Here is a 57,671-nt window from a genome sequence, read left to right on the forward strand (position 1 = left end):
TTTTTATCGACCCCCAGTTTAACTGGGGGTTTAGTCATGCCTATTCGGCGTGCAAAAAAATGACTCTACCAGTCACCTAGGTGACTAATAGAGTCATTCATTATATTGACAAAGCTAAAAGATTTGTTCTTATTTTATTTACTATTAAAACCATCTGGATGAGATGTATGCCACTTCCAAGCATCTTTAATCACATCAGCCACATTGCTGAATTTAGGGTCCCAGCCAAGTAAATTTTTAATTTTTTCTGAAGAAGCAATCAATGTACCAGGATCACCAGCACGACGGTCCCCATATCGAACAGGAATATCGATACCTGTAACCTCTTTAGCCGTTTCAATAATTTCTTTTACAGAGAATCCATTACCACTACCAAGATTGAATACTTGAGACTCACCGCCTTTACGCAAGTAATCCATAGCCAATACATGGGCAGCTGCCAAATCATTTACATGAATATAGTCGCGCACACATGTGCCATCAGCTGTATCATAATCAGTACCAAATACTGTAATATGCTCTCTCTTACCACGAGCTGCATCAAGCACAAGAGGAATTAAATGAGTTTCTGGATGATGATCTTCACCAATCGTACCAGATGGGTCTGCACCAGCCGCATTAAAGTAACGTAATGCAACGTATGTAGATCCATAAATGGAACTATAGTCAGACAGCATTTCTTCGATCATTAATTTAGTCCGCCCATATACATTGGTTGGATGTAATTGTGCCTCTTCACAAATTGGCACCACCTCTGGTTCCCCATATACAGCAGCAGTACTAGAAAATACAAAATATTTTACCCCTGCAGTACGAGCAGATTCAATAAGGTGATAGGAACCAACTACATTATTCTCGTAATAAATAGCTGGGTTGACCATAGATTCACCGACCTGTGAATGAGCCGCAAAATGCATAACACCAATAATATTATGTTTCTTCATTACATCTACTAGTTTCGGATCTGCAATATCCATATTGTAGAACTGTATGCCTTCAGGAATAGATTCCACATGACCGCGAGATAAGTTATCTACAATGATAGGAGTATAACCAGCTTTTTTCAAAGCACGCACTGTATGACTCCCAATATAACCAGCACCACCTGTTACTAAAATATTCATAGTTCCCCCTTATGAATGATGTCCATCCTTTGCACTAGCCAGTTTAGGACCAATTAGACGTTTATACACCTCTACCCCAGGTTGGTCAAAAGCATCAACACCTGCAAAAATAGATTCAAAATAAACAGCCCAACAATGCATAAACATAATTTCCCCTAAATGGAATGCATTTAATGTCGGTACAGTTATTGTCATATTAAAACGATTATCACTAGATAAAGCCTCGCGATTAGCATCCAATGCAATATTTAAAATATCGCAAATGCCTACGTTTGATAAAGAATGTAGACGCTCATATTGACTGTAAGAATCTGGTACAATCAGATTATTTTTCCAGTCCTTAACCTTAATAAATTGAACTACCTTATTAAGTCGACCTTCTTGATGTTCTTGAACTTGAGCATGCATGTCCATAGTTCCTACCGCAGCCACTGGTGTACGCCCATACGGTAAGCACGTATTACTCATCTTACCAAGAGATTCAGATAGAAGTTGTACATACCAATCAGATAACGAATGTAGTGCATCACTATATGGCATAAACACTTCAATAATACGGCCATACCGCTCAGACGCAATATATTTCAACAACGCACTTAAAAGACCTGGATTTTTAAAAATATCCTCTTCTTGACATGCAGCATCCATAGAGGCAGCACCAGCTAGGAAGCCTTCAATATCAAAACCTACTAAAGCAGCCGTAACAAAGCCTACCTCAGTAAATACAGAGAAACGGCCCCCAACGCCATAGGGAATGCTGTAAGTCTTCCAATTATTTTCTATTGCCATAGATCTAAGAACTGTAGGATGTGCATCATCAGACATATCTGTAACAGCTACTACTTCATAATTTATATTACGATCTTGTAAGGCTTTTTCCAAAATCATAAAATTCGCCATTGGCTCAATGGTAGAACCAGACTTAGAGGTAATGATGAGCATCACCTTATAGTCTGAACCTTTTGTCTGAGCCTGGTACTCTAAAGTGCGAATGAGACCAGCTAAATAGTCACCATCCACGTTAAAGCCCGCAAAATACATCCGTGGATATCCATTGCGCTCTTCCGTACTAAGATTATTCCAAAATGCTCCACATTGAACATCAAAAATAACCTTACTTCCTAAATAAGAACCACCAATCCCTACCGATACGACAGTATCTATATTATGGCGTACATAGTCACGCAATTCATAAAGGCGCTTCAACATGTTTGGTGTATTAATACCATCTTCTGAAATATATGGAAGTTGGTAAAATAATACCGGTTCAGGTAATCCATCCTTAGAAACATGGCCTTCTTCAAAGCCAGTAGAGCGTAAAATATTTGTGTGACGCCAAACATTTTGTATAGCACGCTCAAAGTTATTTACGTCTCGTTCTTGTATGCAACTTTCATTATATATGTTAGCGTAATCTAACTCGAACCCCGATTGTAATCGCAACATCAAATATCTCCTTCACTGACATTTTATGTACAATATTTTACTCATTATACCATAAAACAATGAATAAAATATTAGTTTATGCAATCATTTCACCCACAAACCATAACCAAAACCCACTGCATACACAGACCATAATAATGCAATAGGGACAGATAGTTTAAACTTAAGCTTTAAAGTCTTATGTCGCCAAATAACCATGCCTAACAGCGCACCAAGACCACCAAAGGCAAATGCTAAAAATAGTAATGTGAACTCTGAAATCCGATTATCCCCCTTGATAGCACATAATTTATCATACCCATACATGCTAAATACAATTAGATTCCATACCCCTACAGTAACCCAAAATTGTGTATCACTCATGTCCCCAAACCTTATATTCCTTACTTATGATGAGACTTAAAATATTCTAAAGTTTTTTGTAAGCCCTCATCTAATGTTGTTAACGCTACAAAGCCAAAATCACGCTCTGCCTTTACATTACCTAAACGTGAATGCTTGATATCCCCTACTCGTTCATCTTCATAATGAACCATAAAATTAACACCACTAATAGATCTGAATCGTGTAATCAACTCATTTACAGATGTCCCTGTATTAGTTGAAACGTTATAAATGCCTGTACAAGTACTATTTCCCATGGCTTTAATATTGGCTTCTACCACATCATCTACGTAAATGAAGTCTCTCGTTTGTTCTCCATCACCATATACAGTTAACGGCTTCTCTTCAACAATTAAACGATTGAAAATACTAATAACGCCACCTTCCCCACCATCACCTTGACGTGGTCCATATACATTGGAATATCTAAAGCATACCGTATTCAAGCCAAAAGCTTCACGATAAATGCGCAAATAGCCTTCTGCTGTAAGCTTAGTCAAACCATAGAAGGATGATGGCATGCCACTTAGCTCTTCTGTCAAAGGTAATACTGCCAAATCTCCATAAACAGCAGCCGAAGAAGGCATTAAGAATTGTTCAACATTTACCTGTCGACATGCTTCAAGTACATTGATAAGTCCTAGTAAATTAACATCACAGTCATAACCTGGATTCTCCATAGAGGACTGTACCATGGTTTGAGCAGCCTCATGGAACACTATAGAAGGCTTAAACTCTTCAAATACAGATAGTAATTTTGGATCTCGTACATCCATCTCAATAAATTGAGCAGCCTCATGTACAAAATAACGCATACCTGTAGATAGATTATCTATAACGAGCACATCGTGCCCCAATTCAATTAATCGATCAACGAGATGGGAACCAATAAAACCGGCCCCCCCTGTAACACATATATTCATAACACCCTCCTTTCAGAGAAAACTAAATTCCCGCTCCTTGTTTCGCTAGTACATCAGCCATTTCATTATATGTATCGCCCGTATGAGCAGCCACCTTGTGAAAGTGTACACGCACGTGGTCTTTTATAGAATCATAAAATTCTGCATACTGCTGAGTAAGTGTATTATTGCGCTTCCACCGCTTAGTAGCCCACATCTCAATACCCATATAGTCATAATATAAGGAACATTCAGGAGTACCATGATCAACGGCATATTTCATCACATACATAGCAGCTAATAGCTCGCCAGCTACATTCCAAAATGCCGTATATCGTTCATCATTAGCTGGAAATGAAAAAGTCTCCTTAGTCCCATTCAAGAAGATAACACCACCAGCTCCAACGGTATTGGTACCTTTATTATAACTACCATCAATATAAGCAATGATATGGTTTGACTTAGTAAAGTCTGGTTTTACAACACTTGATGATACCTTATTTTTAACTCTAGAACCTATAATTCTCGAATATATAGGTTTAGACTGAACCTCATTTCGTGATTTAGGTTCGCTTCGTTTAGCACTCATAAAGTCACTCAAGGATAATCCAGAATCATCTACAAAAGCACGTGCTTCTGCTTCTGTAGGAAAAGACTTGTAGATAGCACCACCAAAGCCTTTAACCTGTTTTTCACAGTCAGCCCATGTAGTATATACTCCTGGTACACGGCCCTGACGAACTGCATAATACTTTTTTGCCATATGCACCTCTTAATGATCCATTGTAAGTGCCACAAATTCAGCATTTACGACAGATGCCAAATCCTTTGGATTTACCTTCATCTGCATACCTCGTAGACCAGCACTTACATATACAAAGTCTTGCGGCTCCATAGTAACGTCAAAATAGGTAGGAAATGATTTTTTCATACCCACTGGAGAACATCCTCCCCGTAAATACCCTGTAATACCAAGCAAGTCCTTAACATGAACAAGTTCTACAGACTTATTATGACTAACACGAGCCGCCTGTTTCATATCGAGCTCTTCAGCTACAGGAATACAGAATACTACAAATCCTGTTTTATCGCCTTTACCAACTAATGTTTTAAAAACTTGTTTTTCATCGAGTCCTAATGCTTCCACAACATGAAGTCCAGCGGAACGCTCCTCAGACCATTCATACTCGCTAATGCTATAAGGCACCTTATGGGTATCTAAAATACGTAATGCATTTGTTTTCTTATGTTTTTCTTTACTCATTATATACCACCTTATATATTAGCGTAACAAATAAACCTTATCAATATATAATATATATCTATAGATACGCATAAATTTTATTACTATTTATTAATAATTTTACTTATATTCTTTAATTCAATGCGCAAGGTTCCATCATCATTCGTTTTAATTTCGATAAAGTCACGATTTTTCATATACTCTACAGGAAATGAAATTTCAATACCGGTATCAGTTTTAATCTTATGGTGTTCCCCGACCTTTGTAGCAAATTCACGGTTTACAGGTAAAGGCCGCATCATATCTGCCTCTTGCAGCTCTTTCTTAGCCGCCTCTTGTTGAATTGGATTAGATTTAAATACCTCTTCCACAATACGAACAGGATCCACCGTATCAGATACTTCAGCATTCTTAGCAATCATTGACTTAGCTGTCGTCATTTCAACAACACCATCTGACTCGTGAGCTTGCGCCACTTTATCTACGATGGCTTTTACCTTTCTCACTGTATCTCTGGAAGATTGATTAGTGCCTAATTGTAATACCTTATCTGCTAAGATATAGGATACTTCACCATCAAATTCTCCTTTAGGTTCAAAAATTCGAACACTAAAATCATGCAAATTAATAGATGCAAAGGCTCTCAATTTCTGAGAAGGCATTGGCAATACAGCCTTATGTGAAACAAGTTCTGTTGCTAAACTGCCATCATCTTCACTAAATAGCTGATGGGTAAAAGCATCATGAGCTTGGCACAAAAGAATACAGATATAAGATGCATCTGTAACAGCTTCACTGATAATCGTATCAATAACAACAGAGTCCGTCGCTTGTTTCATATAGGTAAACAAACTTTCACCTAAATTCTTAGATAAATCTATAAACTTGAGGTCTCCATTTTTATAATCAACTAGTTGTTTACCAAATGGACTTGCATCATGCAAGGTACCTGTTCTAGCACCGGGATCTTTGAACGCCTTAGCTACATGATTGGCAATATAATCTTGTATAGCTTGATCTCCAACCTTTAATTCATGTTCAGAGTATACGGCTAAAGAGGACGTAAAGTCGAAAATCTCTAGAGCCGCCTTGTTAATCTGCATGATGCCTCCTTATAATAGCAAAAACGATTACCCTTTATTATACCACTCTTTTAGTTTTCGTTTATCAACTTTTGAGCATTCTGTAAGTGGTAACATAGGAATTTCTAGAACTGCTTTTGGCCATTCAACTGAAGGTCTTTCGTGATGAATAATTTCTATGATTTTACTTAATTCAGTATTATCCTCTAATACCATATAAGCAACAAAGTCTTCCCCACGTATATCATCATTAATCGTAATAACAGCCACTTCAGAAACGCCCTGTAAGGATTGTAAATACAATTCCATTTCGGGAATAGAAATTTTATATCCCCCTTTATTGATGACATCACCTTGTCGTCCGCTAAACATAAGGTATCCATCTTTATCAATATAGCCACAATCATTTACAGTATAAGTATCAGAAATCCCTTCAATATGATATTTTGTCGTTACATAAATAACATCATCAGCCTCTGTGATTTTAACAGATGGAAATGGTCTTCCCACAGTCCCTTCTCTATCTAACCACTCTTTACCTGTGCAATATGTTATATAGTTAAGCTCAGATGCACCATAGTACAGAATAAACTCCATATTAGGACATATCTGTTGTAACTGCTCCATTAAATGACGATCAAGTACTTGTGAGCCAGCAATAATATAGTTAATGAAAGGTAATTTACATTTACAATGCCTTACGAGCAGTCTAAGTTTTGTAGGAAGAGCATATATGTGATCTACTTTATATCTTTCTAGCAGTTCAATCCAGCGAGTTGGACGTAAGGAACTCGTAGTAACAATAGTTCCTCCTGCCCATAAAACAGCGATAACCATATTACTAACACCAGTAAAACTAAAACTACCTTGTAAAAAGACTTTTGTATCTTCGTTGATACGAAAGATATTATTTTGAATATCAAAAAACTCTCGCCAAGATTCTTCTTTTCGCCACAAGGGTTTAGGTCGTCCTGTAGTACCTGATGTAAGCACACCAAAATCAGATAATGGTGGAACTCCTTCAGATGCTATAACGAGACTTAATTTCTCTATATAGTCTATATCCATCTCATTATGGCACACCATAGGAATGTAACCTCTATACAATGCACCTAACCAATATACAAGTTGTTCTAAAAAGGATTGACTCTGAATTAAAAGAACTTGATTTTTTACTGATTCTCTAGTTTTGGCAACATTTACTATACGACTAATATGATTTATATCTATCGATAGAACAGCATCATATAAATCATCATATGTATACTTTTTATCATCTACAATTAAAGCAACCTTATGGGGATCTAATTCTTTATATTGTTGTAATCGTTCAATAATTGTCATTTTACATTCGTTCCATAATTAAAGCAGTCCCTGTACCGCCTGCACCAGCAATGGCACACAATCCATATCTTCCGTTACAAGATTCTAAAGCAGCCATACAATGAAGTACTAATATAGCACCGGAACAACCATAAGGATGTCCATATGCCAAGGCACCACCAAGCATATTATATTTTTCTATATCGTTAGGATATGCCTTCTTAAAGAGTACATCAATAACAGCAAAAGCTTCATTCCATTCCACCACGTCAATGTCATCCATAGTTAAACTAGTACGTTGTAAAATAGCAGCTGTACTCTCTAAAGCGCCTTCTGGACTAAACTGAGGATTACCTGCCCAAGGCATGACACTATGAATTTTAAAAGGTCCTATTTCATTAGATACATATACAAAAGCACCACCATCATGAGTTAAACAAGCATTACCTGCATTTGTAATAGAATCAGATCCTAGTAAAGGCTTCATTCTCGACAAAAGTTTCTCGTTCATTTTAGGTCGAATACATTCATCTACGCATTTTTTTCCATCTATAGTAAAAGACATTATATAAGATTGTAAAATTTTATTATCTAAAGCTTTAGCAGCTCTTTGATGACTTCCAATAATATAGGGATATAACTCTTCCTTAGATACATTATGCTTATGGATTGTTCGTTCTGCTCCTTCTAACATAGCTAAAGGAGACCGATCTTGAGGAGTAAATTGAGCTACCTTATATAAACCATCTCGATCATCTCCAGTTGCATAGATTCGATCTGGTTGTAATGAAGAGCTTTCAATGCCACCAGCAATAGCTGAATTCATCACTCCTGACGCAATATGTGTATAGGCCATCTCAATACTCATCAATGCTGATGCGCATTGCATATCAATTGTAATAGCAGGCGTTGATACTGATAAACTAGACATTAAGCACATCAAACGTCCAATATTTCCACCTGTACCTACAGCATTACCGCAAAAGACACCATCTACAGATGCAATGTCATACCGTGCTATCAACTCATTAATCAATTGAGCCCCCAACATCTCAGGTCGAATATTTCTATATTGTCCATTTAATACGCCTATAGGGGTTCTAAGCCCACCATGAATATATACTGACATATTAACTCCTATACCCAAATGTAAAAAAGAGGCATCCCAAGGAATGCCTCTTTTCATTATTCCATTCTAAATTTTAATTTTAGTTGCTAACCAAGAAGCAACGAGACATTTTACGATATCCCCAGGAATAAATGGGAACATAACTACAGGCAACGCCGCCCAAAGTTCTGTTTTGGTAACAATCATAAAGCCTACCACACCAAATAGGTATACCACAGGAATTGTAATTACAAGAGAGCGCCATGCATAAGAAAAAAAGCTCTTTTTAGGCCCTTTAAATACACTTAGTAAAGTATATGCTATTGGCCAAGAGAAAATAAATCCCCCTGTAGGTCCCAATAATTTACCAAGACCAGCTGTACCCCCAACGAATACAGGTAGACCAACGGCTCCTAGCAGAACATACACGACAAATACTATAAAAGCATCCTTTGGTTGCAATAATAAGCCTGTTAATGTTGCCACCAAAGTCAATGCGGTTACCATTGCCGGACTAAATGGCAATGGGAAAGAAATATATGCTGAAATACATAATAAGGCTGTTAATAAAGCCATTTTTGTTAAACGTCTTGCTTCCATAATTACCTCTAACTAATACATCTTTGTTTTAAAGACGACAAATCTTCATTCTCACCAAAAAAAGTAGCGGAAAATGCCAATGTATCACCTACATAACCATCTACTTGATTATCTTCAGAATTTTCCACCAAAGTTACTCTATCATCTGCAATAACAGGTGAATGAAAATAAATGGCCATCTGCTGCGCAGATTTACTAATGTTCCAATAATTCCATAAATTTTCTAAAATCATACAACCTGGTACTACATAAGGCGACTCTCGATGAATTTCATTGGTATCATCTATATCGTTTACAAATCGTATGATATCATCCCGAGAGAAAGATATACTTCGATCATTTTCCTCTTCATGAATTGTAGAACGAATTTGAAATTTTCTCGGTACCGGTCGTAAATCAACTATTAAAAAACCTGATTTATCTAAGATACCAATTGTAGTTGTTTTAGCGATTTGATACAGAATACCACTGATAGATTGATCACTACCCGAAGTATCATAATGCATATGCTTAATAACACTATGTCCTGGTAGACCAAAATCATTATTACATAATGTTTTAAAGAGCGATCTCATATAATCACAGTCCTTTATTTATTCAATAAATTGATTATAATCAACATCATCTCATTCGTCAACAAAAGTCATTATCCATTTGTTAACAAATATAAAATAATATATCTATATTAGCTAAATGTACTACCAAAAGAAAAGAACCCATGATATATCATAGGTTCTTTCATAAGGTTAAATCTTATAGATTTGTTATTTAAGATCTAGCTCTTTTAAGTATGCCTTGAAGCTTTCACCTAATTCTTCATTGCGCAATGCATACTCAACAGTAGCTTTTAAGTAACCTAGTTTATCACCTGTATCGTAACGAATGCCCTCATAGGCCAATGCATACGTGTCAGTTTTAGATGCTGCTAGAGCATCAGTCAATTGAACCTCATTACCTACGCCTGGTTTTGTATTTTCCAAAATATTGAAAATATCTGGCGTTAAAATATAACGACCTAATACAGCAAGTCGAGATGGTGCATCTTCTTTTTTTGGTTTTTCCACCAAATTATGAACGCGATATAAATTATCCGCTAATGCTTCACCGGATACAATGCCATAAGAGCTAACTTTATCCTCTGGTACAAATTGAGCCCCTAAAATAATGCCATGATGTTTATCATAACACTCAATTAACTGCTTTAAGCATGGGTTTTCAGGATTATATACAATATCGTCACCAAGTAACACTGCAAATGGTTCATCACCAATAAAAGCTTTTGCGCATAGTACAGCATCACCAAGACCACGTGGAGCTTTTTGACGAATGAAGTGAACCTTAATGTCTGCTAAATCCTTAATCATAGCCAACTGTTTATTTTTACCTTGGCTTTGTAATAGTAATTCTAATTCAACACTACTATCAAAATGATCTTCAATAGCGCGTTTATTACGGCCTGTAATAATTAATATTTCTTCAATACCAGAATCTAATGCTTCTTTCACAATATATTGGATAGCTGGTGTATCAACAATAGGTAGCATTTCTTTAGGTTGAGCCTTCGTAGCTGGTAAAAAACGTGTACCAAAACCAGCTGCGGGAATTACGGCTTTTCTAATACGTTGCATTATAATCTCCTAACTAAAAGTCTTTACCTACAAATTTAACCTTCCATTGATTATCTTTGTTTTTATGACCATCCTTATAAGTTAAATATAAATCAAAAGAGTGTAAATCACGATGCCATGTATAATAAATAGAATCAATATCGCCACTCATCATATTAGTTTTAACACTTACAGAAATATCATCAAGACGAGTTAATTTATAAGAACCACCATATATCAGTTCCTTAGGAAGCTCAGTTGTATCAAATCGATAAGGGGAATTATTATAAGAAATATTACGTTGATTATAAGAAACCCAAACATTAGCACGTTTGCCAGCTTTAGAACGGAAGCGAACACCCCAATATGGCATACTACGTATTGAATCATTATAGCCATAGTAGTCACGTTGGTAACCACCTAAGAAACGTAAGTCCGCATTTTTCCAAAGCTTAATTGGATCATGAGATACCTCAGTATAGTATTCCTCATGAGTACCTTTTACAGAGCCTTCTTTCCAATAGCCTGCATTTACACCGCCACGCACAGTAACCGGAGATTTACCGACATGATAAGTATGCGTATCTAAACGAGCCTCACCAATTTTTTCAACCCATACAGTTTCATCATTATACTCATTAGACTCTTTACTGTAACCAATAGAGGCAGTAGCCCAAGGTAAATAATGACGATAACCCATTTTCGGTTTAAAGCCAGATTTTATATACCAGCGATAGTCAATATATGCCTCGCCATGCTTGCCAATAGGATAATCTGTACTACCATGTAAGCCTAATCCATCATCACTGCTATAAGTTGGTTTCGGTACTAAAGAGAATATACTAAATTTCCCTTCTTTGTCATGACGCAAGGAAGATGTATAAGATGGTAAGGAGAAAAGCTTAAAGTTTTTAATATAGAAAGATGGTTTTTTTATAACCACCTTATCGCCAGGATACACAGTAATATCTTGACCTTCTACACGATAGTCTGGAGTATGTACAAAGGCCATCGCATGTTTTGTAGTAACCATACCCTTTTCTATATGACCAATTTGGCCATCAAAGGTTGCATTATTCCCCTTCACATAATAAGGATCGGTCCACCCCATCGCCTGATCAGCTGTAAAATGACGATCACTCGTGCGATAGGTCATATTTTCCCCTTTAATATCCTTGGTTTTACCACCATCTTCTAAATAATGATAGCCGCCAACCGTACGATATTCCGTAGTTTTTGTATTACCTTCAATACGTGGAGCCTTTAATGTTTGGTTACCGTGTGTAACTACAACATCACCTTGTGCATATACATCACCAGTAGACCCAGTATATGACATTTTATCAGCATCTATACGAGTTGGTAACTGTTCTACAGGCTCACTGGATTTTGCCTTTTCACCACGACGTACAACACGGATATTACTATATTCAGGTGTAGATGCTTTAGAGATTTCTCCAAGATAGGATTGACCAACGCTATCCAATTGGTCTTGATATACCGTGGTTGACTCTGTAGCAGCCCATACAGGTTGTGCCATACAGAACACACAAGCTGCCGCTAGCCATTGTACTTTACGTTTCCTCATGGTTACTAGAACTCCTCTTGCTATTAGAATTTGTTAATTATTGATTACGTTTTACAACCACAATAGGTTGAGATACATTTTCTACCGGTTCTTCTTGTTCTTCTACCGCTGCTGGTTCTTCTGCTGTTGTTTCATTTTCATCAACAGTTGTATCACTAGAATCAACAGTTTCTTCAGTTTCATCGGCTGGAGTTGGAACTGTTACTGCATCTGCCAATTCATCACTACTATGTGCTAAACCATCACCACCAATAACAAGACCTTGAATTGTTACAGAATCTTGAGGTTGTACATAAATTGTTGCACCAGCAGGGTACTCAATATTTTTCCCCTTAATAAAAGCACCGCCTACTAAGCCTACAGGACCAAGTAAAACTGCACCAGCTACAGAAGCGCCAGCAGCTTTAACTTCATTACGAGTTTTATCCTTAGCTTCTTTACCTTGTACCGCAGTAAACTGTGTGCCATCGATGGCAGGAATCGTATCAAATGTGATATCTAATGCACCATTACGACCAAAAGAACGTGCTTTTTTCAAAGATGTAATCGTACCAGATCCTACTGTACCTGCAGGAACTAACAACACATTGCCATCCATTACATTTTCTGCTACTGTGAAAGGAACTGTATCACCTTCATGGCTAGTTTTAGAAGAAACGGCTTCATTCAAGGTAACTTTGAAGACTTTGTTGCCAGCTAATGTACCAACTTGGTTAGTAAGTGTTACATTGCTACCATACACTTTTGTTTTCAAAGAAATAATACGTTTTTGTAAAGAGCCACTACCAATACGTCCATTAACACTACGCTCCATCTTTTCTACACGATCCACGAGAGAGCCTGCATTAATACTATTTTGATATGTATATTCCAAGGCATCCATTTCTTCACGCAAAGAAATATTTGTGCCGCTACCTTCTACAGAGTCATAGAGAGAATCAACACGTTTACTCAATGTAGCGGAGTTACCATTAAAACCAGTACCATACACGGTTTCATCAAGTTGATTAATGCGGTCCACTACAGCACCATCTTGTACAGCGCCATATACAGTAGTTTCCAAAACATTTGTTTTCTCTGTAACTGTGCCAGGAGCAGCAAATGCAGTGCCTGAAATCAAGGATGCCATTAAAAGTGTAAGTACTTGCTTCTTCATAAATTCCTCCACAACGTATCTAATGTATAACTGTTATACAACAGAATAAGCACGGGCCTAAGACCGTGCTTATTCCCTGAGTCTACTATTTTATATGCTCAGTGGCCATTAAATTTTCAAATCGATAATCGCAGATACACCTACGCCTTGAACACGAGATGCACCAATTGGGTTTGTACTATCAACAGGTACCAAACCTTTAACACGAACCATACCGTTAAAGCTACCTTCTACTTGGGCAACAGCTTTAACCTGTTCAATACTAGATGCAGGACCAGTAACTTGAGCAGCACCGATATAACCTTTTGTACCAATACTAATGATAGGTACAACTTTAGTTGTATATTCTGTACTTAAATTGTTTTGTTTCAATAATTTATTTAAGAAAGAGTCAATTTGTGGACCGAATTTATTAATAACAATACCGATACCACCAATTTTAACTGCACCGCCAAGAATACTGCTAAGGCCGCCAGCTTGAGTAGTCAAGATGCCACCAAATGCAGTTGTAGTTAAACAAATCCCTAGAACAGCTGTAATAATCTTCTTTTTCATAATAAGCCTCCTATAGATACTTATATTTTAACAAATTCTATACATAGATTCTAGTGAAAGTATAAGAACTTACACATAAAGATACTAGTATTGTATAAAAGTCCAATGAACAATCAATGAATTTTACGCAACTTAATTTAATGCTACCATCACAAAGATTTGCTGTCAATATCAAGTCTAACTCATACTCTATAGGGACAAAATACTTCTTATTTTTATGGATCCTTAAGACTGAAACAATCTCAATTATAGGATTAACAAATACGTGGGACTTGATCTTCGCCTAATAAATCTATTAATCGTACGCCACCAATAGCTGTTTGCAAACCAACCTTACCAATATTTTTATCTAATGTTTTACCAATTAATACGGCTTCTTTTCCCTCTTCAAAGCTGTGAAGAATCTTTAGTACTTCCTCCGTTACAGAAGGATCGACAACCAATACAACTTTCCCTTCATTAGCTAAATATAAAGGATCATAGCCTAAAATATCACAAACAGATTGCACTTCAGCGTGAACTGGGATAGCACTTTCTTCAATCTTAATGCCTACTTGGCTTTGATCTGCAATTTCTTTTAAAACAGTACCTAAACCACCTCGTGTAGGATCTCTCAGTAAAGCTATCTGAGGGCCCACTTTTTCGAGTACAGCATGTACCATATAATTTAATGGCGCACAGTCAGTTTTCAATGTATCAGATAATTCAAGGCCAAAACGTTGACCCATAACTGCAATAGAATGATCACCAATAGCACCTGACAAGATAATATCCATCCCTGGCTTTACACGATGAGGACCAATATCTATATGTTCTGGAATCATACCAATTCCAGCTGTATTGATATAGATTTTATCAACTTCACCTTTTTTTACAACCTTGGTATCCCCTGTAACGATTTGAACATTAGCAGCTTTCGCCATATCCGCCATAGTATGGAGAATCTCATCTAACTCATCAAAGGCTAGCCCTTCTTCTAAAATAAGGCCACAGCTTAAATACTGAGGTACAGCTCCATTCATCGCTAAATCATTAACTGTACCACATACAGCTAACTTGCCAATATTCCCGCCAGGGAAAAACGCTGGTTGCACTACATAGGAATCTGTAGAGAACGCCATCCGTCCTGTCATAACAGGAAATTGCGCACCATCATGTAATGGAGCTAATAAATCATTTGTAAAGTATTTCAAAATAAAACGTTCGGTCAACTCATGACTAAATCGACCGCCATTTCCATGGACTAAGCGAACTCGCTCCATATTAATCCTCCCACGTCGATCCACCACTGGAATACCCATATTTATACCATGCTGCACAACTACCTTCTACAGATACCATGCAAGCACCAACTGGATGGTCAGCAGTACAACTTTTACCAAATAAGGGACATTCACTCGGCTTAATAAGACCTTGTAACACACGCCCACATTGACAACCTTTCGGATCAATAGATGGTTTTTCTAATGTAATTGGTAAAGCCTTTTCTGCATCATATGCAGCATATTCATTCTTTAAGGCTAAACCAGAATTTGGGATAATACCAATTCCACGCCATGCATCATCACATACGTCATACACTTCATTTATCATAGCTTGGGCTACAGGATTCCCCTGTTTCATAACTACAGAATGATAGGTATTACCTACAAATATTTGGCCTGTCTTGCGCTGCTCTAAAATATTAGCTATAGCAGATAATATTTCTACCCCATCAAAGCCAGCAATACATGATGGAATATGATATTCTTCTGGCAAGAATCGATACGGTTCTTCACCGATGATAACGCTCACATGGCCAGGCAAGATAAAACCATCGATATGACCTTCTTGCTTATCTAGTAATGCCCGTAATGCAGGAGGCACTAATTTATGAGATACGAGGAAAAATACATTCTTAAGACCTGCAGCATGAACAGCTTTCACAGTCGCACAAATAACAGCAATAGTCGTTTCAAAACCTATGGCTAAGAATACAATTTTTTTATCTGGATGTTTTTTACTAAGCTCTATTACTTCTAATGGTGTATAGATAACATGGATATGAGCCCCTTTTGTTTGGGCCTCACTAAGACTACTATAACTGCCAGGAACCTTTAACATATCCCCGAAAGTAGCGATGATAACATCATCGCATTCAGCATAGGCTAACGCCTTATCCATATACGTTTGATCTGTTACACATACAGGACATCCTGGTCCACTAACAAGTTCAATGCCACTTGGCAATAATTGACGAAGACCTTCTCGGAAAATCGATACAGTATGTGTACCACAAACCTCCATAAGTCTTATAGTTTCCCCAGGCTCATGAAGGGTATTAATACGTTTTAACAACGCATCAGCACTATTCTGCTTTTCCTGCAAAGTAAGCTTCTTCAAGTTCTTCTAGCTCCTTAAAGGCATCTAATGTTTTTTGTGCCTCTTCTTCATCAACAATTTGTACAGCAAAACCTGCATGGACTAACAACCAGTCTCCTACCTTTGCTTCTGGTACGAGGAGTAAGCTACAATCACGAGTAGCACCTGTCAATTCGACAGTACCAATCGCATCATTTACAGCAACCAATTGTGCTGGTACAGCTAAGCACATATTATCTCCTTTATCTATTAAATTAATAAGACTTATTTTATATAAAAGTGCTTTTCACAAAAGCATTATCAGAATATATAAATTATTCTAATATCATTGTATCACATTTAAAAATATTATTTAGTGATAGTAGCTACAAATTATTATTTTGATATATGGCTACCAATCCATAGTTGACCTAGTGCCAATCCACCATCATTGGAAGGAACTGCTTCATTCATGTATAAATCACCTACATGCCAAGCTTTATACATTAGTTCTACTAATTTACGATTTTGAAATACACCACCAGATATAGCTACATTTCTAATGTTATATCGCTCCATTAAATCAGCAGCCGTTTCACATAATGCAATGGCAACGGTTTTATGGAATGATACTGCAAGATGAGATCTAGATTCACCTTTAACGACACCATCCATAATAGATTGAACAGTTGGAGTAAAATCAAGAATTCGCCCATCATAGTTATAATCAAGCAATGTGCCTTTTTCATCACCACATAAAGATTCTAATGCAATAGCAATTTGCGCATCATAGGTATGAATCATACCTAGTCCTAAAAGAGAACCTACTGCATCAAATAAACGTCCACAGCTCGTTGCTTGAATCATAGGCATTGTAGATTGTAATGCTTTATCTAATATTTCCCAACCTTTAGGTAGCCTGTTCATCCAATCTTGGTAAATAGGTGGAATATCATTACCATAATAATTTCTCATATACCATAAGGCTTGACGCCATGGCTCAGAAACCGCTTTTTCTCCACCTGGTAACGGCGCTTCATGGATATGGGCTAATCGTTGATATTGGTTGCCTTTACAAAGGAGAAATTCACCACCCCATACGCTTCCATCTGGACCATATCCAGTACCATCCATGGCAATACCTAGTACAGGGCCTTCAAGATTATGCTCTGCCATAACTGATGCAATGTGAGCATGATGATGTTGGACAGGTATAACAGAAATCTGTGAACTTTTACCAATACTTTCCCCTAAGTGAGAAGAGAAAAATTGAGGATGACTATCTACAATGATTTTCTCTGGTTGTATAGAAAATAATTTCTCATATCGGTCAATAGTCCACTCCAAAGTTGCATGAGTGGATGCATTCTGTAGATCACCAATATGTGGTCCCACAAGAACTTCAGAACCTTTATTCATAGCGAAAGCATTTTTTAAATCACTCCCCATGGCTAATATCGAAGTTTGCCCTGAAATTTCACAATGAATAGGTTCTGGTACATAGCCACGACTACGACGAATAAATCGAGGTTTCTTATGAATAACAGTTACAACAGAATCATCGAGAGGTGCATAAATTTTCCGATTGTGGACCAAAAAATAATCAGCCACTGCCCCTAACTCTTCAAATGCTTGATTATCATCATATAAAACGGGATCACCACTGCGATTACCACTCGTCATGACCCACGCCGCATCTGATGGTAATAGTACCTCATGCATTGGTGAATACGGTAACATTACGCCCAGCATATGATTATCTGGTGCCACATGGGGACTCAACCGTACCAAACTATCATGATTTCTTTGTAATAGTACGATAGGACGCTCCATTCCGGTCAATGTATCTAATTCTACATCACTAATATGAACTAATTCTATGGCTGTATCTAGAGACCCTACCATAATTGCTAGTGGTTTATGTGGTCTATTTTTACGCTTACGTAAGCGTTGTACCGCTACATCATTTCGAGCATCACAAACTAAATGATAGCCGCCAATTCCCTTTATAGCGATAATACTACCTTCGTTAATTAATTCACGGGTTGTATTCCATACATTTACTGTATCTACAACCGTACGATTAGGTTTATATAAAGTATAATGAGGGCCACATTCAATACATGCATTTGGTTCAGCACGATAACGGCGCCCCTCTATATCCTCATATTCAGCCTTACAAGCTTCACACATAGGAAACGCATCCATCGTCGTTCGCTCACGATCATAAGGTAGCGATTTAATAATCGTATACCGGGGGCCACAATTTGTGCAATTAATAAAAGGATATTCTTTCCTACGCTTGTCCTGCTCCAATTCTTTAAGACAGTCATCACATGGCGCTGTATCAGCACTAATAAACGTACTAACCTCTTCACCTAATGGAGAGGGCTTCACAGAGAACTCAACTTCATTGTTTTGTATAGTAAGATGTTGTACCCGTTGACTTGTAATGCGGCACAATCGAGGTTGGTCATCTTGAATCGCATCTAAAAACAACTGCAAATCACTAGTACAACCTTGTATCTCAACGTAAACACCTTGGCTATCATTATATACAAAACCTGTTAACCCTAGGGAATGTGCCCACATAGAAACAAGGGGCCGGAATCCGACCCCTTGAACTATACCGGTATAACGAATTCCCCAGCGTTCTATAGTTTGATTACTATTTTGTTTCATATAAACTCCTACTATAGACGGAGAATTAAATCTATTAACCTAATGCTACAGGAATACTGCCATCAATGCCAGCTTGTTCCAACTCAGCTTGAATCATAATAGCACATTCGATACGTTTCTTTTGTAAACGGCAGCCAAATTCATAAGGTGTTTCTAAATCGCCACCTAATGTAATGTTGTTAGCATGACAACCACCAGAACAGAAGAATTTCGCCCAACATTCAGCACAAGTTGGTTTAGAGAATACATGTGTATTACGGAAATCTTTAGGAATTTCTGTATTTTGTAAACCATCATACACATTGCCAAGCACATATCCATCTTTACCTACGAATTGATGACAAGGGTAAATATCGCCATTTGGTACGACTGCCATATATTCATGACCTGCCCCACAACCACGAAGGCGTTTAGCCATACATGGACCGCGATACAAATCCATACGGAAGTGGAAGAAGTTAAACTTCTCGCCCCAACCATCTAATTGACGTTGTAAATAAATATCTGCTAATTTTTCATATTCTTTTTCCAATACAGGCCAATCCTCTTCGCGAAGAACATAGTCCCCCTCTTCACCTACTACAGGCTCCATGGATAAATGTTCAAAGCCAAGATCAGACATAGCCATAACGTCTTTTGTAAAGTCTAAGTTTTTATGTGTATACGTACCACGTACGTAGTATTCAAGGCCATGGCGTTGTTTTACAGCATTGATAAGATTTTTAGCAATATATTTGTAAGATTCAGCACCACTACCAGCTACAGGACGCATCGCATTATGTACAGATTCACGACCATCCAAAGATAATACAAGGCTCATCTTATGTTCGTTTACATAGTCGATTTTATCTTGTGTTAAGAGCATGCCGTTTGTAGTCAATGTAAGCTTGAAAATCTTATTGTGCTTTTCTTGAATGGATTCAATATATTCAACTGTTTGTTTAACAACATCCCAGTTCAATAAAGGTTCTCCACCAAAGAAGTCTATTTCACAATGTTGACGAGGGCCGCTCATTTTAATGAGGAAGTCCACTGCACGCTTCGCCACATCAAAACTCATTAATTCACGTTTTACACCGCCGTAATCACCTTGGCTAGCAAAACAGTATTTACATGCTAAATTACAATCATGAGCAATATTTAAGCATAATGCCTTAACAATAGGTTTTTCACCTACTACAAGTTTAAACTCTGTACTCATGGGAGCAAACAATTGCTCTGCTTTAATGAGCTCATCTAACTCATCCATAATCTCATCAAGTTCTACGGCATCTTCTTTAGCATCTAATGCAGCATGTACTGCATCGCGATTAGTGCCATCATATATGTCAAGAACTCTATCAATGAGTTCGTCGATAACGTGAATAATACCACTATTAACATCTAAGCAGTAATAGTTATCCTTCATCCGAAACTTATGGATCATTGGTTTTAATTCTAACATGGTACCTCCAATTAATATGTATGGTAAAAGTTCTACTATATAGAACTTTCTAGATAATTGTACCACATTTCCACGCTAAACGTTATGAAAAGAGTCATAAAGATATACCATACAAAGTATGTATTATACACATAAATAAAAAAGGCCCGCTAAGCGAGCCTCTTTATTATTTTTGTTTGCAAACTTGGTTACCAACTGTGCAGCTTGTTTTGCAAGCAGATTGGCAAGATGTTTGACATTCCCCACAACCGCCAGTTTTAGCAGTTTTTTGCAAGGATTCAGTGTTGATAGTACGAATACGTTTAGCCATGGTTATCCTCCTCAATACTTATCGAATGATATTTATTTTATCATATTTATGAAAAGCCTGTAAAATACTATTTAGTTATGTTTTCTTCTACAGATTGTATTTTATTAACTTCTGTAGTTTTATTTATATCCGCTCCTACTGTTGTTGTAGTGCTTGTAACAACATCAGTTTTTTCTTTCTTAGGAGTATCCTTACGCAATACCTTACGTAATGCCAATGCAACTGGAGTAACGATAACAGCTGCAAAAACAGCTTCTGGAATACCATGCGTAACAGATAAGAATACGATAGAGCCTAATACTTGATCTGGGCTTAGGTTCATTTTAATAGCAAACATATCTGCGTAAAGCAAGAAGATAAGTCCCATAACCATAATTGTATGGAATACAGTACCCATAAATGCAGATACAAGAATGCGTGGACCTTGAGGTGCTTTCCACAATAATAAGTATACTAAATATGCTAATACAGGGAAAAGTATACGTGGTAACACAGAAATGATTGGATTAATAAATAGTGGGGATAAAATATTTGGAGCTGTAATATTTTGCCACAAGCTATAGCAACCAAAGATAAACCCTACAAAAGCACCAACTTTAGGACCCTCTACTATTGCACCAATAAGTGTCGGTACATGCAAGGTAGTTACATTAAGAGGACCCAATGGAATAATGCCATATCCAGATACACCTAATGCGATTGTAATCCCTGCCAACAAACCAATAATGGTAAGCTCACGGATGGTAATCCCACTCTTTTTCTCTTTTTTAGACTTTTTACGTTCAACTTGCTTCAGTTTTTCATTGTCTTGGATTGATACAGTTGAGTTATCATCCACTAGACGTTCATTGTTGTTCATAGATCCTCCTTCGCTCTCATTCCTTACGGATATAAGTCGAAACTAGAAATTAAATACGTTCACGGCGTCGTGAAATAATACCACGCTCTACCAATGCACCTATAATCACTGCTACGCCTGTCATACCAGCTTCTAACAAAGTTGGAGTAACAAACACTAGTGGATTACCTTGATACGTTGGAAAAACGGTGGGAACTAAAGATAAAATAAACTCTGGAATATAACCACCATATAAAATATGGGCATTCATAGCGAGCCATAAACCAGCAGTTAAAACAATACGAAATAATCGTATACCTTTATAGGCTATTTCTCTTGGGTATAAATAGAATACAAATACCAATAAGGATATAAGTAATGATACTAATTCTGCAAAGAGTATATTTACATTCATAGATGACGCATACATGAAATAAACCATTGGATCTTGTAGATCAATATATAGAAGTGAACCAATAAATAAGAATGGAATTGGAATAGTATATCCAATTATATCGAGCGCTTCATCTACCATTCCCCATCGATGATTTCGATTGAAAAACTTAGTAGCTAGCAATCCACAAAGTTCAATAAGTACTTGAACTATAAAATATACCACGAAGAGAAGCAACGCTGTTACAATTCCATTATCTGTAGTAAAGCTAAATGGCGTATGAAGAAAAGAAAATACAGTCCACCAAGCCCAACTATATGCATGATATCCCATACTCAATGGTAGATCGTCATTAAATTTAGCATTCTTAAGTCTTCGTACCATAAGAGGTATTACGAGGGACAACACGGGGAATACTAAGATTGGTAAAGCTATCGCTCCACTCAAAGAAAGAACTGTCGTTACAGCACTTACAAATAATGCACAGACAACGGTAAATAACCAGAAATTCTTATTCATTACGGCCTCCTACTAAACGAGTAAGACCATATGCCAAAACCAAGCTAATAGTAACGCCAATATACATAGCTACTAAAAAAGCTACATCTCGACCAACTGTTGGCCAGCTCCATAACATGGATAAATCTATACCGAGAAAAATACCTTTATAGCTAATACCGTGGATTATAATCCAACTTATAACATAGGCAATACGGCTAATCGATTTACCATCGTCAAAAGTACTACTTTTAAACGATAAATATGCCCAAGGCATTATTAACGATAAGAGCAAATACCATACAAGTGCGACTGTCGCACTCGATCCATTATGAATCATATACGCAATAATAGGAATTACTACGATAAATATATTCAAGTAAATGGATTTTTTACAAATATCTATTAATGTGTTCATAAAGATCTCCTATGATATGTAATCTCTTTGTATTTTACAATAATCATAGATAAATGTCATCAAAAAAGAAAAACCTCCATATAGGTAAATAAATACCTTATATGGAGGTTTTTAATTAAGCTACTACAGAGTCAGCTGTTACATCAATTGTAGGAACAGTTTCCTTTTGTTCTTCTTTCTTCAACAATGGAGTCATGCTTTCTAAGCCGATCCCCAATGTGAATAGATTATGCAACCATGCTGTTTGGCTCGGCGGCATAATACCGAGTACGCCACCACCTACAAGAGCACCGTTGAAACCAACGATACCATTGTAATTTGCTTTGATGCGTTTCATCAATGCCATAGAAATGCGGCGTAAATCTACAAGAGCTTGTAGATGGTCGGAAGAAATAGTAACATTTGCAATTTTTTGAGCAATCGGAGCGCCTTCATTCATAGCGATACCAACATGTGCTTCGGAAATTGCTGGGGAGTCATTAATACCATCCCCTACCATCATTACTGTATAGCCTTCTGCTTTTGCTTGTTTTACATAAGCGGCTTTATCTTCTGGCAATACTTCAGCATGTAATTCATCAATACCAAGTTCGTCAGCTACACGTTGTGCATTACGTTTGGAGTCACCAGTCATCATGACAACCTTTTTAATACCCAAAGTGTGTAAATCAGCTATAACTTGTTTTGCTTCCTCTCGAACAGGGTCTTTAATACAAATAACCGCTGCTAATGTACCTCCAATAGCGAGGTAAATATGTGAGGATGTATTTGGTAAATTGTTGAATTTTTCTTGTTCATCTGCAGGAATTTTTGTCTTTTCATCATCAAAGATGTAGTGAGCACTACCAATGCGTACACGATAGCGACCAACTTTAGATGCAATACCATGAGCTACAACGTATTCTACATCGGAGTGCATTTCCTTGTGAGGCAATGCATGATCCTTAGCAGCGCGTACAATTGCTTTTGCCATGGAGTGAGGGAAATGTTCCTCAATACATGCAGCTAATTTTAACATTTCATCTGCATCATGACCGTTGAACGGGATGATTTGTTCAAACTCAGGTTCTGCTTTTGTAAGAGTACCAGTTTTATCGAACACAATCATATCTGCTTGAGCTATTTGTTCTAAGAACTTACCACCTTTAACAGTGATACCGCGTTTAGATGCTTCTTGCATAGCGGAAAGTACTGCCAATGGAATGGATAATTTTAGAGCACAAGAGAAGTCAACCATAACGAAAGACAATGCTTTCATCACATTTCGAGTCAACAAATATGTTAAACCAGCACCAATAAAGCTAATTGGAACTAATTTATCTGCCATGCGGTATGCTTGTTGTTCCATACCAGATTTCATTTGTTCAGACTCTTCAATAAGGTTAACAATTTTTTCGTAACGAGATGTTTTAGATGTACTGCGAACTTCTACAATAGCTTTACCGTCTTCTACAACAGTACCAGCATATACAGAAGTATCTTTATCGCGGCGAACCGCTTCAGGTTCACCAGTCATGGAGCTTTCATTAACAAGAACAACTCCATCGATAACGATGCCATCCAATGGAATCACTTCACCTTGACGAATAATGATTTTATCGCCTGCTACAACTTCGTTAACTGGCTTGCTCACTTCGATATCGTCAACTAATACCCATACTTTATCTACATTCAAAGACATGCTTTGAGCAAGATTCAATACGGATTTACGGTGAGTCCATTCTTCTAAGATATCGCCAATCCCTAATAGATACATAACAGCACCAGCTGTAGGGTAGTCTTTTTGAAGTAAAGCAGCACCAATAGCTACACCATCAAGTACTTCAACAGTTAACTTACGTTGCCACAATGTTTTAATCGCTTTACCGATAAATTTAATACCGTCAAACCAAGCCCATGCAGCCGCAATCGGTGCAGGAAGCACTGCTTTTTTACCTAGGTAAAGTGCAGTACGGTTGATCATCATTTCACGGTATTTTTTATTTACCAAGCGAGGAGAATATTCGTTTAAAGCAGGAGCTTCGGACAAATCTAAATCGCGTAGAGCTAACACTGCATCACGCACAGCATCAGAATCGCCATTATGTTTAATGGCGATTTGACTGCTACGAGTGTAGAAGGTTACATCTACAATTGCATCATTAAGTAGTAATGTATCCTCTACATAAGCTGCTTCAGCCTCTGTAAAGCGATGACCAGTTACCTTAACATGCAAGCGATTTCTGAGTTTTCGTACAACAGAAAATTGTAACATAATTAAATCCTTCTATTATTTGTTTTCTTCAAAGATTTCTTCGTTGCGTGCTTCGTTGATTTCTTGAGCTTCTGCCAATACATCAGATGCGGATGCTTGTACTTTTTCAGCTGTTTCTAATACAGTTTCTTTAGCGCGAAGACCAGCTGCTACGATACCAGCATATACTTTTTTTGCGTCTTTGGAAGTTAACACTTTAAGACCTACAGTACCCAATGCAAGACCTGCTGCGAATAAGTTAGCGTTTTTAAGATTGTTTTGGTTGAAATTGAACATGATAATATCCCTTTCTACTAAATATAATAAAAAATGTAATTACAATATATGAAAAGAGGAGCTCATTATAGAGACTCCTCTTTCATTACTAGTAACTCGTATCAGCTTAATGATCAGTACGTTTAATACCTAGCGCCTTGTTCGAACCATCACAGCTGCAGTTACCACCACAACCAGAAGATTTTTTGGAATTAGATGCAGAGCCACCACCGCCACAACCGCAGCCACCCTTACCAGACACTTGTTTATAAATTTTTGTACCAAGATAAGCCAATGCTAATATCACTATAAGTCCTATAATTAAGGTATCCATTATAATTCCTTCTTTCTCAATATCCACCAAATTTCCATAAATTGATATATGATAAATGAGTTAAAAGCAATATATTTGGACATTTCCCTTTTCTCATTATCATTTAACCACAAACAATGATAATTGGCAAGAATTATTTTAAATTTTTCTATAATTTAATTACATTATGTCAATACAATTTAGTTCTAGGTATCTAAGGAATGTAAATCTTAGTGATTAGCTACGCTTTAATTAGAATCCTAGTGCCAAACCGATATTGTAGAAAATAAAGCATGCAATCCATGCAAAAGCATTTTCATAACAGAACATGAATAGCATCCATTTCCAAGATCCAGTTTCACGTTTAATAACAGCAAGTGCTGCTACACATGGTGGATAACACAAGATGAATAACATTAATGTTAATGCAATCAATGGTGTATAGTGTGGATCATTTTGTAAATATGCAGCCAATGCTTGAGGATGAACAGAATCACCACCTACTGCATAAATTGTACCCAATGTAGATACAACAACTTCTTTAGCTGCTAACCCGGCTACTAATGCTACACCCATTTTCCAATCAAAGCCCAATGGTTGAAGAATTGGATTAATTGCTTTACCAAACATAGCTGCATAAGATTGTTCGATTTTTTCAGATGCTTGTTCTTGATCAAGTTTTTGATTTTCATCAGCTAAGTTAGCTTGGTTTTTATACATAGACCAAGCTACTGGGAACAATTGTTCATTTTGTTCTTTAATATCATTGAATAATTCAGGAGCTTCAGAATCATCTTCCGTTTCAATTACGGGATCATCTTCACCATTAGCTTCTGCTGCTGAAGTAGCATCATCTACAGTAGATTTCATATTATCAACGATTTCATTAACTTGATCTTTTTGTTCATCTGTAGTAATACCAAATTGTTCTAATGTTTGAGCATCTTTTACTTCATAGGTAGCGGCTACTTGATCATGTAATTCATCATAATCTTGAGAGTATTGTACATCATTAGGATACGATGTAATAAACCAAATAAGGATAGTAGCAGCCAAAATAAATGTAGACGCTTTTTTGAAGTACATAATAGTACGTTCATACATATGTGTTGCAGTTGCTTTCAAGGTAGGCATATGATATGGAGGTAATTCCATAACAAACGGTTCTGCTTCGCCAGAGAACAAGAATTTGCGGAATATTTTAGCAAATATAATGCCCAAAATAATTCCTGCGAAGTAAATACAAAATAAAACAATACCAGCCATTTCCGGATTAAAGAATGCAGCAGCAAACAAAGTATATACAGGTAAGCGTGCTGAGCAACTCATAAATGGAGTAATTAAAATCGTTACCATACGATCTTTATAGTTATCCAGAATACGAGCACCCATAACAGATGGCACAGAACAGCCAAATCCTAGTAATAAAGGGATAAACGATTTACCATGCAAACCAAACGCGCGCATAACACGGTCAATAACAAAAGCGGCACGAGCCATATAACCAGTATCTTCCAAGAAGGATATCCCTAGAAATAGTAGTAAAATTAGTGGAATAAAAGACATAACAGCCCCTACACCAGCTATAATACCATCAGATACCAAAGATTGAAGTTGACCCTCAGGAATATATGTAGTCGCTAATCCTTGGAACCATGTAAATAAGTCTACTAGCCAACCTTGCGGAACCGCTCCTACTATATTAACAACATAAAATAATATAAACATAACCAACAAGAATATTGGCAAGCCCCAGATAGGATGTGTTAGCACTTTATCTAATCGATCAGAACGAGTTTCAGTAGATGCTGGATATTCTACAGTAATGGCATTAAATACTTCTACTGCAAAACGGTGACGATATTCTTGGAATACTAGATCAAGATCAACTTGATCTTTAACTTCTTCACGAATGGCTTTTGCCTTTTCCAAAGCAGCCTCTGTATTTTCAAGACGCATAATCTTGCCGACCACATCAGCATCTTTTTCCAATAATTTAACAGCAACCCAACGAATTGGATATGCTATGGATCCTGCTTTTACTAATTCTGCTTCTAATTCAGCAATTTTAGGTTCCAAAATGTCACCATAAGGAATAATAACACCCGGTTTTTTATTTTCCTTAGCACATTGAACAGTAGCTGCTAATAGCTCTTTTGTACCTATATTATTACGACCAACTGTGCGAACAACGGTAGCACCAGTCATTTTTTCCATCAACGGAATATCGTATTTAAAGCCCATATCATCAGCAACATCAGCCATATTTAGAGCAATAACCATTGGCACTTCGAGTTCAATCAATTGTGCAGCCAAGTATAAGTTACGTTCTAGATTAGATGCATCGAGCACGTTCACGATAAGATCTGGTTTATCATTAATGATAACATTACGTGCTACTAATTCATCCAAAGAACGTGCAGTTAAGCTATATGTACCTGGTAAATCTATAAACAATAATTCTTGGCCGTCAAATTTTGTATGGCCTTCTTTTTTTTCTACAGTAACACCTGAATAGTTACCGACATGTTGCTTAGCCCCTGTGATATTGTTAAACATTGTAGTTTTACCACAGTTAGGGTTACCTGCTAGGGCTATGCGAATTTGCTCATTATCTGCCATGAGGACCTCCTATTCAACTTCTACATCAATCATATCCGCTTCACTTGTACGAAGCGCTAATTCAAAGTTTTTTACCTTGATTTCCACAGGATCACCTAATGGAGCAAACTTCATGACATGAACCTTAGTACCATGTACCAGTCCCATATCAACTAAGCGATGTTTTATATTACCGCTACCATGAAGGGTTGCAATAATGCCGGACTCGCCTTGTTTCATGTCTTTTAACTTTTTAATAGCCATACGACACCTCCTAATTATTGTACCTAACAACCTCATATTAACCACACCAAATAATAATGCGTATTAATATCTTAAGTTATTATATCAAAACAATCATTAATTTCAACAATTATTATCATTTTTATGGTAAATTTCTACCACATATTTATATTTTTTTCTCATAATAAAAATGAAAATTGTTACTTTATCTCTCTACATAAACCTTATAGGGTATAGTATTTTTTATTCACACCACTACATAAAAAATTCCATCCAAAATAAGAACTACTACTAAGATAATCATTATTGATAATTTAATCATTCTCATTTATCATTTTAAATTTTGTTTAAATACAAATATTTTAATGCTTTTCATTCTCATATACTTTTGTTTATTTCGTTATTTTCCAATATATTATCATTTAAATATACAAATATACCCTTTCTTTATTACAACTTAATTCATCATTTAATAATCATCACTGTAAATAACATTTCATTTTATTTGCCCCTACTATATGCATAAGGTATAATTAATATAATATATATTAAAGAAAGGACGATCCATGAAATCTTTTAAATCTTTAGGCGTTTGTGATGAACTTATCCAAGCCCTTCACAAACAAGGTATCAAGGAGCCGACGCCAATTCAAGAACAAGCCATTCCTGTAGTTTTCAAAGGGAATGATGTCATAGCAAAAGCTCAAACAGGCACAGGCAAAACATTAGCCTTCTTATTACCTATTCTTCAACGGGTGCACACAGATGTTCATCAAGAGCAAGTACTTATCATTGCACCTACGCGTGAACTCATAAAACAAATTTCTGAAGAAGCTAAGGAAATAGGTACCATTTTAAATGTGGATATCCTCCCTCTTATCGGCGGTAAAACAATTGAATCACAGTTACAACAATTAGGACGTCGTCCTCAAGTTATTTTAGGTACACCTGGCCGTCTATTAGATCATGCGAAACGCGGCTCACTCCACTTAAATTGTATCCGTCGTGTCGTACTCGATGAAGCGGATCAAATGCTTCATATGGGTTTCTTACCGGATATTGAAAACCTCATCAGCCAAACAGATGCAAATAGACAGCTTTTACTATTTTCAGCCACAATTCCTGATAAAATTAGAAATCTTGCAAAAGCATATATGTCTAAGCCAGCTTCTGTAACTGCTGAAGGTAAACATATTACACTTGAATCTATTGACCAACGTGTATATATGATGAATCCAGAGGAAAAAACACAACGTCTCATTAAAATGATTGAAGAAGACAATCCATTCTTGGCGATTGTTTTCTGTAATAAACGTGAAGGTGCAGTTCGCTTATCCTATGAGTTAACTGCTGCAGGCCTCAACATTGCTGAAATGCATGGCGATTTGACACAAGGTCGACGCACGCAAATATTGCGCGATTTTGCAAAAGCTAAGACTCAAATCTTAGTGGCAACAGATATTGCAGCCCGCGGTATCGATATTGAAGGTATTACACATGTTTATAACTACGACGTACCACGCGATGTAGATTACTATATCCATCGTATTGGCCGCACTGGTCGTGCAGGTAATTCCGGTGTAGCTGTTACATTTGCCACACCACAGGATGAATCTTGGCTACGACGTATTGAGCGCGCCATCCAGGCAACACTTACTAAATACACTAAAGATGGACAAATTAAAACTAAAGGTAATGCAAGTGCTGCGCCAAAACGTGCAAAATCTTCTGACAAACCTAAGATTACAAGTTCCTATCAATCTACAAAGGCTAAAGCTCATAAAGCTCGTGGCCACAAAGGTGCTAATACACGCCAACGCCGTACTTCTACATCTCAAACTGGACGTCGTGGTAAACGCAGATAAAAATAAAGACGCATACAGATTAATCTGTACGCGTCTTTTTTATTTATTCGCATAAATGCTAGGCATACCATTTACATCAGAGCATTGAGTCTTACATTGAGACCTGTTACTACAAACCCAGTTAATTCGGCCCCTCGCCTCTTGTTTAACAAAATAACCTTCTTTACATCGTGGGCATTTATATTGTTTATCTTCTTCAGCCACAGTGATATTACTTTCACTATTTGAAGAATTTCCATCGACTGGTTGAGTATGTTTACATTCTGGGTAATTAGTACAGCCTAAAAAAGCACCATATTTACCATTACGCTGTTGCATACGTCCCTTATTACATTTCGGACATATAGACAAAGTAGATAGGTCTACATTTTCATTATCCATAGGTCGTTTACGATTTTGATTCGTTATTGTGCGAACTACATTGGGCATCATTTGACCAGAGTTTCCTTGTTTATCAAAGCCAAGCTTATCAATCAACAACTGTAAAAACTTAATTTGATCAGACAAGAAGGAATCCAATGTATCCTCCCCTTCACTCATGAGGGACAAACGTTCTTCCCAAACAGCCGTTTCATCAGGATATAACAATTCATCAGGCAAAGCATCTACTAAAAGATAGCCGGTTTCCGTAGGTGATAGAACTTGCTTCTTCCCCGAAGTTTTCATAAAACCACGACTGATGAGTTCGTCAATAATATTAGCACGCGTCGCCTCTGTGCCTATACCAGATACAGCCTTTAACTGTTTTTTCAAATCTTCGTTTTTTACAAATTTATGAATTTCCTTCATCGCTTGCAATAATGTAGATGGTGTAAAACGAGATGGTGGCTTTGTTTGTTTTGCCTCTACAGAGGAATCTGTATAAAGAACGGAATCATTTTTCTTAACAGCTGGCAAATGATCCGTTTCTTCAATAACCTCTTTTTTAGAGTCAGATTCTGCGCCACGTTCATCAGTTAAATCAGGTTCATCATTATCTGTCACCGATTTAGACTTTTGTCGTTTATAAAGTAACTTCCATCCTTCGTCTATAACTACACGACCATTAGCAACAAACTCTTCCTTACATTGTTCCACTACAATTTTTGTTTGTTCATACACGTGCTCACCATAGAATTGAGCAATATAAGCCTGACTAACGAGGAAGTAAATATTGCGCTCCTCACGAGACAAACTATTCATATTACAAGCTACCGTAGTAGGAATAATTGCGTGATGGGCGGTAATTTTCTTTTCATTCCATGCACGGCTCTTAATAGAACGATCTGCATCTGTAGACCACTGTGCTAACCTCTCATCTCCTGCATTCTGTAAATTATTTAGAATAGCATTACGATCGCCATATTGATTTGGAGGTAAATATTCACAATCAGAACGAGGATACGTAGTCAACTTTTTCTCATATAATTTCTGTGCTGTATCAAGTACAGTTTGGGGATCATAGGAGAATGCTTTACCAGCTAACACCTGTAAAGATGACAAGGATAATGGTAGGCGTTGTACATCTTTCTTTTTAGATTTTGTAACCGCCTTAATGATTCCATCTGAACCGGCTTGCAAGCGCTCAACCAATTCATCTGCAATAGCCTTATTTATGAGACGACCATCTGGATCAAGCCCCTTTTGTTCATCTGTAGGTTGCCACGTAGCCCAGAATACACCATTTGGATGGTTATATAAAACCTTTAATGTGAAATAATCGACCGGTTTAAATGCGGCTAATTCACGTTCCCTACGAACTACTAAGGCTAACGTTGGAGTCTTAACACGACCTATAGGTAATGTTACCTTATTACCTTTATATCGTTCAGATAAGGTATATGCACGAGATAGGTTCATTCCAATAAGCCAGTCTGCCCGCGCTCTGGCCAATGCAGATTGATATAAATTATGAAAGTCTTTATTATCACGCAAATCATTAAGAGCTGCACGAACAGATTTTTCGTCCAATGCATTTAATAAAATACGCTGTACAGGTTTTGTATTCCCTACATAATATAAAACCTCATCAACTAACAATTGTCCTTCCCTATCCGGGTCACCAGCATTAACGATAGTATCAGCTTTACCGATAAGGTCTTTCACCGTTTCAAACTGTTGACGACTACTATCCGTAACCAATAATTTCCACTCATCAGGCACAATAGGTAAATCTTGAGGGCGCCAGCGAACATATTTATCATCGTAATCACCAGGTTCTGCTTGATGTAATACGTGACCTACAACCCATGTCACCACATCATCACCTTGAATAAAGTAGCCATTCCGTTTTTGGATATTCTTATTTTCCGGCAAGCATTTACTAATTTCGCGAGCCATGGATGGCTTTTCCGCAATAAATAACCGCATGGTCCCCTCCTTAACATAAAATAACGGCTATTCCCCTAAGCCGCTCTTTGAAATCTCATTATACTACAATTTAGTGGTCATAACTACCAAAATCATGTATAATTTTAAAGATATGAATGATGTGAAAGTTATATAATAAGACAAGGCTTTTACAAACGAAACAATAGAGGTGAACTATGACATTTTTAGAAGAAGTGCAACGTCGTCGTACGTTTGCTATCATATCTCACCCGGATGCGGGTAAAACAACATTAACAGAAAAATTACTTTTATACGGTGGTGCTATCCACTTGGCAGGCTCCGTTAAGTCTCGTAAAACAGCAAAACACGCTGTCTCTGACTGGATGGAAATTGAAAAACAACGTGGTATCTCTGTAACTAGCTCCGTATTGCAATTTGACTATGATGGCTGTCGTGTCAATATCCTCGATACACCTGGTCACCAAGACTTCTCCGAAGATACATATCGTACCTTAATGGCTGCAGATAGTGCTGTCATGTTGATTGACGTAGCAAAAGGCGTAGAAGCACAAACAAAAAAACTATTTGCTGTATCTAAAGAACGCGGTATTCCTATCTTTACATTTGTAAACAAAATTGACCATTTTGGTCGTAGCCCCTTTGACTTAATGGAAGAAATCGAAAATGTTCTCGGCATTCGCACATGCCCTATGAACTGGCCTATCGGTATTAACGGCGAGTATAAAGGTGTATATGATAGAGAACATGAAACTATTGAGCTTTTCGCAAAAGATGAAACACATGGTCAAGAAAAATTAGCCTCTGAAAAAGGTGCTTTGACTGACCCTCGTATGAAAGAATTATTGGGCGACGATGTATACCAAGCATTGCTTGATGATATTGAATTACTTGATGTTGCGGGCGATCCATTCGATTTCGATAAAGTTCGCGCTGGTGAATTAACTCCAATGTTCTTCGGCTCTGCAATGACTAACTTTGGGGTAAAACCATTTCTGGAAAAATTCCTGGAACTCGCTCCATCCCCTGCTCCACGTCAAGCTGTAGAAGAAATAGTACAACCTACTAGCGAAGACTTTTCCGCTTTAGTATTTAAAATCCAAGCAAATATGGATCCTAATCACCATGACCGTATCGTATTTATGCGTATCTGCTCTGGTAAATTTGAAAAAGGTATGTCCGTATTGCATCGTCAATCTAATAAAACGATTCGTCTATCTCAACCACAACAATTCTTGGCTACAGAACGTACTATCGTAGAGGATGCGTACCCAGGCGACATTATTGGTGTCTTCGATGCTGGTACAATGGGCGTAGGTGATACACTGTGTGCACAAAAACACAAGGTAACATTTGGCGACTTCCCTGTATTCCCGCCAGAATTCTTTGCCCGCGTATCTCCAAAAGATACGATGAAGCGCAAACAATTCCAAAAAGGTATGACTCAATTAGCGCAAGAAGGTGCAGTTCAAATCTTTGAACAACCAGGTGCCCTTGACTCCTTCGTAGTTGGTGCCGTAGGTATGCTTCAATTTGAAGTACTCGAATACCGTTTAAAAAATGAATATGGTGTTGATTTACTAAATAATACATTACCATATAGTGTTGCTCGTTGGATTGATGGGGAAGTAGATATTGCTTCTTTAAAAGGTGTAGATAATGCGATGATTGTAAAAGATAATCGCGATCGCACGGTAGTCCTTATCTCCAACGAATGGCAAATGGGCTGGGTACAAGAGCGTAATCCAGATGTTACATTCCTAACAACACCTAAACTTCATCACGAGTTATAATTACGTATCTTCAATAACTGGAATACATCTATATAGATATATTCCAGTTTATTTTTTTTATAGGCAGGAAAATCATAGTATTAAAACGAATACATATAGTATAGTTATGTAATTAAGTAATTATTACTATTACTTTCCTTAATTTATGTATATAATATAAATATATACTATATATAATCTTATAATTAGTATAGGTTTTAATGTTGTTGTGAGTATTGAAAACAAATAATATAAAATGATTATCCTTATATATTCTATAGTTTTTTTCAATCATTCATGATACCATAAAATATAAGTTTTATTTTTTATTTTAAAGGAGTGATTTTATGCCACTTATTGACTTAGCATTAGTCAACGATGTATGGACGTTAAAACTGTCCATGATCCAAACTGTAGGCCTCGCTGTAATCACATTGTTCATAGGTACTTGGATTAACAAACATTCCAAATTCTTACAACGTATGTGTATGCCTGCACCAGCTGTAGGGGCTTTACCATTTGCATTTTTAACTGCTATTCTTTCTTACTACAAAATTTTAAATATTACCTTTGAAAGTTCCCTACAAACATTTTTAATGCTTGCTTTCTTTACTACAATTGGTTTGATGGCATCCTTAAAAGTCCTAAAAAAGGGCGGTATCTTTATCATTTTCTTCTTCCTCGCTTGTGCTGTATGGATTGTTGTACAAAATACCGCAGGTATTATGATTGCTAAAGCTTTAGGCATTGAACCAATCATCGGTATTATGGCTGGCTCCGTATCTATGATTGGTGGTCTTGGTACGGCTGGTGCCTTTGGTCCATATTACGAACAACTACTTGGTATCCCTGGTACAGCTTCTGCTGCAGTTGCAGCCGCAACATTTGGTATGGTTGCTGGTACAATTCTTGGTGCTCCTGTAGGTGAACGCATTATTAAAATGCACAAAGTAAAAACGCCTTATGAACACCCTGAGTTACTACAAGATGACGGCATCGACATGATCGAAGATCGTGTTGAAAGCGGCGGTAAGCAATTCAACTCTCAAGATCTTTTAACGATTTGTATGTGGATTGGTTTGGCCTTAGGCATTGGTACTATTATAAGTGCTGGCCTGTCCATTCTTACACCACTACCTGCATATATTGGTGCCATGATTTGTGCAGCTGTAATTCGTAACTTCGGTGACTTCACTAAGTCTTACAAAATCAATGATGCAGCACTCGATGCAGTATCTAACGTAGCATTATCCTTATTCGTTACAATGGCGATTAATAGCTTGAAACTAGTTCAATTAATCGATCTTGCATTACCATTGATTACTATTTTAGTAGCGCAAATGGCACTTATCTGTGTATTTGCATACCTTATCTACTTCATCTTTGGTCGCAACTACGATGCTGTTATGCTAGGCGCTGGTGCCATCGGCTTCGGTTTAGGTGCTACACCAAATGCATTGGTTAACATGTTATCTTTGGCGGGCAAACACGGTCCATCTCCTCGTGCATGGCTCGTAGTTTCCTTGGTAGGTGCATTCTTAATCGACTTTGCGAATGCTTTCCTAATCACAACAATGGCAGGTATTCTTTACTAAACAAAAAGGGCCCATTAGGGTCCTTTTTCATGTAAAAGAGCTTATTAGAATGGTATAGTATCAATCTAATAAGCTCTTTTATATTATACTATTTAAGTAAAGTCGCCCACGCATTGGCTACATCGGCAAATTCTTGAAGAGTAAATGTTTCACCTCTTCGTTGACCATCAATATTTGCTTTTGCTAAAAGCTCTTCAATTCTATCTTTTGATAAGCCCGTTGTCTTCATCGTGTTAGAGAAGGTTTTACGTCGTTGTGCAAAACCAGCTTTCACCACGCGGAAGAATAGTTTCTCGTCAATCACATCTACCGGTGGTTTATCTCGCAACACACAGCGAATAACAGAACTTGTTACCGCTGGAGCTGGTAAGAAAGAATTAGGCGGCACATCAAGAACGATATCAGGCTCAGTATAATACTGTACAGCTACAGATAATGCACCATAATCCTTTGTGCCTGGTTTGGCTACCATTCGCAAGGCTACCTCTTTTTGAACCATTACAACAAGGCGTTCGATTGGCAATTTGCTTTCTAACAAAGACATAATGATAGGTGTTGTAATATAGTACGGTAAATTAGCAACTACCTTAAAAGGCTTATGATTCATAATGGTTGGCACATCAAGTTTCAATACATCACCATGAACAATACGTACATTATCGTAGGATGCTAATGTGGTATCTAAAACATCTAACAAACGACGATCTAGCTCAATGGCAGTGACATCTGCCCCACTTTGTGCCAATCCCTGTGTCAATGTACCAATGCCAGGACCTACCTCTAATACAGGCTCACCAGGCATTAATTCCGCAGCATATACAATTTCATCAACAATACCGCGTTTAATAAGAAAGTTCTGTCCTAACTTCTTACTCATTTTAATGTCAAAGCGTTTACATATATAATGTACAACCTCTGGGCTTGCAATTACTGATTCTAACATCTTAACTCCTATTTTAACAATTCGCAGCCTCATCAAAAGCATCTCGAGTTATACCATAGTGATTTAAACGATATACAAACTGTTTTCCATTGCCATATCCAATACCTAACTTAGCGCCAACAACAGCACGACGAGCAGCACTATCTGACATACCTGACAGCCCATGTCGAACTAGGTCTACCATGGAAAATTCATTAGATGATTCCAAAGACTCTACATGTAATGTAGATAGTGCCTTTCTAATGGATTCAGACGATGCTTGTTCTATGCCAATATCATCATTTGCAAAAGCTTCGTCACGAGGGACAAAAGCATGCTGAGCATTAGGGAATTTTTTTGTTAATACACGACGAATTCTTTCCCCTGCTGTATCAGGATCTGTTAATATGATAATGCCTCGTTTTTCATAGGCTACACGAATCATATCAATAACACCTTTACGGAGTGTAAAACCTTCTGTCGCAATGCAGTCTGCTTCCACAGCTTGTGCAATGCGTTGTATATCAGATTTTCCTTCTACCACGATGACTTGTTTAAGCATAGCTCCTCCTTTATTCTATTAGTACATTGTAACATATATATAACATTGCTTAAATACTTATAATCGAGTAGTATAGGTAGTGTAATATATAAAAGGAGGCCATTATGACCTTACAACAACTAAAGTATGTCACAACAATTGCAAATATAGGCAGTATTAGTGAAGCTGCTAAGAGACTCTTCGTTTCTCAACCTAGTCTAACAAAGGCGATTAAAGAATTAGAAAAGGAAATGGGCATTACCATTTTCGATCGCACCAATAAAGGTATTACGGTTTCAAAAGAAGGGGAACGCTTTCTCGGCTATGCGCGCCAAGTTCTAGAACAAGCAGCTTTATTAGAAGAGCAATACAAAAGCCAAAGTGGTGGTAAAAAGCAATTTTCTGTATCTACACAACATTACTCCTTTGCTGTGAATGCCTTTGTAGAGCTTTTAAAGGGAGCCGGAATCGATCAATATGATGTATCCTTACGAGAAACGCAAACCTATGAGATCATTGATGACGTAGCACATATGAAGAGTGAAATCGGTCTACTCTTCTACAATGATTTTAATCGCCCTGTATTAGAAAAATTAATTCACACCAATGAATTAACCTTTACAGAACTTTTTACAGCTCATCCTCATATCTTTATCGGTAAAAATCATCCCTTAGCCAATAAAAAGGTTGTATCTATGGACGAATTAGAGGAGTATCCATACATCTCCTTTGAACAAGGCGATCACAACTCCTTCTATTTTTCTGAAGAAATTTTTAGTACTCTAGTACGACCAAAGCATATTCGTGTACGCGATAGAGCTTCTCTCTTTAGTTTATTACTTGGTCTCGATGGATATACCGTATCTAGTGGTGTAATTGATGAAGAAGTAAACGGTGAAAATATCATTTCTGTTCCTCTTGCAGAACAAGGATTAATGCATATTGGTTACATTACTAATAATAAAATGCAGCGTAGCCGTCTAGGTCAAGAATATATCCAAGCACTAGAACAATATGTAGGTAATTATGGTAGACATATTCAGTTATCAGAAACAAAAAAAATAACATAATATTTTATAGATAATATTGATTAAAAATATTCTACATATAATATAACTTTAGCAAAGGCATCCTCTTTAATGAGGGTGCTTTTTAATATATATACATATTTAATACCCTATGAAATGGATTAATTCCGAAATAAATCGAATTCTATATAAATGTATATATTAATACTCAATTTAGATATAACTTACAACTAAAAATTAATTTATGAATATAGATAAAAGTTATATTCAACATCATTATATTGATATTTTTATATATGCTCATCCTTAGTTATAATAAATCTATGAATTTATCGGTTATACCGTTTACATAAGGAGGATTACATATGTCCAAACAATTAGCACCATTTCATTTTGATATCGTAGGTTCCTTCCTACGCCCAGCAGAATTAAAAGAAGCTCGTGAAGCTTTTACAAAAGGAAATATTACTAGAGAAGAACTAACAGCTGTGGAAGATCGTCTTATTACAGATCTCATTCAAAAACAAAAAGCTGCAGGACTTCCTGTTATTACTGACGGTGAATTCCGCCGTGCATACTGGCACTTAGATTTCATGTGGGGATTCAATGGTGTAAAAGAAATTGAACTTGAACACGGTTACAAATTCGTTGGTCAAGAAACAGCGCCTGGTTCTCTCGTTCTTACTGGTAAAATCACAGGCACTAACCATCCATTTGTAGAGCATTTCAAATTTGTAAAACAGTTTGAAGATGAACATACTACAGCTCGTCAAACCATTCCTGCTCCATCTCAATTCTTAGCTGAATTATTCCGCGAAGATAATGGCATTACAACACGCTCCTTCTATCCTGACTTAGAAGAGTTAATTCAAGATATTGCTGCTGCATATCGTCAAGTTATTAAAGACCTCTACGAGGCAGGTTGCCGCAACATTCAATTTGACGATTGTACTTGGGGTATGTGTTGTGACCACGGTTATTGGACTGGTCGTCAAAAGGATAAAAGTGTCACTATCGAAGGTGAAACAGCAAAATACCTACGCTTAAATAACTTGGCACTCGAAGGTCGCCCTCATGACTTAGCATTCACTACACATGTATGTCGTGGTAATTACAATTCTACTTGGGCTGCTAGTGGTGGCTATGAACCAGTTGCACCAATTCTATTCGCCAAAGAAAATGTAGATGCGTACTACTTAGAATTTGACGATGACCGCTCTGGTGGTTTTGAGCCATTGCGTGAAGTGTCCCCTAATAAAAAGGTTGTATTAGGCTTGATTACGTCTAAACGTCCTGAATTAGAAGATAAAGAAGTTATTAAAGAACGGATTAAAGAAGCTACAAAATATATTCCTCTCGAAAGACTTTGCCTATCCCCTCAATGTGGCTTTGCATCTTGTGAAATCGGTAACCAATTGACTGAAGAAGAACAATGGGCTAAACTTGCATTAGTTAAAGAAATAGCACATGAAGTTTGGGGTGATTAAATGAATGAACACACTATATATTTAGGAGGCGGTTGTTTCTGGGGCCTTCAAGGGTATATCAGAAAAATCTCCGGCATCATTTCCACCGAAGTAGGCTATGCCAATGGTCCTACCGAAAATCCAAGTTATGAAGATGTCTGTCATGATAGTGGTCATGTGGAAGCACTAAAGGTTACATACGATGCAGATAAACTCTCCTTAGATCACTTAATTCAATACTTTTTACGCGCCATCGATCCATTCAGTGTTAATAAACAAGGTGGTGACGTAGGCATTCAGTATCGAACAGGTATTTACTATATAGATGACGCTGACAAGGCTATTATTGAAAACACCTTAGCTCGTGCACAATCCTTTGAAGGAAAACCATTTGCTATTGAAGTATTGCCGCTATCTAACTACTACTCTGCAGAGGAGTATCACCAAGATTACTTAGATAAAAATCCAACTGGCTATTGCCATATTCCACTAGGCTTATCTGATGAACCACTTATTGATGACAATGCCTATAACAAACCATCCGAAAAGGATCTCAAGGCTTTATCTCCACAAGAGTTTGAAGTTACACAAAACTCAGCTACAGATGCTCCGTTCAGTCATGAATTAACGGATGAGTTTAAATCAGGACTTTACGTAGATATCACTACAGGAGAACCCCTCTTTGTTTCAGCCCATAAATTTGAGTCTCACTGTGGTTGGCCTAGCTTCACAAAACCAATCGCGAAAGATGTTATCAAATACTACCAAGACGACTCTCATGGTATGAAACGTATTGAAGTACGTAGCCGTATCGGAAATGCTCATTTAGGACATGTATTTGAGGATGGTCCTAATGGCTCACTTCGCTACTGCATTAATGGATCTGCTTTACGATTTATCTCTAAAGATGAATTAAAAGGCACAAAATACGAATATCTAATTCCGTATATTGAAGATTAAATAGTAAAAGACGACTTATAAATATAAGTCGTCTTTTTTAGTAAATAAAATTTAAAACGAAAAAGTATAGATAGTAAAATATGGATATATTCATTTACAAAATAAATCTAGTAATGCATACTATATTATTCTTTAAACAGTAAAAATCTAATAAATATCAAAAAAAGGATATATCTAATAGATATATCCTCTAAATCATCATATTAGTCCAATACGTACACGGTAACGTCTTGACGACCAAAGTCCATAGCCTCACCATAAGAGTCCATTACAAGGTCAATTTTATTGCCCACAATAGCACCACCCGTATCGGCAGCAATAGCCTCGCCGTAACCAGGAATAAATAAGCGTGTCCCCAAAGGAATAACGTCTGGGTCAACCGCCGCAATGCCACGTACTGCAGGTACACCTGTAGCCGTAATACCGGCACCATCACCATCGCCCGCAAGGTAAGCAGAAGCTTCCATTACAATAGCACGAGATGAGCGACCAGCAATATTACGAGATGTGGTTACTTCACGTGTACCTTCTTTTATAATAGTAGGTACCATTTCACGTTGTGTTACTTTAGATACGTCATTAGTTTTAATAACAGTACCATTACTATATAATGTTTCACGTTGTACTCGTTCTATACCAGGTTGACCAACTTGTACAACCTCTTCTTCACCTTGTGCCATCGTATCATCTTTTTGTCGAATTACTTGAATAGCAATTTCTTGATCCACTGTGGACAAGGAGCGGCTTGTTACTTGCGCAATTGTGATATGTGTGCCACTTAATACAGAACCATTTGCATCGCCTACTACAGCATAATTTGGCATTTTAAAGCCCAATTCGTTAGCAACGCCTTGCGCAGTAGTTTCTGTAGTGAATATAGCTCTAGTTTTACCATTAACAGTTACATAAACTGGAATAGCACGTACAACAGTCAATGTTGTGCCATTTTGAACAGATGTAGAGCTGGAAATAACTTTATCGTTTGGATTTAATTTAACCCCAGCATCGCGTACGATACCTTCGTTAGAATTTAAATGTGTTCTAACAGTGTGTGCTGCACCATCTACCATAACGGTAACGGTTTTATCATTATAAGAAAAACCTGTCATAGTTACAGCTGTTACAATTAATCCTGCAACAACAGACGAAATATATCGTTTGTGTGTCTTATGAATTCTCATATTGTAATCCCTCCTGTAATGTCATTATTCTACTACAGATAGATATAACCTGTCAAACAACAATGGTTAACAATAAGAGATGAACACTTATAAACACTGTATTTTCTATAATTATATTTTCTATATTATTTCTGAAAGTCCACTGTACGTGTACATATCTATATTTTTTAATACTATACAATATATTCCGAATTGTGCACATATATACGATACTACTACTATATATAGTATGTAGTTTTTTTTTATAACTTAAATTGTATTTTTATGTGTTTTTGAATTGTTACCAAAATTTTCTACACATCCCAAAACTTCATTTTTATCTCATTTTCAAATATATATGTACACAAAAAAGCCTGTAAAAACAGGCTTTTTCACTATTGTATAACTGTATTAAAATTCATTAATCAACATATCGTGAGAATTTCATTATTTGCTCATCTTAAACATTGGTTGCAAACGCTCAATTACGGTCATTGATTCTTTATGTTCTTGTGCAATAGCGGCTTTCATAAATTCCTCTTGAGCAGAAATTGGATGTTCTCTATCATTAATTTTACGGTATGAACCATCTACTCTCATAATATGAGCCTTTAGGGTATCCTCTAAATACAAATCTAAAATCCCCTTAATTCTCTCCTTATGTCGTTTATCTTCAATAGGAATCATAAGTTCTACACGTTCATTTAAATTTCGTGGCATCCAGTCTGCACTAGATAAAAATAAACTTTCATTTCCTCCATTACGGAAATAGAATAACCGATGATGTTCTAGAAATCGCCCTACTACAGAGCGAACTGTTATATTGTCGCTGATACCTTCAATTCCAGGCCGTAGTGTACAAATACCACGAACGATAAGATCAATACGAACGCCTGCAGCAGAGGCTTCATAGAGTTTAGCAATAACCTCTTTATCGAGTAATGAATTCATTTTACCAATGATATATGCCTCTTCTCCCTGTTTAGCAAATTCTATTTCACGGTTAATTAATTCCATTATTTTTTCCCGCAAATTTAAAGGAGCTACAATAAATTTATTCCAAATCGGAGGATCGGAATAGCCAGAGATTAAATTAAAGAAACGAGATGCATCATCACCATATTCATCATTACACGTAAAAATACCACAATCAGTATACATTCGAGCCGTCTTACCATTATAGTTACCTGTAGCTAAATGAACATAGCGTCTAATACCTGCATCTTCCCTACGAACAACCATAGTAATTTTAGAATGAGTTTTAAGCCCTTTTAATCCATAAATTACATGACAACCAGCCTTTTCTAGACGACGAGCCATATGAATATTATTTTCTTCATCAAAGCGAGCTTTAACCTCCATAAGTACGGTTACTTGCTTACCATTATCGGCCGCTTTTATAAGAGATGCAATAATAGGTGAATCACCACTAACTCGATACAATGTTTGTTTAATAGCTAATACATCTGGGTCTGTAGCGGCTTGTGCTATAAATTGTTCTACTACTGTAAAAGACTCAAAAGGATGATGAACAAATAAATCTTGCTTTCCAATAACAGAGAATAAACTCTCCCCTTCATGATCTACTAATTCACTAGGAAGTTTAGGTTCAAATAAGACATAACGAAGATGATCAAGGCCTGGATAATTACAAAAATCAAAATACATACGACAATCAAGATGACCATCTATACGGTATACATCCTTTGACTCTAATTCAACACTAGTAAGTATAAAGTCTAATAAATTGTCCTTTATATCACCGCACACTTCTAATCGTACTGCATCACCACGACGTCGACGACGTAAAGATGCTTCTACCTCAGAAAGCAAATCTGTTGCTTCTTCTTCATCAATTTCTAGATCTGCATCACGAGTGATACGGAACACCATAAAATCTTCAATACCATAACCTTGGAAAAATTGAGTAGCATAATATGTAATCACGTCTTCTAAATATACAAAACGATGTTCTTTATTGCTATGACTCGGTATTTCGATTATACGATTTAATACAGAAGGAATTGGTAAAATTGCGATTTTATAATCTTTTGTACCATCTGGTAATACTTGAAAAATGCGTACAATTGCATTGATAGTATGATTTGTTAAAAAAGGGAATGGATGACCAGAGTCAACAGCTAAAGGTGTTACAACTGGATAAATGTGTTCTTCAAAATAGTGCCGTAACCAAGCCTTTGATTTTACATCTAACTGATCGGGATATGTAAAATAAAATCCATACGACTCGAGCTCAGACAATACATTTTTAAGATACATACTTTGCATCGATACAAGGCGCTGTACAGACTCATCAATAGCCTTTAACTGTGCTTTAGCATCCATATGAGCTGCATCATACTTTACAATACCATTGACAACTTGATGACGTAAGCCAGCTACACGAATCATAAAAAACTCATCTAAATTTGAGCTAGCAATAGCTATAAATCGAAGGCGTTCTAATAAAGGAGTGTTTGTATCAATAGACTCTAATAGAACGCGCTGATTAAATTTTAACCAAGACAATTCTCGGTTAAAATAATACTTTGCATTATTAAACACGACGATTCCCTCCCCTTACTAGTACGATTTCCATACCAAACACTTCTGTAAAGTATTCTGAATCACGGTCAAAAGTCCACCATTCTAACGAAATATCTTCATTAGTTCGACAGAATACATATAGTACATTATCTCGCTCTTCAAATGTAACTTCAGAAATTTTTTGATTACTACCCGCATCAAGTGCACAAGCAACACGAATGATAGCTACTAGCTTGGTAACTTGAATTTTTTGTAATTCAGTTAATCCATTAAAATAGGCATCATCATCATTTGGTGTTCCCTTGTAATGGTAATAAACAACATTGGCAACCACTTGTTTTTCTTCTTCTGTAAGGCCCAATATATCGGTCCCCATTACAATATGATACGCATGCTCTCCATGATTTCGTAAATTAACGAACTTACCGACAGAGCATAGAATAGCTGCTATACGACATAAATATCCCCACCGTTCTGGTAAGCCTTTATGTCGTAATACTTTACAGAATAAAGAGCTAAATCGTTCTACCTCCGCATCATGAATTCTATCTGTATGATATCTGGCTGCAATAGCACGTGCTAACTGTGCATTCTGTTCTCGCAATTGATACATAAATGGATTATTTTCAGCTTCTACACCATAGAACCAACTAATACCTTGAGAGAATGAAAAGCTACTAAAAATTAATGCTTTAGGCTCTATAGCAGTAATAATTTCATTAAACAAAATCATGGTAGGCATTAAAATATTTGCCTTATATTCAGGTAATTTATAACGATTCATCAGCTTTGTAGCTGTTACTCCATCAAAGGAATTGATAAGACTTTTAAATCGTGTAGGCTCAATAGTAATAATGTCTTCTTTATTATTCTCTTGCCCCATTAAATGAGCCATATATCGTGCCTCATCACCAGATAATACAATACTATCAATATTAAAAGTTTGTAATTCTTCACGGAGCGGTCCAATCATACGATGTAAGTACTCCGTAATAGCCCTAGGGAATGATATAGAGGACCGTTGATTTCGATTAAATGACTCCATAACACGTAAAGAACCACTATGCATATTGCGTTGAAACAACAAGTTTTCACCACGCCAAACTGTTAATCCTACCCCTCCAGATGTTATATCTAAGAATAATGTTGCCTTTGTAGGATCCGTTAGTTGATATTGATGAGTCATCTTGTAGTATAGCAAAGCATATTTATAATATACCTCTTTCGGCATATCGATAACCTCAACGCGCATTCCCGTTTGAATATAAATTTGATCTAAAATGCTACGACGATTAACGGCTTCGCGTATTACTGTTGTGCCATATAGCCTAGAACGGCTCACACCATAGTCTGCCATTAATTGTTTGTATCCTTTTAAAATATGGCAGATTTCTTCAATTGTTTTAAAACTCAACCTAGAGGTTTGAAATAATTCCTCTCCAAAAGTTACTTCTCTTGCTGCATAATCGATAACACGCACATCGTCTATGCCTTTATACTCTAAAATAGTAATGCTCATGCTACTAGAGCCCACGTGTAGCACTGCATATCGTAATGTTTTTGGTAATGTCATTATGCCTCCTGACGAGATTCATGCCATTCTATTTCTAAGGATTTCTTAAATTCTTTTTTGAACGATTTTGAAAGTTTATCCACAGCCGCCTTAGTAACACTTACATCGCGACCTTCTATGTAAAATACCTTTATCGAAACACTTGTGTATTTAATATTAACATCTAGATGCTTGATAAATTGTTCATGGCTTTCATCTAAAGCTTCTGCTATGGCTAAAATAATAGATAGCTTTTGACCTAACAAACGTTGTTCTTGATCCAACAATTTACCATACAAAAAATTCTTATATTCTTTTGGCGTCAATCCATGAGAATTCATTACAAGAAAAGCACTAAATGCCTGCTCAATATGAGACATACCATATAAATTACTATTGACGAGCATATAACAACCATGCCGCGCATGACTATAATAGTTTACGCGTTTACCAATATCATGCAACAAGCCAGCTGCAATTAAGCATCGTCTAAAATTTGTATCAGCCTTATGAAGCGGTTCTAAGGCATCATATAAAGTGGTGGCTAATTTTGTAATATACTTGGCATGGACCAGCTCATGCTTTGTCATACCTAATAGTACATTCTCTGCGGAATGAACTAAAATATCATCGATAATGGGATTTCCACCTAAATAGTACTCACCATAATAATCAAAAAATAAACCTTCACGCAAACCACAACCGCCAACAACAAGAGTCTTTGTATTTACATAGTTAAATAACTCGTCCACTATAGTAAGACCTGCAATAATAATATCGGCACGCTCTGAAGATAATCCACTAATTTTTTTACGGGCCTCTAAAGGTTTACCTTTTACATCTTCTAAGATTTCATGGAATCTATGATAAGATATCTCATAGTTGTGTAGTTTTGTAATAGGATATGACAGCTTACGTTGATCCATTTTAGCAATATTACGAGCCGTACCACCAATGCCGAGCAGCGGAAGTTTTACATTTTGAAGCCACGTATGTTCCTTAATGGTTTTCTTTACAGCTTTCATCATTTTTTCTAATTCTTTAGGAGTATACTCATCACCTTTTTGATAGGTTCCCGTTAAGGTTAGTGCTCCAATAGGTAAGCTTACAGCTTTCATAATATGTCTATTTTTTACGAGTGTAACCTCTGTACTAGCGCCGCCTAAATCAAAAATAATAAAATCTTTGAGCCCAATCGTATTAATTACCCCGAGGAATCCAAGACGAGCCTCTTCTTCACCAGCAATACATTCTAAATCAAGTCCGGTTCGATCTTTTACAGTTTTTATAAAAGTATCCCCATTTTTAGCTAAACGTACTGCAGCCGTAGCAACAGCTTTTATAGTATCTACTTCCATAGCCTCTGCCATGTGAACAAAGGCTTTTAAAGAGCGTAAAGAACGCTCCATTGCTTCATTGGTTAGTTCGTGAGTGCCCCACATATTTTCACTAAGGCGCACACTATTTTTTTCTTGGTATATCAATCTATAGCTACCTGTTTTAGAAATCTCATAAATGACAAATCTAACGGAGTTAGAACCTAAATCTATAAATGCAATACGTTTCATGCTACCACCCTCATCTTACTTTGTGTTCAGTATGAATATACTTTAGTATACCATAGAAAAACGCGATTCTCATCGATATGGGAGAATCGCTTTTTTAATTTATCATTTTAATTAGTTGTAAGAATTTTTCTAACATCCAGACTAAGGGTATTATAAATTTACTTATATGATTTGCGGGCATCAAAATTAATCAATACCAAATACACGTTTACCATTATTATAGGCAATCTCACAGAACTCATCTACATCTATGCCTTTAAGACCAGCAATTTCCTCTGCTACAAATTGTGTCTTACTAGGATCATTGCGTCTACCTCTAAATGGAGGTGGTGTTAAGTATGGTGAATCAGTTTCGATAAGAATTCGATCTAATGGTACTTGGCGAGCTACGTCCTTAAGATTAGTAGACTTAGGGAATACTACAGGTCCTGCAAAAGAAATATAGAATCCTAATTTAATAGCTTCTTTTGCCATTTCCCAACTGCCAGAATAGCAGTGAAAAATCCCCCAGTTATCCTTACCTTCATTGCGTAAGATATTCATAATATCGCCATGTGCATCACGATCATGAATGATGATTGGTAACTCTACTTCACGAGCGAGTTCTAATTGACGAATGAATACGCGCTTCTGTGTTTCACGGTCAGAAAAATCATAATAATAATCTAATCCGATTTCACCGATAGCGCGGACCTTATCGTTGTTAAGGGCTTGCTCCTTATAGAACTCATAGTCTTCTTCTGTAAAATCTTTTGACTCATGAGGATGTGTACCTACAGCAGCATATAAACGATCATACTGTTTTGCTAAAGCTAGTCCTGATTCAACAGTACCTCTATCTACCCCTGGAATCATAATATATTCTACGCCAGCATCAAAGCAGGCTTGTAACATCTCATCACGGTCATTATCAAAACGACCGTCATTCACATGAGCATGTGTATCAAAAAGTTTCATTATTTAACCACACTTCCTGCTGGTAATGATTCGATATTTGTTACTTCTAAATGTTCTTCCCAATCAGATGCAGACAAAATCATGCCATAAGACTCGATGCCCATCATCTTCTTAGGAGCCAAGTTAGACAAATAAATTACCTTTTTACCAACCATAGCTTCTGGTTCGTAATATTGAGAGATACCACTTAATACTGTGCGCTCTTCAATGCCGATATCCAATACAAACTTCAATAATTTCTTGGACTTAGGAACCTTTTCACAGCTTACAACTTTTGCAACTCTAAGATCCAGTTTTTCGAAGTCATCGTACGTAATATTTTCTTTTAATGGTGGAATATTAGATGTATCTACAGATTCTTCAATTTTTTCTTCAACAACAACTTCTACCATTTCCGGAATGTCAAAACGTGGATAAATAGGATCACCTTTTACTACTTTTGTACCTGTTGGCAATAAGCCCCAAGTTTTAACATCTTCTAATGTAGTATCGCCAAATCCTGTTAGACCTAATTGGTCCCAGATTTTTGGAGCACCTACAGGAATAACAGGGCTTACTAAAATAGCAATGATACGCAATGCTTCTGCCAAGTGGTACATAGCAGATTGTAAGCGAGCTTTATCGTTAGCATCTTCAGATTTAGCCAATACCCAAGGCATTGTTTCATCGATGTATTTATTCATGCGACCAATAAATGTCCATACAGTTTTAATCGCTTTATTAAGCTCCATATTTTCCATAGCCGCTTCAAAGTCTTTTGTAGTTTGAACAGCCAATGTAGATACATCGCGGTCTAAATCGTCCATATCATCGCATTTTGTAATCACACCACCATGGTATTTTTCAATCATGGCAATGGTACGATTCAACAAATTACCTAAGTCATTAGACAAATCCGCATTAATTTTTGTAACGAAGTTAGGCAATGTAAAGTTACCATCATTGCCAAGCGTAATTTCACTTAATAAGTAATAACGCAAGGAATCTGCACCATAAGTATCAATCAATGGAATTGGGTCAATAACATTCCCCAAAGATTTACTCATCTTTGTACCATCAACAATCATCCAGCCATGACCAAATACCTTTTTAGGTAATGGTAACTCAAGACTCATGAGCATCATAGGCCAAATAATTGTATGGAAACGTACGATTTCCTTACCTACTAAATGAAGATCTGCTGGCCAATATTTTTTATATAATTCACCATCACCATCAAATGGAGATAGTGCACTAATATAGTTTACTAATGCATCGAACCAAACATACACAACATGTTTAGGATCAAATGGTACCTTGATACCCCAGTCAAAGGATGTACGAGAAACAGCCAAGTCTTCAAGACCTTGTTTTACGAATTGAATCATTTCATTGCGACGAGATTCAGGTTGAATAAAATCAGGGTTTTCTTCGATGAATTTCAACCATTGATCTGTATATTTAGCGAGTTTAAAGAAGTAGCTTTCCTCTTTAACCTTCTCTACAGGGCGGCCACAATCTGGGCATGTATGATTTTCACCAAGCTTTTGTTCAGTCCAGAATGTTTCACAAGGTGTGCAATACCAACCTTCATATTCAGCCTTGTAAATATCACCTTTTTCGTAAGCTTTTGTGAAGAGTTCTTGCACTACCTTTTCATGACGTTCATCAGTAGTACGGAGGAAGTCATCGTTAGAAATATGCATCTTTTCCCATAATGCTTTAAAGCCATTTACGATATTTGTAGTATATTCAAGAGGTGTAATACCTTGCGCTTCTGCAGCACGTTGAATTTTTTGACCATGTTCGTCAGAACCAGTCAAGAAACGTACATCATAACCAGCCAAACGCTTGAATCGAGCGATTGTATCAGCTACAGATGTACAATACGTATGACCAATGTGCAACTTAGCACTTGGATAATAAATTGGTGTCGTAATATAATACGTTTTTTTTGTGTCTCCCATGATGAGCCTCCTTCTAACCTTCGAATGGGAAGGTTTAACGTTCTACAATATTATATACATCCCGGCGGGAAACGTTAAAACGCTTTGCCACCTGGCGAATTGCTTCTTTTTTAGGTACCCCTGTTTCTACAAGGGCTTGTACAGCATCTACATATGATACTGGTTCATTCGAAACTCCACTAGTATCAGAATCTACTGTATCAGCACCACCTACAATGAGGACAAATTCCCCTTTATACGTGAGCTGTTCCAAATCATTTACAAGGCTCTCTAAATCGGTGCGTACAAAGGTTTCAAACTTCTTTGTCAATTCCCTTGCCACCGTGATAGATCGATTTCCAAAGGCTTTATACATATCTTGTAAGACCTCTTGCAAACGATGAGGTGCTTCATAAAACATCAAGGTTCCCGTTACTTGTGAAAGTCGCTGTAGTTCTTCAATACGATGTTTGTCTCGTTTAGGCAAGAATCCGACAAAGGTAAAAGATTTAGTATCTAATCCCGATGCAATGAGTGCGGTTAATGCTGCATTAGCACCTGGCAGTGGTACCACCGTTATACCTGCTTCAATAGCTTTTGTTACTAGGTCCGCCCCTGGATCAGATATAGCCGGCATGCCTGCATCACTAACGCAAGCAATAGACTGCCCTTCTAACAAAAGCTCTATAATATAAGCACCTTTTTCTTCCTTGTTATGTTCATGATAAGAAATTAAAGGCTTCTTAATGTCAAAATGTTTTAATAATATACCCGTATGGCGCGTATCTTCGGCAGCGATAGCATCGACTTCACCTAAGATACGAACTGCGCGATAGGTCATATCTTCTAAATTACCTATCGGTGTAGGCACTAAATATAAGATGCCCCATTCGTTATCGTTCATACCAAGAGGACACCTCCTTCGTGTACACATTAGGATTCTCGTAAACGATAAGTGGCGGCTCTAACACAAGTCCAGCCTGACCTTGATAGATAGCTTCTATTAGCACAAGTTTCGCTGGTTTATCTATCATACCGTGAATAAATCGAATTCGCTTAGCTTGAAAGTTGGCTACTTCTAACTCATGTAGCACATATTGTAAGCGACTAGCACTATAAATCATCCACAAGCGCCCTTTATACTTAATAAAGAACTGTACAGCTTTCAAAACCTCATCCAATGTTGTATGTCCATCATGAAGTGCCAAAGCCCGCTCTCCAGACGTAGGTTTTGCACCACTTTCAGAATCATAAAAAGGGGGATTTACAATAACACCATCAAAGGGTTTATCTTGTATATCTCGGTAAGACATATGGCGATAATCACCACATAACATCGTTACCTTATATTGTTTATGATTGTATTCAACACTACGTTGAGCCAACTCAATGATAGTCTTATTAATATCTATACCCGTTATATGGCCTGCCCCTAATGACGTTCCAATGAGTGGCATAACCCCCGTTCCCGTGCCTAGATCAACATAGGCATGTCGACCATTAAAACGACAAAAGTGAATTAATGCTATGGCATCAAAGGAAAAGCGAAACATATCAGTACGCTGATAGATCTGTAGGCCATCTATAATTAAATCATCAAGTCTTTCTTGATCATTCATCAGGCAATGCCACCTCAGACCATTTCAAATCAATGGTGCGACCTGCTTCGAGCTGTACCTTTACAGTGTGTTTATGATGATTTACCTTCAAGACCTTACCAATGCCTTCATCGGTAACAACCTCCTTACCAATACCTGGAGGTGCTACATCTTGAGGGGCTTGAGGGCGTTCCTTCTTCACATATAGGTCGCCACCCTTTTTATACAAATCATCTTCGTAATTGAGGCAGCACATCAAACGACCACAAACACCAGAAATCTTCGTAGGGTTTAGGCTCAAGTTTTGATCCTTAGCCATACGAATCGAAACAGGTGTAAAATCACCTAAAAAATTAGAACAGCATAAAGGTCGACCACAAGCACCAATGCCATTTAGCACCTTAGCCTCATCGCGGACGCCTACTTGACGCAACTCGATACGTGTTCTAAATACAGTTGCTAAATCCTTAACAAGCTCACGGAAGTCGATACGACCATCCGCAGTAAAGAAGAATATAATCTTATTCATATCAAATGTGTATTCCACATTGATAAGTTTCATAGGCAACTTACGTTTTTCTATTTTTTCGAGACAAATATCAAAGGCTTTTTCTTCGCGCTCTTTATTCTTCTCAATTTGTTTTAAGTCCTTTGGTGTCGCCTTTCTAATAACTGGCTTAACAGGAGTTACAACCGTATCTTCAAAGACATCTTTTGGTCCGATCACAACTGTACCGTATTCAACGCCACGTGCCGTTTCAACGATAACCCCATCACCAACGGATAGTTCTAATTGTTCAGGCAGAAAATAATAAATCTTTCCAGCCTTTTTAAAGCGTACTCCAACTATGGTTAGCATTTAATCCTCCTCCCGAGCATCATGAAGGGCGATACTAAGACCGTCCACCACGAGAGCGGTTTTTATATGTAAACGCAAAGCCCGTTCCGCTTGCAATGTTTCAGTAATGACCTGAGACAATGCTTGCATAGACCAGCGCGGTAATAATCGTAATAATTGAGTTTTGTACATAGGTACTTGTAATTGTCCGTCTTGAGCCCCCATTTTAAGAGCCATCACATCTCTACTTACAAGACGTAACCAATGCATCAATTCTGTTAGACTTTCACGAGGTAAGCTTTCACAAGCTAGAGAAATCATAGAAAACCATCTTGTTTCAAAGGCGATCATGTCCATTACCTTAACAGCTAACTCTAGCATTTCAATACAATCTTGAGTAGCCAATTTTTCCACTAACTGTGGATTGCCATGACCGGCTAACAAAGCCTGCTCAATATTACCAGTGATGCCACGTGCCACAAGTGCCGTGCGAATCGTATCTACATCGACACTATTAAAACCAACGCCCATACATCTTGAAACGATGGTCGGCAATACGGTGTTAATTTTATTCGTAATAATGATAAAATACACCTGTTCTGGCGGTTCTTCAATGGTTTTTAACATAGCATTTGCCATAACTGCGTTAGCCGTATGAAAGTCCTCCACAATAACTACGCGGTTACCATTCCCGGCCACAGACAGATGGTCTTGTAATAAGGAATACCACTGCTCCACCTTTAAGGTCGTCTTCATAGGTCGAATCCAAAAAGCATCACCCTTATCCATATAGATAGGTAAACCTTCTGATTCAATGCGTTTTTCAGTCTCACCATTGGCAAGGCGTGCTTCTTTTACATCTTCTAAATACGATTCACCCTTAGATTGTGAAAACACTTGGCGTCCCAGTAATAAGGATGCAAGACCTATGGCCATATCTAGCTTACCAAGACCGGCTTCACCATAAAACAAAAGGCTATGTGGCAATGCATTGCGACTTACAAGTTCCGATAGGTGTGCCTTGATCGAATCTTGACCAATTATAGAATCAAAATATGTCATAGCCCCTCCTATCAATACATGCTCAATATTAATATTATATAAGAAAAAGGCGACTTTTAAAAGAGTCGCCCTATCCTAAGGTAGTAGATTTACTACTGCTTGATATACATCATTATGAATTTCTTCAATGGTGCGCAATGCATATTGACTGGAATCATCTTTTGTGGCACAAGGAATTCGGTGCCATTGATAGCGTTCTACTAGCTCTTCATAGGCATCGTGAACAGCTACTAGATATTGATGATTCCCTTCGTGAATATCCCCTGTATTACCGCCCGTTTTACCAGTGCGCTCAGCCATTAAGGCTTCACTCACTTCGAGAGGCATATCTAAGAGACATACCGCATCAGGTGTAGGCAAAGCAAATTTGTTAAACTCAAAGTCTTCAAGCCAATCTAAAAACGCAGTACGTTCCTTCGGATCATTGTATTTAACCATTTGGTGCACCATATTAGACGTCGTATAGCGATCTGCAATGATGATGCCCCCATTTTTATAGAACGCTTCCCAATCAGTTCTAAAAGATGCAAAGCGATCGATGGCATACATGGAGCTTGCTACATAAGGATTTACATCATGTACATCTTTGCCAAACTCACCAGCTAAATACATTTTGATAGGCATAGCAGCACCACTATCATAGTTTGGAAAGCTCACAGATTTAACAGCATGCCCCTCTTTAGTCAAGCGTTCTACTAAAAGTTTAGTTTGTGTAGCCTTACCACTACCATCTCCGCCTTCTAAGATAATTAAAGTCCCCATAATTACTCCTGTAACACCCAGATTGTTTCCAATGATATATCATCGGCTCCATTCGGCACATACCCTAGAGCCTTTCGATTCTCTATATATTGTAACACAGAGGAGCTAATCTCTTCACCTACCGCTACACAAGGAATCCCTGGTGGATAATAAGCAATGGTCTCTCCTGCTATACGATGAAGTGCGTCTTGTAACCATACTTGCTCCCGATTGGCATACATAGCATTACGAGGCGTTACCCTTACAATAGGCTCAGGCAATACTGCTGAATCTTTGCTACGATTTTGAAAATTATCGTTCCCTTTATTACTTGATTCTGGGGATTTACTTAACACCGTATCGCTGATAGCTTGTACTGCTTGAATAAGAGCCGTTACAGACTCTTTTGTATCGCCAATAGTAATGAGTACTAGCACATGATGAGCTTGTACTAACTCTACCTCAATACGATATTTTCGTAACATTTGTTCAAACTCAATACCGGTTAACCCTAATTCTTTAGCATCGATTAGTACCTTTGTACAATCATAATTTACAACTTGGTCTCTAATATCCGTGTACTCCATAGTTTTAATACCAGAAATCTTATGGAGCTCATTACGTAAATAGAGGCTCAAGTCTACGGTACGACTTATGAGTACCTTACCTTCTGTTGCTAATTGATGACGCGCCATATCTAAAGATGCAAGGAATATATAATTTGGACTCGTGCTTTGTAGCATTTGATGCATTTGCGTAATGCGACGCTGATTGATTTTATCTCCTTGGCCTAATAACCAAGAGGTTTGCGTCAAAGAGCCTACCGATTTATGAGTGCTTTGTGCTACTAAATCTGCACCTGCTGCAACTGCTTCGATAGGTAAATTTTCTGAAAATGGTAAATGAGGTCCGTGAGCTTCATCAACAAGAACAATCAGTCCTCGTTTATGTGCTTCTTTTACAATATTTACAATATCTACACCTACGCCATAATAGTTTGGATATACCAAGAGAATCGCTTTTGCCTCTGGATGCGCATCCATGGTTTTAACGGCATCGTCCAATGATACTCCTAAAGGAATCCCCCAACGTTCATCAAATTGGCACCCCATATAGATAGGCTTAGCACCAGATAACACTAATCCACTAATAACGGAACGATGTGCTTCCCTAGGAATAATAATCGTTTCATCAGGACCTACAGTTCCCATAATCATCGCTTCAATTAAAGCGGTTGTGCCATTAATAGAGAACCAGCAATAATTAGCTCCATATAATTCAGCTGTTAGATTTTGAGCCGCTTTTAATTCTCTCTCAGGTTCATGTAAATCATCTAAGGCATACATAACCCCTAAATCATATGGCAGTGCTGCTCCCATCCAGTCTTTTAGTAACTGAGGCGCTTCAACACCAATCTTATGACCAGGTGTATGAAAAGGCACAAAATGTTGTTCCTTATATGATTCTAAAGCCTCTACAAAAGGCATTTTCTCTTGATTGCTCATATATACCTCGTAAAAAGGGCATGAATCTCAATGAGACTCATGCCCTTTTGCATGTTATTTATCGCTGTGGACGACGCTTAGGATTAAACTGATTCATCCCTTTGTCTATGCCCACCTCTAAAGTACCTAATACAGCTTTTACTGTATCTTTAATACCTTTTTGTACTTTCTCTTGTGATTCTTCACTAAATGGTGCTAACACGTGGTCAATAACAGTCCATTGTGGTAATGGACGACCAATACCTACGCGAAAACGTGGAAAATTTTCTGTTCCTATATGGGAGATTAAAGATTTAATCCCATTATGCCCACCAGAACTACCATTTGGTCGAATACGTAATTTGCCTACCGGTAAATCCATATCATCATAGATACAATACACATCAGATGAATCAATCTTGTAGTATCGCATTAATGGACCTACAGATTCCCCACTTGCATTCATAAATGTTTGAGGCTTTACAAGCAATACCTTTTCACCAGATACATTAATACTGCACACCTCTGCCTTTTGTTCCTCTCTCCATGGAGTGTGAGAAACGCTGTCTGCAATGGCATCGATGACCATAAATCCAATATTATGTTTTGTCGCTTCATATTGCTTGCCTGGATTACCAAGGCCTACTACTAATTTCAAGAATCACCTATTATTTATCAAATAAATTACTTACTGAAACTTCATGAAAGATACGCATAATCGCTTCCCCCAATAATGGAGCTACAGATAATTGCGTTACATTATCTAATTTGCAATTTTCTGGTAATGGCATTGTGTTTGTTACGATAAGCTCTTTAATATTAGAGTTTGCAATGCGTTCGCTTGCTGGATCTGTTAATACAGCATGGGTAACAGCAGCCATAACAGATTTTGCACCAAATTCCTCTAATGCTTTAGCGCCTTCTACAAGGGAGCCCGCTGTATCTACAATATCATCAACAATAATGCAGTTTTTACCTTTTACATCACCAATAAGGTTCATAACTTTAGCTACGCCTGGTTCAGGACGTTTTTTCTCAATGATTGCAATTGGCG

Annotated in this window: 52 protein-coding genes (1 of these 52 running past the window's edge); 6 read left to right on the forward strand and 46 right to left on the reverse strand. The window is 37.3% G+C overall.

Annotated features, from left to right (window positions below):
- Nucleotides 1-134: 134 nt before the first annotated feature.
- The 29 genes from galE to RWP19_RS06755 all read right to left on the reverse strand — a co-directional run bounded on the left by galE (nt 135) and on the right by RWP19_RS06755 (nt 28,729).
- Nucleotides 135-1,124, reverse strand: a complete 990-nt coding sequence (gene galE / locus RWP19_RS06615) for a UDP-glucose 4-epimerase GalE (protein WP_314356961.1) — start codon at nt 1,122-1,124, stop codon at nt 135-137.
- Nucleotides 1,125-1,133: 9 nt separating this feature from the next.
- Nucleotides 1,134-2,570, reverse strand: coding sequence for a glucose-6-phosphate isomerase (locus RWP19_RS06620; protein WP_314356963.1), 1,437 nt, complete (start codon nt 2,568-2,570; stop codon nt 1,134-1,136).
- 84 nt (nt 2,571-2,654) lie between these two features.
- The gene (locus RWP19_RS06625; protein ID WP_314356965.1) at nt 2,655-2,933 is read right to left on the reverse strand and encodes a DUF1294 domain-containing protein; all 279 of its coding nucleotides are present in this window, start codon (nt 2,931-2,933) and stop codon (nt 2,655-2,657) included.
- 20 nt (nt 2,934-2,953) lie between these two features.
- Nucleotides 2,954-3,877, reverse strand: coding sequence for an NAD-dependent epimerase/dehydratase family protein (locus RWP19_RS06630; RefSeq protein WP_314356966.1), 924 nt, complete (start codon nt 3,875-3,877; stop codon nt 2,954-2,956).
- A gap of 22 nt (nt 3,878-3,899) precedes the next feature.
- Entirely contained in the window at nt 3,900-4,619 is a 720-nt protein-coding gene (locus RWP19_RS06635) for a ribonuclease H family protein (RefSeq protein ID WP_314356967.1), read from the reverse strand.
- Nucleotides 4,620-4,628: 9 nt separating this feature from the next.
- Nucleotides 4,629-5,120, reverse strand: a complete 492-nt coding sequence (gene ybaK / locus RWP19_RS06640) for a Cys-tRNA(Pro) deacylase (protein ID WP_314356968.1) — start codon at nt 5,118-5,120, stop codon at nt 4,629-4,631.
- Between the two features lie 83 nt (nt 5,121-5,203).
- The gene (locus tag RWP19_RS06645) at nt 5,204-6,202 is read right to left on the reverse strand and encodes a nucleoid-associated protein (protein ID WP_314356970.1); all 999 of its coding nucleotides are present in this window, start codon (nt 6,200-6,202) and stop codon (nt 5,204-5,206) included.
- Between the two features lie 27 nt (nt 6,203-6,229).
- A complete protein-coding gene (locus RWP19_RS06650) occupies nt 6,230-7,525 on the reverse strand; it encodes an AMP-binding protein (RefSeq protein WP_314356971.1) in 1,296 nt (431 codons plus the stop codon).
- Between the two features lies 1 nt (nt 7,526).
- A complete protein-coding gene (locus RWP19_RS06655) occupies nt 7,527-8,633 on the reverse strand; it encodes a thiolase family protein (protein WP_314356973.1) in 1,107 nt (368 codons plus the stop codon).
- 66 nt (nt 8,634-8,699) lie between these two features.
- The gene (locus RWP19_RS06660; RefSeq protein ID WP_295209258.1) at nt 8,700-9,212 is read right to left on the reverse strand and encodes a biotin transporter BioY; all 513 of its coding nucleotides are present in this window, start codon (nt 9,210-9,212) and stop codon (nt 8,700-8,702) included.
- 8 nt (nt 9,213-9,220) lie between these two features.
- Nucleotides 9,221-9,787 carry a hypothetical protein gene (locus tag RWP19_RS06665; RefSeq protein WP_295209260.1) on the reverse strand — a complete coding sequence of 189 codons (567 nt, stop codon included), beginning with the start codon at nt 9,785-9,787 and terminating at the stop codon, nt 9,221-9,223.
- Between the two features lie 189 nt (nt 9,788-9,976).
- Nucleotides 9,977-10,840, reverse strand: a complete 864-nt coding sequence (gene galU / locus RWP19_RS06670; RefSeq protein ID WP_314356974.1) for a UTP--glucose-1-phosphate uridylyltransferase GalU — start codon at nt 10,838-10,840, stop codon at nt 9,977-9,979.
- Between the two features lie 13 nt (nt 10,841-10,853).
- Nucleotides 10,854-12,407: an LptA/OstA family protein gene (locus tag RWP19_RS06675; RefSeq protein ID WP_314356975.1), complete on the reverse strand. Its 1,554-nt coding sequence runs from the start codon at nt 12,405-12,407 to the stop codon at nt 10,854-10,856.
- A 37-nt stretch (nt 12,408-12,444) separates the two neighbouring features.
- Entirely contained in the window at nt 12,445-13,563 is a 1,119-nt protein-coding gene (locus RWP19_RS06680) for a hypothetical protein (RefSeq protein ID WP_314356976.1), read from the reverse strand.
- A gap of 108 nt (nt 13,564-13,671) precedes the next feature.
- Nucleotides 13,672-14,118: a hypothetical protein gene (locus tag RWP19_RS06685; RefSeq protein ID WP_314356977.1), complete on the reverse strand. Its 447-nt coding sequence runs from the start codon at nt 14,116-14,118 to the stop codon at nt 13,672-13,674.
- Nucleotides 14,119-14,372: 254 nt separating this feature from the next.
- Entirely contained in the window at nt 14,373-15,380 is a 1,008-nt protein-coding gene (gene hypE / locus RWP19_RS06690) for a hydrogenase expression/formation protein HypE (protein WP_314356978.1), read from the reverse strand.
- 1 nt (nt 15,381) lies between these two features.
- On the reverse strand, nt 15,382-16,500 hold the full coding sequence (hypD, locus tag RWP19_RS06695) for a hydrogenase formation protein HypD (protein WP_314356979.1): 1,119 nt from the start codon (nt 16,498-16,500) through the stop codon (nt 15,382-15,384).
- Entirely contained in the window at nt 16,466-16,711 is a 246-nt protein-coding gene (locus RWP19_RS06700; RefSeq protein ID WP_295210594.1) for a HypC/HybG/HupF family hydrogenase formation chaperone, read from the reverse strand. The genes hypD and RWP19_RS06700 overlap by 35 nt, the downstream gene beginning before the upstream one ends.
- A 143-nt stretch (nt 16,712-16,854) precedes the next feature.
- The gene (hypF, locus tag RWP19_RS06705) at nt 16,855-19,140 is read right to left on the reverse strand and encodes a carbamoyltransferase HypF (protein ID WP_314356980.1); all 2,286 of its coding nucleotides are present in this window, start codon (nt 19,138-19,140) and stop codon (nt 16,855-16,857) included.
- Between the two features lie 34 nt (nt 19,141-19,174).
- Entirely contained in the window at nt 19,175-20,584 is a 1,410-nt protein-coding gene (gene scfB, locus RWP19_RS06710; protein ID WP_039969275.1) for a thioether cross-link-forming SCIFF peptide maturase, read from the reverse strand.
- Between the two features lie 166 nt (nt 20,585-20,750).
- Complete coding sequence (scfA, locus tag RWP19_RS06715) at nt 20,751-20,894, reverse strand: six-cysteine ranthipeptide SCIFF (RefSeq protein WP_004693318.1); 144 nt, start codon at nt 20,892-20,894, stop codon at nt 20,751-20,753.
- Nucleotides 20,895-20,961: 67 nt separating this feature from the next.
- Complete coding sequence (locus tag RWP19_RS06720) at nt 20,962-21,753, reverse strand: ECF transporter S component (protein ID WP_314356982.1); 792 nt, start codon at nt 21,751-21,753, stop codon at nt 20,962-20,964.
- 49 nt (nt 21,754-21,802) lie between these two features.
- Nucleotides 21,803-22,645, reverse strand: a complete 843-nt coding sequence (locus tag RWP19_RS06725; protein WP_314356983.1) for a hypothetical protein — start codon at nt 22,643-22,645, stop codon at nt 21,803-21,805.
- Nucleotides 22,638-23,042 carry a hypothetical protein gene (locus RWP19_RS06730; protein ID WP_295210716.1) on the reverse strand — a complete coding sequence of 135 codons (405 nt, stop codon included), beginning with the start codon at nt 23,040-23,042 and terminating at the stop codon, nt 22,638-22,640. The genes RWP19_RS06725 and RWP19_RS06730 overlap by 8 nt, the downstream gene beginning before the upstream one ends.
- Nucleotides 23,043-23,157: 115 nt before the next feature.
- Nucleotides 23,158-25,296 carry a heavy metal translocating P-type ATPase gene (locus RWP19_RS06735; RefSeq protein WP_314356984.1) on the reverse strand — a complete coding sequence of 713 codons (2,139 nt, stop codon included), beginning with the start codon at nt 25,294-25,296 and terminating at the stop codon, nt 23,158-23,160.
- 15 nt (nt 25,297-25,311) lie between these two features.
- Nucleotides 25,312-25,572 carry a DUF6110 family protein gene (locus tag RWP19_RS06740; RefSeq protein ID WP_005376730.1) on the reverse strand — a complete coding sequence of 87 codons (261 nt, stop codon included), beginning with the start codon at nt 25,570-25,572 and terminating at the stop codon, nt 25,312-25,314.
- Between the two features lie 106 nt (nt 25,573-25,678).
- Nucleotides 25,679-25,885, reverse strand: a complete 207-nt coding sequence (locus tag RWP19_RS06745; protein WP_314356985.1) for a FeoB-associated Cys-rich membrane protein — start codon at nt 25,883-25,885, stop codon at nt 25,679-25,681.
- Between the two features lie 231 nt (nt 25,886-26,116).
- Nucleotides 26,117-28,486, reverse strand: coding sequence for a ferrous iron transport protein B (gene feoB, locus RWP19_RS06750; protein ID WP_314356987.1), 2,370 nt, complete (start codon nt 28,484-28,486; stop codon nt 26,117-26,119).
- A 9-nt stretch (nt 28,487-28,495) separates the two neighbouring features.
- Entirely contained in the window at nt 28,496-28,729 is a 234-nt protein-coding gene (locus RWP19_RS06755) for a FeoA family protein (protein WP_314356989.1), read from the reverse strand.
- Nucleotides 28,730-29,274: 545 nt separating this feature from the next.
- On the opposite strand from RWP19_RS06755, the gene RWP19_RS06760 reads away from it, so the two are divergent.
- Nucleotides 29,275-30,573 (forward strand): DEAD/DEAH box helicase, encoded by a 1,299-nt coding sequence (locus RWP19_RS06760; RefSeq protein WP_314356991.1) that lies wholly within the window; start codon nt 29,275-29,277, stop codon nt 30,571-30,573.
- A gap of 39 nt (nt 30,574-30,612) precedes the next feature.
- Here RWP19_RS06760 and RWP19_RS06765 read toward each other — a convergent pair whose 3' ends face one another.
- Nucleotides 30,613-32,922, reverse strand: a complete 2,310-nt coding sequence (locus RWP19_RS06765; protein WP_314356992.1) for a DNA topoisomerase 3 — start codon at nt 32,920-32,922, stop codon at nt 30,613-30,615.
- Nucleotides 32,923-33,098: 176 nt separating this feature from the next.
- Here RWP19_RS06765 and RWP19_RS06770 point away from each other — a divergent pair, with 176 nt between their 5' ends.
- Together RWP19_RS06770 and RWP19_RS06775 are read left to right on the forward strand one after the other, a co-directional pair.
- On the forward strand, nt 33,099-34,694 hold the full coding sequence (locus RWP19_RS06770) for a peptide chain release factor 3 (protein ID WP_314356993.1): 1,596 nt from the start codon (nt 33,099-33,101) through the stop codon (nt 34,692-34,694).
- Between the two features lie 326 nt (nt 34,695-35,020).
- A complete protein-coding gene (locus RWP19_RS06775; RefSeq protein ID WP_314356994.1) occupies nt 35,021-36,268 on the forward strand; it encodes a sodium/glutamate symporter in 1,248 nt (415 codons plus the stop codon).
- Nucleotides 36,269-36,356: 88 nt separating this feature from the next.
- Here the strand turns inward: RWP19_RS06775 and rsmA are convergent, their stop codons facing one another.
- Nucleotides 36,357-37,211 carry a 16S rRNA (adenine(1518)-N(6)/adenine(1519)-N(6))-dimethyltransferase RsmA gene (rsmA, locus tag RWP19_RS06780; RefSeq protein ID WP_314356996.1) on the reverse strand — a complete coding sequence of 285 codons (855 nt, stop codon included), beginning with the start codon at nt 37,209-37,211 and terminating at the stop codon, nt 36,357-36,359.
- 13 nt (nt 37,212-37,224) lie between these two features.
- Nucleotides 37,225-37,752 (reverse strand): ribonuclease M5, encoded by a 528-nt coding sequence (gene rnmV / locus RWP19_RS06785; protein WP_314356997.1) that lies wholly within the window; start codon nt 37,750-37,752, stop codon nt 37,225-37,227.
- 104 nt (nt 37,753-37,856) lie between these two features.
- On the opposite strand from rnmV, the gene RWP19_RS06790 reads away from it, so the two are divergent.
- The 3 genes from RWP19_RS06790 (at nt 37,857) to msrB (ending at nt 41,185) form a co-directional block, all read left to right on the forward strand.
- Nucleotides 37,857-38,801: a LysR family transcriptional regulator gene (locus tag RWP19_RS06790; protein WP_295259451.1), complete on the forward strand. Its 945-nt coding sequence runs from the start codon at nt 37,857-37,859 to the stop codon at nt 38,799-38,801.
- Between the two features lie 323 nt (nt 38,802-39,124).
- Complete coding sequence (locus RWP19_RS06795) at nt 39,125-40,246, forward strand: 5-methyltetrahydropteroyltriglutamate--homocysteine S-methyltransferase (protein ID WP_314357000.1); 1,122 nt, start codon at nt 39,125-39,127, stop codon at nt 40,244-40,246.
- Nucleotides 40,247-41,185, forward strand: a complete 939-nt coding sequence (msrB, locus tag RWP19_RS06800) for a peptide-methionine (R)-S-oxide reductase MsrB (protein WP_314357003.1) — start codon at nt 40,247-40,249, stop codon at nt 41,183-41,185.
- A 203-nt stretch (nt 41,186-41,388) separates the two neighbouring features.
- On the opposite strand, the gene RWP19_RS06805 is transcribed toward msrB, so the two are convergent.
- From RWP19_RS06805 to RWP19_RS06870, 14 genes are all read right to left on the reverse strand, one after another.
- On the reverse strand, nt 41,389-42,366 hold the full coding sequence (locus RWP19_RS06805; RefSeq protein ID WP_295208947.1) for a 3D domain-containing protein: 978 nt from the start codon (nt 42,364-42,366) through the stop codon (nt 41,389-41,391).
- A 426-nt stretch (nt 42,367-42,792) separates the two neighbouring features.
- Nucleotides 42,793-44,910, reverse strand: coding sequence for a polyphosphate kinase 1 (gene ppk1, locus RWP19_RS06810; protein ID WP_314357005.1), 2,118 nt, complete (start codon nt 44,908-44,910; stop codon nt 42,793-42,795).
- A complete protein-coding gene (locus RWP19_RS06815) occupies nt 44,903-46,465 on the reverse strand; it encodes a phosphatase (RefSeq protein WP_314357007.1) in 1,563 nt (520 codons plus the stop codon). The genes ppk1 and RWP19_RS06815 overlap by 8 nt, the downstream gene beginning before the upstream one ends.
- Complete coding sequence (locus tag RWP19_RS06820; RefSeq protein WP_314357008.1) at nt 46,465-48,012, reverse strand: Ppx/GppA phosphatase family protein; 1,548 nt, start codon at nt 48,010-48,012, stop codon at nt 46,465-46,467. Before RWP19_RS06820 ends, RWP19_RS06815 begins: the two co-directional genes overlap by 1 nt.
- Before the next feature lie 186 nt (nt 48,013-48,198).
- Complete coding sequence (locus RWP19_RS06825; RefSeq protein WP_295208939.1) at nt 48,199-48,969, reverse strand: TatD family hydrolase; 771 nt, start codon at nt 48,967-48,969, stop codon at nt 48,199-48,201.
- Nucleotides 48,969-50,915, reverse strand: a complete 1,947-nt coding sequence (gene metG, locus RWP19_RS06830; protein ID WP_314357011.1) for a methionine--tRNA ligase — start codon at nt 50,913-50,915, stop codon at nt 48,969-48,971. Before metG ends, RWP19_RS06825 begins: the two co-directional genes overlap by 1 nt.
- A gap of 34 nt (nt 50,916-50,949) precedes the next feature.
- Nucleotides 50,950-51,798 (reverse strand): 16S rRNA (cytidine(1402)-2'-O)-methyltransferase, encoded by an 849-nt coding sequence (rsmI, locus tag RWP19_RS06835; protein ID WP_314357014.1) that lies wholly within the window; start codon nt 51,796-51,798, stop codon nt 50,950-50,952.
- Complete coding sequence (locus RWP19_RS06840) at nt 51,788-52,513, reverse strand: methyltransferase domain-containing protein (RefSeq protein WP_314357016.1); 726 nt, start codon at nt 52,511-52,513, stop codon at nt 51,788-51,790. Before RWP19_RS06840 ends, rsmI begins: the two co-directional genes overlap by 11 nt.
- Nucleotides 52,506-53,351, reverse strand: a complete 846-nt coding sequence (locus tag RWP19_RS06845) for a stage 0 sporulation family protein (protein ID WP_314357018.1) — start codon at nt 53,349-53,351, stop codon at nt 52,506-52,508. Before RWP19_RS06845 ends, RWP19_RS06840 begins: the two co-directional genes overlap by 8 nt.
- Nucleotides 53,352-54,392, reverse strand: coding sequence for a hypothetical protein (locus RWP19_RS06850; RefSeq protein WP_314357021.1), 1,041 nt, complete (start codon nt 54,390-54,392; stop codon nt 53,352-53,354).
- 75 nt (nt 54,393-54,467) lie between these two features.
- On the reverse strand, nt 54,468-55,154 hold the full coding sequence (locus tag RWP19_RS06855) for a thymidylate kinase (RefSeq protein ID WP_314357023.1): 687 nt from the start codon (nt 55,152-55,154) through the stop codon (nt 54,468-54,470).
- A 2-nt stretch (nt 55,155-55,156) separates the two neighbouring features.
- Entirely contained in the window at nt 55,157-56,638 is a 1,482-nt protein-coding gene (locus tag RWP19_RS06860; RefSeq protein ID WP_314357025.1) for an aminotransferase class I/II-fold pyridoxal phosphate-dependent enzyme, read from the reverse strand.
- Nucleotides 56,639-56,696: 58 nt separating this feature from the next.
- On the reverse strand, nt 56,697-57,275 hold the full coding sequence (pth, locus tag RWP19_RS06865; RefSeq protein ID WP_295259902.1) for an aminoacyl-tRNA hydrolase: 579 nt from the start codon (nt 57,273-57,275) through the stop codon (nt 56,697-56,699).
- Between the two features lie 10 nt (nt 57,276-57,285).
- On the reverse strand, nt 57,286-57,671 hold the final stretch of the coding sequence (locus RWP19_RS06870; protein ID WP_005387130.1) for a ribose-phosphate pyrophosphokinase. It continues 568 nt past the right edge of the window; the window shows 386 of its 954 coding nt (coding positions 569-954); its start codon lies beyond the right edge, outside the window; the stop codon is at nt 57,286-57,288.

It is taken from the genome of uncultured Veillonella sp. (assembly GCF_963522475.1).
In the GTDB taxonomy this organism is placed as follows: domain Bacteria; phylum Bacillota; class Negativicutes; order Veillonellales; family Veillonellaceae; genus Veillonella.

What these genes read in the sequence shown, in the direction of transcription:
- galE (WP_314356961.1), bottom strand. Translation starts at nt 1,124, where the DNA reads ATGAATATTTTAGTAACAGGTGGTGCTGGTTATATTGGGAGTCATACA.
- RWP19_RS06620 (WP_314356963.1), bottom strand. Translation starts at nt 2,570, where the DNA reads ATGTTGCGATTACAATCGGGGTTCGAGTTAGATTACGCTAACATATAT.
- RWP19_RS06625 (WP_314356965.1), bottom strand. Translation starts at nt 2,933, where the DNA reads ATGAGTGATACACAATTTTGGGTTACTGTAGGGGTATGGAATCTAATT.
- RWP19_RS06630 (WP_314356966.1), bottom strand. Translation starts at nt 3,877, where the DNA reads ATGAATATATGTGTTACAGGGGGGGCCGGTTTTATTGGTTCCCATCTC.
- RWP19_RS06635 (WP_314356967.1), bottom strand. Translation starts at nt 4,619, where the DNA reads ATGGCAAAAAAGTATTATGCAGTTCGTCAGGGCCGTGTACCAGGAGTA.
- ybaK (WP_314356968.1), bottom strand. Translation starts at nt 5,120, where the DNA reads ATGAGTAAAGAAAAACATAAGAAAACAAATGCATTACGTATTTTAGAT.
- RWP19_RS06645 (WP_314356970.1), bottom strand. Translation starts at nt 6,202, where the DNA reads ATGCAGATTAACAAGGCGGCTCTAGAGATTTTCGACTTTACGTCCTCT.
- RWP19_RS06650 (WP_314356971.1), bottom strand. Translation starts at nt 7,525, where the DNA reads ATGACAATTATTGAACGATTACAACAATATAAAGAATTAGATCCCCAT.
- RWP19_RS06655 (WP_314356973.1), bottom strand. Translation starts at nt 8,633, where the DNA reads ATGTCAGTATATATTCATGGTGGGCTTAGAACCCCTATAGGCGTATTA.
- RWP19_RS06660 (WP_295209258.1), bottom strand. Translation starts at nt 9,212, where the DNA reads ATGGAAGCAAGACGTTTAACAAAAATGGCTTTATTAACAGCCTTATTA.
- RWP19_RS06665 (WP_295209260.1), bottom strand. Translation starts at nt 9,787, where the DNA reads ATGAGATCGCTCTTTAAAACATTATGTAATAATGATTTTGGTCTACCA.
- galU (WP_314356974.1), bottom strand. Translation starts at nt 10,840, where the DNA reads ATGCAACGTATTAGAAAAGCCGTAATTCCCGCAGCTGGTTTTGGTACA.
- RWP19_RS06675 (WP_314356975.1), bottom strand. Translation starts at nt 12,407, where the DNA reads ATGAGGAAACGTAAAGTACAATGGCTAGCGGCAGCTTGTGTGTTCTGT.
- RWP19_RS06680 (WP_314356976.1), bottom strand. Translation starts at nt 13,563, where the DNA reads ATGAAGAAGCAAGTACTTACACTTTTAATGGCATCCTTGATTTCAGGC.
- RWP19_RS06685 (WP_314356977.1), bottom strand. Translation starts at nt 14,118, where the DNA reads ATGAAAAAGAAGATTATTACAGCTGTTCTAGGGATTTGTTTAACTACA.
- hypE (WP_314356978.1), bottom strand. Translation starts at nt 15,380, where the DNA reads ATGGAGCGAGTTCGCTTAGTCCATGGAAATGGCGGTCGATTTAGTCAT.
- RWP19_RS06700 (WP_295210594.1), bottom strand. Translation starts at nt 16,711, where the DNA reads ATGTGCTTAGCTGTACCAGCACAATTGGTTGCTGTAAATGATGCGATT.
- hypF (WP_314356980.1), bottom strand. Translation starts at nt 19,140, where the DNA reads ATGAAACAAAATAGTAATCAAACTATAGAACGCTGGGGAATTCGTTAT.
- scfB (WP_039969275.1), bottom strand. Translation starts at nt 20,584, where the DNA reads ATGTTAGAATTAAAACCAATGATCCATAAGTTTCGGATGAAGGATAAC.
- scfA (WP_004693318.1), bottom strand. Translation starts at nt 20,894, where the DNA reads ATGGCTAAACGTATTCGTACTATCAACACTGAATCCTTGCAAAAAACT.
- RWP19_RS06720 (WP_314356982.1), bottom strand. Translation starts at nt 21,753, where the DNA reads ATGAACAACAATGAACGTCTAGTGGATGATAACTCAACTGTATCAATC.
- RWP19_RS06725 (WP_314356983.1), bottom strand. Translation starts at nt 22,645, where the DNA reads ATGAATAAGAATTTCTGGTTATTTACCGTTGTCTGTGCATTATTTGTA.
- RWP19_RS06730 (WP_295210716.1), bottom strand. Translation starts at nt 23,042, where the DNA reads ATGAACACATTAATAGATATTTGTAAAAAATCCATTTACTTGAATATA.
- RWP19_RS06735 (WP_314356984.1), bottom strand. Translation starts at nt 25,296, where the DNA reads ATGTTACAATTTTCTGTTGTACGAAAACTCAGAAATCGCTTGCATGTT.
- RWP19_RS06740 (WP_005376730.1), bottom strand. Translation starts at nt 25,572, where the DNA reads ATGTTCAATTTCAACCAAAACAATCTTAAAAACGCTAACTTATTCGCA.
- RWP19_RS06745 (WP_314356985.1), bottom strand. Translation starts at nt 25,885, where the DNA reads ATGGATACCTTAATTATAGGACTTATAGTGATATTAGCATTGGCTTAT.
- feoB (WP_314356987.1), bottom strand. Translation starts at nt 28,486, where the DNA reads ATGGCAGATAATGAGCAAATTCGCATAGCCCTAGCAGGTAACCCTAAC.
- RWP19_RS06755 (WP_314356989.1), bottom strand. Translation starts at nt 28,729, where the DNA reads ATGGCTATTAAAAAGTTAAAAGACATGAAACAAGGCGAGTCCGGCATT.
- RWP19_RS06760 (WP_314356991.1), top strand. Translation starts at nt 29,275, where the DNA reads ATGAAATCTTTTAAATCTTTAGGCGTTTGTGATGAACTTATCCAAGCC.
- RWP19_RS06765 (WP_314356992.1), bottom strand. Translation starts at nt 32,922, where the DNA reads ATGCGGTTATTTATTGCGGAAAAGCCATCCATGGCTCGCGAAATTAGT.
- RWP19_RS06770 (WP_314356993.1), top strand. Translation starts at nt 33,099, where the DNA reads ATGACATTTTTAGAAGAAGTGCAACGTCGTCGTACGTTTGCTATCATA.
- RWP19_RS06775 (WP_314356994.1), top strand. Translation starts at nt 35,021, where the DNA reads ATGCCACTTATTGACTTAGCATTAGTCAACGATGTATGGACGTTAAAA.
- rsmA (WP_314356996.1), bottom strand. Translation starts at nt 37,211, where the DNA reads ATGTTAGAATCAGTAATTGCAAGCCCAGAGGTTGTACATTATATATGT.
- rnmV (WP_314356997.1), bottom strand. Translation starts at nt 37,752, where the DNA reads ATGCTTAAACAAGTCATCGTGGTAGAAGGAAAATCTGATATACAACGC.
- RWP19_RS06790 (WP_295259451.1), top strand. Translation starts at nt 37,857, where the DNA reads ATGACCTTACAACAACTAAAGTATGTCACAACAATTGCAAATATAGGC.
- RWP19_RS06795 (WP_314357000.1), top strand. Translation starts at nt 39,125, where the DNA reads ATGTCCAAACAATTAGCACCATTTCATTTTGATATCGTAGGTTCCTTC.
- msrB (WP_314357003.1), top strand. Translation starts at nt 40,247, where the DNA reads ATGAATGAACACACTATATATTTAGGAGGCGGTTGTTTCTGGGGCCTT.
- RWP19_RS06805 (WP_295208947.1), bottom strand. Translation starts at nt 42,366, where the DNA reads ATGAGAATTCATAAGACACACAAACGATATATTTCGTCTGTTGTTGCA.
- RWP19_RS06815 (WP_314357007.1), bottom strand. Translation starts at nt 46,465, where the DNA reads ATGACATTACCAAAAACATTACGATATGCAGTGCTACACGTGGGCTCT.
- RWP19_RS06820 (WP_314357008.1), bottom strand. Translation starts at nt 48,012, where the DNA reads ATGAAACGTATTGCATTTATAGATTTAGGTTCTAACTCCGTTAGATTT.
- RWP19_RS06825 (WP_295208939.1), bottom strand. Translation starts at nt 48,969, where the DNA reads ATGAAACTTTTTGATACACATGCTCATGTGAATGACGGTCGTTTTGAT.
- metG (WP_314357011.1), bottom strand. Translation starts at nt 50,915, where the DNA reads ATGGGAGACACAAAAAAAACGTATTATATTACGACACCAATTTATTAT.
- rsmI (WP_314357014.1), bottom strand. Translation starts at nt 51,798, where the DNA reads ATGAACGATAACGAATGGGGCATCTTATATTTAGTGCCTACACCGATA.
- RWP19_RS06840 (WP_314357016.1), bottom strand. Translation starts at nt 52,513, where the DNA reads ATGAATGATCAAGAAAGACTTGATGATTTAATTATAGATGGCCTACAG.
- RWP19_RS06845 (WP_314357018.1), bottom strand. Translation starts at nt 53,351, where the DNA reads ATGCTAACCATAGTTGGAGTACGCTTTAAAAAGGCTGGAAAGATTTAT.
- RWP19_RS06850 (WP_314357021.1), bottom strand. Translation starts at nt 54,392, where the DNA reads ATGACATATTTTGATTCTATAATTGGTCAAGATTCGATCAAGGCACAC.
- RWP19_RS06855 (WP_314357023.1), bottom strand. Translation starts at nt 55,154, where the DNA reads ATGGGGACTTTAATTATCTTAGAAGGCGGAGATGGTAGTGGTAAGGCT.
- RWP19_RS06860 (WP_314357025.1), bottom strand. Translation starts at nt 56,638, where the DNA reads ATGAGCAATCAAGAGAAAATGCCTTTTGTAGAGGCTTTAGAATCATAT.